The following is a 56,645-nucleotide window of genomic DNA, read 5'->3' as shown; positions in this document are numbered from 1 at the left end:
ACCGCCCGCTCTGCACCACTCAGCCCAGTCTTTTCCTCTCTCACGATAAATTGAGTCTGTCGACAAAATAGGGTATCGCCAAAGCGCTTCTGGAATCGGTTGATCTTGCAACTCTTTCCAAATTTTATGGCTGCAGACCGGATACAGCGTCTCCGCGTATAACTTTACCGACATGTAGTTTCGCTTTGGCTTTTCTACCGTGATAAAACAATCGCCAACGCTGTCTGTCTGTTCAGGATCACCAACGACCATATTGAGTGTCAGATCGATTTCTGGATGTAAGCGCTTAAAATCAGACAAACGAGGAATAAGCCACTTTACGGCAAGCGAGCTATAAATCGCCAACCGTATGCTGCCTTTGTCCCCTTCTCGCACCTTTTGGCTGGCCATCGCAATTGAGCTAATTGCTGGGCTAATATCCTCTAAATAGCGGGTGCCCGTATCGGACAAAGAGAGCTTTCTGCCTTGACGGATAAATAATGATTCACCCAAATAATCTTCTAATAGTCGTATCTGGTGACTAACGGCACTTTGCGTCACATTGAGTTCTTCAGCAGCAAGCGAAAAGCTAGAGTTTCTGGCAACAGATTCAAAACAGTGAACCGCTCTGAGTGGTGGCAATTTCATTATCTAAAAATCTCATACTTAAACTAATAAATATCACTTCACTTCATCCTATGACATCACCTACTCTTTGGCAAAGAAAGAGGAGAGGAAAAAGTGAAAGTTACATCGGTCGGAGCAGCGATGCTGCTATTAATTGTTGGAAATCTCATTGCGGTGCTTTCGGACTCTTTAATTAAAAGTGTCGGAAATGAAGTGCCTATTTTTCAATTTGTCTTTTTCCGACAAATATCAGCGGTGCTTTTCCTGCTGCCAGTCTACCTGCTAACAAAAAATGCGCCTTTTCTTGAAGGGTTTAAGTGGCATGCTGTTCGCGCTCACGTATGGTTACTTGGTGCAATATTCATGGTTTTGGCGATCTCATCTTTACCGCTCGCAACTGCGAATGCGATCTTTTACGCCGCGCCATTGATCATGTTGCCGCTTGCAGCAATCTTTTTTGGAGAACAGTTGTCTAAGCAATCGGTCGCCGCAGCGATAATGGGCTTTGCCGGTGTATTGGTCATCATTCGTCCAGACCAAATCGATTGGGCAGCCATTTCAGCTTTAGTTGTTGCAATTACTTTAGCAATCAATAACTTGCTCATTCGAAAACTGCCAAAAAATCAGTCTGTGATGCAAACGTTATTGATGACAAACTTGGCAGGTATTCCAGTAGCCTTCTTGCTTGTTCTGATCGAAGCAGAACCTTGGGACTGGAGTGCTTTCCCTGTTGCTGCTGGCTCAAGTTTGTTCATCATGATTTATGCAGCAACATGTGTCATCGCTTACCGCTCGATCGATAGCAACAAAATTGCTAGCGCTGAATACAGTGGCTTAATTGGTGCCGTGTTTGTGGGATTGATTTGGTTTGGAGAAGTGCCAGATATATTTATGGCAATAGGAACCATTATGATTGTTGTGCCTCTGGTTTGGCTTTCTAAACGAGAGCGTCGCAAGAAAAAGTTGCAAGAGCAACAAGAAGCGCACGTTACTTAAAGTTGTGCTCTAACCCAAAGACTAAAAAACCGAGCCGTAAGTGCTCGGTTTTTTTATGTGGCTCTAATCGGTTTTTACGTAAGCGACTACGTGAGATAAAAACTGCCTTGCAAAGCGATCATTAAACCGGATGCGATATTCATGCTCGGCTTCCGACACTAGACGCCAGCCTTCAGCAAAGTATTCTTTGATATCATCAACCGCCTCTTCTTTATTTTTGATGTGTTTCACGTTCCACTGATAAGTGCAAGAGACAACGATCAGCCCCCCCACCTTGGTGGTTTTTTTTAGAGCATTGATCACGCTAAGTGGCGACTCACATTGATCAATCACATTTAAACATACGACTAAATCAAAGCGAGATTGGAGAGTATCGAGCTCAAAAGGCTGGTTAATTAGCGTCAAATCAACATGAGCACATTTCTGTACGATATCTCTATTCTCTACCTCTAAAGTCTTTAAGGTGTTCACATCGTGAAGGTAAGTAAGCTCGACGCGTTGTTCTTCTATTAATAGTTGCTTCAAGCCATCCATTAACCTATTTGAAGGCTCCACAAGCGTCGCTTCTTTAAGGTTAGGTAAGCGTTGCACTAACTCATAATAATTTCTTCCCAGCGCCGCCCCAACCTCAAGTAGGGAACACGGCTGAACGCTGATTTCGATTACCGCCTGCGCAATAAAATCAGCAACTTGGGAGCAGTGAGGTGATGACAAAAAAGAAAGTGGGACTTGTTTTGAGCGACTGGTTATCATCTCAATCTGTTGATCCTCAATGAACTTGTCGAACCATTGAGCTTCGAAATAACCAGCCAGACCGTGCTCGGTCAGGTAAAAATCTTCCATGTTTTTTCCGTTCGTACTTTTAGAAAAGTGATTGTATCGAACGCGGAAATTAACGGGTATTTCTGGCCGCACATTCCAATGGGAAAACAGATGAAAACGCCGCTTATGTGAAAAAGCCCTTTCATCTCAAAGATAAAAGGGCTTGTTAATCGCTTCGGTTAAGTCGCTAACTATTGTGGTAGAACAACGTTACCATCTTGAATTGGGAACGTTTTTGTCGCTGGTTTGCTCGCCAAACGAACCGTCGTTGGTGCACCTGAAACTTCGTAAGTGACGTCGTAACCCACTACTTTATCAGATGTCGTATATTCTGTATGACACTGTTTTTTCGTCGTTGTTACTACATCACCTTTTTGCACATTCTCCTGGATCTTACGACCTGTCAGTGCACCAGCAATCGTACCAGCTGCAGTTGCAATCACTTTACCTGAGCCACCACCGATTTGGTTGCCCAGCGCTGCTCCAGCTGCTGCGCCACCAACCGTACCAATAATTTTATTGTCATCCGCAGGGGCAACTTGCTCGGTTACTACCACGTCTTTACATACTTGGTGCGGCTTTTTCACCGTTTCAGTCACTGCTTCAACCAAAGTAATGTTTGCTTGAGTTGGAGCTGGTGGCGTTTTGTCTTTACAGCCTGCTAGTACAGCAACAACTGCCGTTGCAATTGCGATAGATTTCATATTCATGATTTACATCCCAGTATGGTTTGCTTTGATGAGCGTTATGGTAAATCGCAAAAGGGAAATCACATCAGACGAAAACAAACCCTCTGTCATTAACAAGTAAAGAAACACTGTTTTATAAAAGATACGTCAAGAAACACTCAGCAGCGTGTCAACAGAGCTAAAACTGTATCACTACTGATTATGATTGGGCTGGACTAGTCTATGAGATTTATTTTTAAGCCAAGCTCAAAAATAGTTCGTCATCCGTTAAATACTTATGACGGTGGCTTAGATTACGCACGTGCATAAACATAAAATCAGGGAAACCAGGCGCTATAATGTTATTTGGTTCCCAGCATACACCGCCAACAAACACATATCGCCCCTGCTTGTCATCTTCGTGAAGGGGGTTATTAAGAGGAGAAGAAAACTCTGCTCGGCAACCTTCAACCACACAAACAATTTGTCCTTTAAAAAGGCCAATCACGCGCTTTACAAGATTTGCCTTGATACCACACTTCCATGCTTGGCGAGTGGCCATCTCATAGCCATATTTTCGGATCGCTTTCTTTTGCAAATGTACTACTAGGTTCATTTTGACTCCTGATTCAAGCAACTACGTGAAGCCCAAAGTCATAAAAGCAGATAGACGTCTATACCCGAGAGAGCTCATGGTACGTGGGAATAAACTACGTGATTAGACTGAGTTTAGTGTCGGATGAGATACACCGTCCACGATGCTGTAACGTATCGATTTACACCTATCAAAGGCAGATAACACATCAACTTTTGAGTGCTTTCCTGCGCTGTATCTGGTTACTTCTGTATATTACTATAACGAAATCACCCTCCACGTTTACCTATATAAATTTGTCGTAACGATAGAGGGTGCTTATCATGGAGAGAAGATAACGCCTACGCGTCGATGAGATAATTTTGACCTTCAGTTTCTAAACGATCAATCATTTTACGACACTCATTTAAATCAAGAGGTTGTTCAAAGCGGCGCTTGAGATTCATCAAAAAGAAGATATCTTCACACATGGCTTTCTCAGGTTCGTCACTGATTTTGGCGACCGGTGAACCATTGCACGTGACCATTTTTATCACGATAGAAAGTGGCTGGTAGGCTTCACCATCTTTATTGACATAATCACCCATATCATTGGCAAGAAAAGTACCGATACCAAAACTCACCTGAATACGTCCTTGGAAATACTCGCAAATATCTAACGCTTGTTCGAAGTTAAGTCCGTCGGTAAACACCAGTGTTTTTGTTAATGGGTCTATATTCAGCGACTGGTAGTGTGCAATGATTTTTTCACCCCAGCTATAAGGGCAACCACTATCGTGACGTACACCGAAGTACGCGTTACTTAGTTCTTCATCAAAGTCTTTAAGGAAAGCATCGATACCAATCGTATCGGTTAACGCAATACCTAGTGCACCATCAAACATTTTTTGCCAACGTTGCAACGCCACTTTTTGCGAATCTCGCACATTCACCAGAGCTTGGTGTCCCATAAACCATTCATGAGCAACGGTGCCGATAGGCGTCAAATTCAGCTCTTTTGCTAAGTGATAGTTGCTTGTTCCTGTCAAACATTCCGGCACTTCCTGGCACAAATATTCCAGCATAGTGCGCTGAGCTTGAAAGGAAAAACGTCGACGCGTCGACATGTCAGAAAATTTAAAGTTAGTAATGTTACGACGTTTTAGTTCCGACTTTAGGTGTCGAACTTTCTCTTCTAAAACAGTGGTAAATTGCGCAACAGGGATATCTGACCAACGCTGACGGCTACGAACTTCAGACACGATGCTCATGATGATCGTTTCGTACAAGATGGTGTCTCGCCACAAACCGTTAATGGTAATTCTTAACTGGCTTGAGCCATCAGCCATGGCTTTGTTATGGAAAGAGACATCGCTTTGTGGGTTGAAACGGAAATGGCGCAGTGCATCAACAAAGTCAGGATTCAGGTAAGGCGCGACACGCTTAATATATTCAATTTCTTCTTGCGTAAATTGAATATCTTGCAGTTTAAGGACTTCGGCTTTTACCTCGGGCAAAAGCTCAGAGAGGTCTTCCTCACTGCGCACGATAAACTTATATGACACCATCGCATCAGGGTAAAGCGCTGTTACAGCGCTCATCATATTGACTTTGTAGACATCGAAATCCAAAGCACTTTGAATGATGCGGGAAGAAAATAGTTTGGTGGTCATTAGGTGCCCTTCTACATGCCCTTCCTGGGTATATAACTTTTTGTTACTAACTAATTTGCGTAAACAATAAACACCCATCTATAGTTTGTCAACTTTTGTTACTAACCACTCATTTTTATAAGGTTTTTTTGTCTAGAATTCGAGCAAGCATTGTGAATAAGTCAGAGTCATCCGTAAATTTATGCTCAAACCGTATTACGAACACTACCAAAAACGTTTCTAACAACTCGTTACTTACCCATTGATTGACCACTTGTTATGCGCTAGATTACTTACAAATCAATATTAGGACCCAACCATGATCGTATCTGTCGACATTATTCCATTCAGGCTATCTGGCTGTGCCGATAAGGGATTGGAAGTGTTGTTGATTAAACGTTCAAATCCAAATCGGCCATACCATGGAGTCTGGGCACTACCGGGCGGATTTGTCTTTGATAAAGACTTAACCAGTGAAGGCGGACGCCCGGCCGATGAAAACTTTGAAGCGGCGCGTCGCCGAATTTGCCGTGAGAAAATCCATACCTACCCTCGCCATTTTAGCGAAGCATTTATCGACGGTGATCCAAAGCGCGATCCAGAAGACTGGAGCTTAAACATTACGCACTACGCCTTAGTTGATCGTAACAATGTAGAGCAAATAAATAATGCAGGTGTACCGGAATGCCAACTTAAATGGTTTTCGCTACAGGCTATTCTCAATGGAGAAGAAACCCTCGCATTTGATCATCAAAAAACCATTGAAAAAGCGTGGCAAAAGCTTCGTGCATCCATTGAATACACATCGGTTCTTTTGTTTGCATTAGACAAAGAGTTTTTGGTTGCGGACATCATTTCTGCTTATCAAGAGTTTGGTATTGATATCAGCCGAATGACGATTAAGCGCCGCTTGATAGATTCAGGCGTACTAAAACCCACTAATAAAGTCGCTTCAACCAACAAAGGCAAAGGTGGAAAACCCGCAATGGTATATACGCTGACTAGCGACGAAGTAACCTTTTTTCAAAACTGTTTGCGTGGATAAACGCAGACAATCAGACAGACAAGGAGTCTGCCATGACTGTTCGAGTAAACTATCAAACTACAGCAGTGATCGACGTTGATCCAGAGAAAGGCTTTAGTGAGTTATGTCCAGATGAACTGCCCGTTGCAGGTGCGTTGGAAATCGTACCGGAGCTTTTGAACAATCATGCCAAAGGCCGATTAAAACTGGTCAGTCGTGACTTGCACCCACCGAAAGCAAAATGGGATGCAGAATCGCCAGCCAATATGCTTGAGCCCGTTGGTTTACCGAATGTGGATATAAAGTGGAACCGTCACTGTGTGCTTGGCACAACAGGTTCTGAGCTGCTAGATGGCTTACCACCCGTGTTGGACTATGATTTTCAAGTTAATAAAGGTATGGATCCTGACGCGCACCCTTACGGTATTTTTTTCCATGATATTGCCGACACCAAAACGACAGGCGCGCATGAATTTCTAAAGTTCAACGGGATTGATACCTTAGTTATCGGTGGCCTTGCCTTAGACTTTTGTGTGAAAAAATCCGTCATGCAAGCGCTGGAACTTGGCTACAATGTGGTAGTTAATCTTGCTTCAACTCGTGCGGTGCTGCCTGATAATGTAGAGAATGTGCTGACAGAACTCAGAGATAATGGCGCATTATTTGTCGAAAAAGCGGACGACATCATCGTAGAAAAGTTCGCCTAGAAACGATAGTAACCGAGAAGGATTTCACCATGCATCAACATGAAAAATTGAATTACGTTGAATTTGGTTCCACTAATGTCAGTGCGACCAAACAATTTTTTGAGCGTGCTTTTGACTGGAGCTTTACCGATTATGGTCCAGAATATTCTGCATTTTCAGGACAAGGATTGGATGGCGGATTCTTCAAATCTGAGTTTATAAACCAAACCGCAAATGGTGGCGCACTTTTAGTATTTTATAGCTCAGACATTCAGGCCACTCAGACAAAAGTAGAGCAGCATGGTGGAAAAATTATCCGCCCTATTTTCGAATTCCCCGGCGGCTGTCGATTCCACTTCACTGAACCGAGTGGAAATGAATTCGCAGTATGGTCAGAGAGCCATTAAGTCATCACAAATCAACAACACACTATCAACGTGATCCCAAGCTAGCCAGATCCGGAACTGGCATTACATTTCTGGTTGACCTCATCCTTGGTTTAATTCACTGTTAGCGCAACAATTAATCGATGAGGCGCTAGACCTCGACCAAGGATGTCAAATGACTGCCGTCAGTTTTTTTCGCTTACTCTGCCTCGCTGCTATTTGGGGTGGCTCGTTTCTGTTTATGCGAGTCGCCGCCAACACATTCGGGCCGGCTTACTTAATCGAATTTCGAGTTACATTTGCCGCCGTCGCTTTGTTATTGATCGCCGTATATTTGAAGAAGAAACTCACGTTAACTGCGCATACTAAACACTTCTTTATTATTGGCTTATTCAATAGCGCAGTTCCATTTTTACTCTTTGCGTACGCAGCCCAGACACTGAATGCATCAACTTTAGCAATATTGAACTCAACCGCCCCAATATGGGGAGCACTAGTTGGCTTTGTTTGGTACCACAGCCCACTCACAGCGAAATCTGTTCTCGGTATGCTAATAGGCATTGGAGGCGTTGCAGTCTTGGTCGGCTTAGATACTTCAACCATAGGTGAAGAAGCCATGCTCCCTATTGCCGCCAGTTTGATGGCTTCTTTCAGCTATGGCATTGCTACCAACTACACTAAAAATGCGCCACAAGTACCAGCTTTTGACAATGCTCACGGCAGCATGTGGGCGGCGGTTATTTGGGTACTGCCGCTGCTACCATTCTTACCAATGCGTGCAGAACCAAGTCATTTCGAATGGAGCTCTGTTGTCACGCTCGGCGTTGTATGCACAGGGTTCGCTTATTTGCTCTATTTCCGCTTAGTTTCTGATATCGGCCCAGCGTCAGCACTGACTGTCACTTTTCTTGTTCCTGTTTTTGGTATCTTATGGGGCTACTTGGTGCTAGATGAGCCCGTCGGCTCTAACACCATCATAGGAACAATTCTAGTGCTTAGCGGCACTATGCTAGTCACCGGTTTCTCCCCAACAGCAATGCTCGCGAAGCGAAAACAAAGCGTTGCTTAATCAGCCTAATATAACTTCCACACCTCGCTTTTTGATTTGTTCAAGGTCGCTTTTCGGAGCGGCTTTGTCAGTCAGCAGCACTGATATTTCGTCAGTCTTACCAATTGATGAGGGATAAATTTGCCCAAATTTACTAGAATCCGTTAGAACAATATTGCGCCTTTTTTTCGCAATGATGGTTTCTGCGATCTCAGCACGCATCATGTCGCGGCTAGTAAAGCCAGTGTCTTGATGGAAGCCGTCAATACCCAAGAAGGCTGTGCTGAAATGAATGTTCTCAATACACAACTTAGTCAGCGGTCCGACCAAACTCTCGCCTTGGTGCTGATATACGCCACCAAGCAAGATAATGTTGGCAGAAGTGTTACGGATGAGATGGGCGATATACGCCGATGGCGTAATGATGGTCACATCGCCGCGCTCAGCCAAAGTCCGAGCCAACAACGCATTGGCACTGCCCCCTTCAATCAGCACTGTCTCATTCGGTGCGACCAAATCCGCAGCTTGGTTTGCGAGCGATTGTTTAATATCGAAACGCACTTCTAGGCGGGCATCAATGTCATCACTTTGCAACGCGGTAGCTGCGCCGTGAACGCGCTTTAGGTAGCCCTGTTGCTCCAGAAAGTTCAAATCCTGTCTGATGGTCACACCCGACACGCCAATGATGTCAGAAAGCTCCGTGACTTGAACGCGTTTACGGTCGTTCACTAATTGCAGGATTTCATTTTGTCTTGGGTTCACAGATTCGCTCCTTATTGATGAGCTTACAGTATACTCACCTGATGTTTCATATGAAAAGAACTTGAAAGTAAAAAGGAAAAAACGCGTGGTCTGATTAGCCAAGCTGCACCTTGCGAATATCGCTCCCATCAACAGATAATAGGGCAACGAAAATGGGATGGAAGAAGAGGGTTTAGATCCCTACATACCAACAAAGGTAAAGACTAGGATAAAAGTAATGGAAGAAATTTACTTCGCAGGCGGTTGCCTTTGGGGCGTGCAAGAATTTATGCGCCACCTTCCGGGCGTAATCAACACAGAAGCCGGGCGAGCAAATGGCACAACGGATAACACTCAATCCGAATACGATGGCTACGCAGAGTGCGTGAAAACCCAGTTCGACCCTGAGCAAGTTTCGGTTGAAACTTTAATGGGGTATTTGTTTGAGATAATCGACCCTTACAGCGTTAACAAGCAAGGTGAAGACGTAGGTGAGAAGTACCGTACTGGTGTTTATAGCCAAAACGAACAGCATCTCACCATCGCGAAAGCGTTTATCGCAGCACGACCGGACGCCGACAAGATCGCCGTAGAAGTACTGCCACTCACGAATTATGTACCAAGTGATGATGAGCACCAAGACAGACTCACAAACTTTCCGAATGATTACTGCCACATCCCATTAGATTTACTACATAAATACAGGGATAACTCGTAACCGTTCAGTCGGCATCGCTTTAAAAGGTAAGACGCACATCAGTTTAAATCGATGCCTTCCACTAATGACAATGTCATTTCTGCCGCCGATATTTCCTTACAACCCGACGAGTTTTGTCCGCACCACAACGGTGTGAATTCATCTCGGTTTTGCTTTTCCATAAGCGCTCTTAGTTGAGCCATTTCAATGGAGGCGTATGGGAATTTCGGCGCAAACTCACTGATGTAGCCTAGCTCCGACATCGCGCGATTCACAATGCCTCTCGCTGGTCGGCCCGAGAAAACATTGGTCACAGCGGTATGTTGCGCGCGTTCACTGGCAATGGCATATCGATGTAAAGACGATGTTTTCGCCTCATCACACAACAAATAGGCGCTGCCAACCTGCACGGCACTTGCTCCTAACTTTAGCGCGGCTTGTACACCGTTTCTATCGGCAATTCCTCCTGCTGCAATAACAGGCAAATTCACCCGTTTGGCGATTTGTGGTAATAACGCCATCAGACTTAATTGAGTAGTTAAATCATCCGATAAAAACATGCCTCGGTGTCCACCAGCCTCCAAGCCTTGAGCAATAATGCCGTCAACGCCTTTTGCTTCTAGCCAAAGTGCTTCGTCCACCGTAGTCGCTGACGAAAGGATCTTCCCTCCCCACCCTCTAATTCGAGCTAACAGATCATCGTCTGGCAAACCAAAGTGGAAACTGATCACTGGCGGTGCAAATGGTTCAATCGCGTCAGCAATATCATGATTGAAAGGCATCCTTGTCGGAGCGTTTGGCTGAGCCTGAACGGTTGTATCAACCTCGGAAAAATACGGTTGCAGCGTTTTTTGCCACTTTTCGTGCTTGTTGGCGTCATACTCCGGCATTTCATGGCAAAAGAAATTGAGGTTAAACGGTCGGTTAGTTGCCTGCTTGATAAGTTGAAGTTCTTTTACGATGGCGCCTTTGTTCAGCATTCCACAAGGTAACGAGCCAAGCCCGCCAACATTACTGACGGCTATGGTCATTTGGCTGTCTTGCACACCGGCCATTGGCGCTTGAATAATCGGTAACTCTGTTCCCAAAAGTGTATTAAATACCTTGTTTATCATGCTCTTTCCTTGAAAACTTAACCTTTACCTGTGATGGATCTGCGCCATCGTTATCCAGACTAGACTTTCACATGATTAACCGCTTATAAAGTTAAAGTGATGCATTTGTGCGCTATGCACTTTTGATAGAAATGACAAAGGGAGCCTATGGCTCCCTTAATATGCTGAATAACAAGAATCAAAGTGACTATCGTACGACATCTGATTCAAGCTCTAGCTCTGCTACAGACAGCATGGCAAACTCTTCCTCGGCGGTTGCTGCCACCAGTTTGTTGCGGCTGTATAACCCATAATAAACACCACCGATAAGAAACAATCCCATTGTCATGAAAAAGGCTGAGGGATCAAAAGCATAAACACCTGTCATTGCGATCAAAGAAAGCACCAGAGAAATACTCGACGTAATTATCCCACCAGGCGTTTTATATGGACGAGTTAATTCCGGCTGTTTAATTCGCAATAAAATATGGCTCAAGGACATTAATGCGTACGATACAGTCGCACCGACAACAGCCATCGCCAAGATTAAGTCCCCCTCACCCGTAAGTGAAACCAAGAACCCAAAAACGCCCGGAACCAAAAGCGCACGAGAAGGCACTTTTTTGTCACTGGTTAATGACAAAGTCTGCGGTAAATAACCCGCGCGGGAAAGCGCAAACACCAAGCGACTGTAACCATAAATGATTGAAAAGAAAGAAGCGATAAGGCCAGCCAATCCAAGTAAGTTCACGGCCATTGCTACCGTTGAATTGCCCGTAAGCTTTAGGGCGTCAACTAATGGCACCGCGCTATCGCCTATGACCTTTGAGCCAACCGCACCAGCCAAAAGGACGACTACGAGAGTTGCGGTTAGCAATAAAAACAGCATCGCACCAATGATGCCTTTGGGAACATCTTTTGCCGGATTTTTTGCCTCCTCTGCCGCTAAAGGCACACCTTCAACCGCAAGAAACAACCACATTGCAAATGGCAACGCAGCCCATACGCCATACCACCCAAACGGCAAGATTTCTGTTGCCTGAGCCGTCGCCGGAGCAATATCGAATAAGTTATTAACGTCAAAGTGACCAATAAGCACAGCAGCAGTAATGAGAATAGCTAGCACAGCCAAACCACTGATGACCATCATTACTTTGAGAGCTTCGCCAACCCCTGCCATATGAATAGCGATAAAGACGGCGTAGAAAAGTGCGTAAACAACAGGGCCATCGATACCAACCAATTCATTCACTGCTGAGCCAATAAAAATCACTATCGCAGCAGGCGCGAGCGCATATTCAATCAAAACTGATAAGCCAGTGAAAAAGCCACCTGTCGGCCCCATCGCCTGTCTTGCGAAGCTGTAACCACCACCCGCAGCAGGAATAGCCGCAGACATTTCAGCTAAAGACAATACTAGCGTGAAATACATTACTGCCATCGCGATAGCAGCAATAAGAAAGCCTCCCCATCCTGCTTGAGCGATGCCAAAGTTCCAACCGGCAAAGTCACCAGATATAACATACGAGACACCTAAGCCAGCAAGTAAAATCCAACCTGCGGTGCCTCTTTTTAGCTGCCTTTTGGCCAAGTACTCCTGATGTTTAGACATAGTAAATCCTTCTACTTTGATGAAATTAAAAAGTTGTCGCTGTGTTTATCTTCAACGCTTGCGCCACTTGGCTCATTGATATCTGAGCGATCTTTCAGATTCACTCCTGACAGTTGTAATTTTCGAGCTTCCTTGAGCAAGTAAAATGCGCGTTCACAGGCATCGTCATAGTTGAGCCCCTGAGGGCGCACATTGGAAATGCAGTTTCTTTGGGAATCTTTAGAGCCTCGTTTAGCCCCCCAAGTGAGATACATACCCATGCTATCCGGAGAAGTTAGGCCGGGCCTCTCTCCAATTAAAACCAGCACGGCCTTGGCGTTAAAACATTCACCAACATCATCCCCTACCGCTACTCTTCCTTGCTTTACGATTGTGATAGGTGCGAATTTCCATTGATGTTCATCATCAGCGCTTAAAAGAGAAATCAATCGAGTAACAACAGGCACGGCATGGTTTTGAATTGCGACGGAAGAAAGTCCATCAGCAATAACAATCGCAAGATCAATGTCAGTGTTATGCTCATTTGCTATCGAGTTGAGCGTTTGCCAAGAAGATTCATCGAGTTGCCTTCCTAAATCGGGCCTTTGCAGGTACATAAGCCGATCACTCACTTGGCTGCTCACTACCACTGGAGGCTCTAAGGTATTTTCAAGAATCGAGTAAGAGTCCGACAAACCAGCAACGAGAGACTCAATATTCAAACTGCAATGCACTGCATCCATAGCTTGGGCGTGATCCAGCTGAAATGAGAGTAACTCGTTGGTTGGTACACTGTTCCCGCTACGACCCAGAGCGATCCGAGCAGAGGTGAAGTCGCGTAACTTGCCCCACGGGTTGTGTGTGACAACTTCAGACTCATCTTGTGGGGACTGAGCAATGGTGATTACTTTACCCATGAGAATACCCCTTATTCAGTTGGTTAATTGCTCCCGAAAACGAGCGAGAGATTTGCTCACTTAACCGAACGTCTTGCACGCTCTCGAAAATCTGCATCTCCATTAACCATTGTTCAAACTCTGGTGCTGGCTTCAAACCGAGTACTTTTCTTGCGTAAAGGGCATCGTGAAATGAGGTAGTTTGATAGTTGAGCATGATGTCATCAGACCCTGGAATACCCATGATGAAAGAGCACTCGGCCACACCTAATAGTGTCAGCAAGTTATCCATGTCATTCTGATCGGCATAGGCATGATTGGTGTAACAGATATCGCAACCCATAGGTAAACCAAGCAACTTCCCACAGAAATGATCTTCAAGCCCAGCACGAATGATCTGTTTGCCATCAAACAGATACTCAGGGCCAATAAACCCAACGACAGTATTAACCAACAAAGGATCGAACTGTTTCGCGACAGCATAAGCGCGGGCTTCACAAGTCTGTTGATCGACCCCATGAAATGCATTCGCAGACAGCGCTGTACCTTGTCCGGTTTCAAAATACATCACATTGTTTCCTACACTACCTCGATTCAAAGACAACGCGGCTTCATGGGCCTCTTTCAAAATCGACAAGTCGATTCCGAAGGTATCATTCGTCCCTTGCGTGCCGCCTATCGACTGAAAAACGAGATCGACTGGTGCACCCATTTCAATGGCTTCGATCGTGTTCGTGACATGAGTTAACACACAAGACTGAGTCGGTATTTGATAGTGTTGAATCACCTCATCCATTAAGTTCATTAACTTAATAGCTTGAGGTACATTATCTGTTGCCGGATTGATACCGATAACCGCATCGCCATTTCCGTACATCAGACCATCAAAAATGGTCGCTGCGATACCGTTGAGAGAATCAGTGGGATGATTCGGCTGTAAGCGAGTAGACAGGCGACTCGGCAAACCAATCGTATTCCGAAAAGCCGTGACAACTTGGCATTTTTTAGCAACGAGAATCAAATCCTGGTTGCGCATAATCTTACTGACTGCGGCCACCATTTCTGGTGTTAAACCTTGACGAATTTTAGCCAACGTTTCACCATCGGCTTCTTCACTCAGCAGCCAATTTCGAAAATCTCCGACCGTCAAGTGCTCAATCGGCTTAAAGGCTTCAAGGTCATGCGTATCGATAATTAGGCGAGTGATATCGTCGCTTTCGTATGGAATAACCGCCTCGTTAAGAAACGTTTTAAGTGGTAACTCAGACAGCGCCATTTGTGCGACTACACGTTCTGCCGCTGACTGAGCACAAACCCCGGCTAACGCATCGCCTGAGCGCTCCGGTGTCGCTTTCGCCATCAAGTCAGCTAATGACTTAAAGGTATAGACTTTACTTCCTTGTTGCCGACGATAAGTTGTCGTCATTGCTCTTCCTCTTCACTATTCGGTTCGCTTTTTGCTGAACTATCAATAAGCTTTAAGAAAGTATTGCCAAATGTGTTCCGTAGCGTTATCAAAAACTGGCAACATTTATAAACCAATAATAAACAATGAGTTATATAAATACTGCTCCAACATGACTCACAAAAAAGGAATGAGCATCACAAGGATGAGTAACCAAATGCCCCAAACTGCACCAATGCTGTGCATCCATCACACTAAGGATGCAAACCAACAAGCTGCGAGTCTGATAAACTGGCAACAGGAATATGACCAACTCAGCGATGGTCGATTTTTAGGTCAAATTCGAGAACGACGATTTCCCAATTTCCATGTATTTCGTGAAGACAGTAACCGCTCGCTAAGACAGCAATGCAGGGTTGAAGAGGGAGGTATTTGGTTGGGTTTGAGTGCGGAAAATAAGCCGCTACACCTAAATCACAGTCAGTTTAATTCAAGCCAACTTTTGCTTAGGCAAGGTGGCGCTGATTTTGAGTTAATGACACCGGAGCAGTTTTCTATCTATGGAATAGTGCTCGACAAAAACTTCGTTCACATCATAGAAAATCAACTTGAGCTTGGGAGTATCCAAAACAACACATTACACTTAACGGGTTTGACGGAAAAACACATTCAACAACTTAAATACTACTTAGGCACGTTACTTGGTTCCGCCGAGCCAAGATGGTCTGAAACCACACATCAAGCAATCTTAAAAGATATTGTGCTGGAGTTGTTCTCACTCAGTTCACTGCACACGAGCCATCCGATATCAATCTCTCATCGTCAACACGTGATGCACCGTATAAAACAACAGCTACAGGATCTAGACTACCGTACACCGATAACCGTCAGTGAACTGTGTGACGCAGTACACGTCAGTCGTCGCACACTACAGTACACCTTTGAACATTGCTGTAATACTTCCCCAAAGCAGTTCATACATCGAATGCGCCTGAATCAAGTACGTAGAGTGCTACAAAGCCCTGAAGATAATCGAACAATTGCAGAAATCGCTTTTGACTTTGGTTTTTTCCATCTCGGGCAGTTCAGTCAAAGCTACAAGCGGCTATTTGGTGAGACGCCAACTGAAACGAGAAAATGGGAGCCCAGCAAATAAAATGACAGGCAGTATATTCTTTCAGATCCTGCGTTGGGGCCATGTTATGCAGTCGCAATGATTTGCTGAAACTTAGCATGAAGCTCTTCAAGTGCCGCTTCAACATCCGGTTCTGCACGGCTCAAGTGCGAGATTAACGTCATAAAATAGCAGTCAAAAATCAGCGGTATTTTTCCCTCAAGGACGGAGCTTCCGTTTACAGATTGAAACAAAGCTTGGTTAAACGACTGATAATAATCCAAATCCCAAATCACCTCTTTCAACAAAGCTCGGCTCAGCTCAACGTTCGCAAAATAGTAGCGATAGTATTTCTCCGTCAGCGCCAAACCAATGTCGATATCGGTTTTACCTTCCACACTGACTAGCGTTTCTTGGCTGATCTGTTGCAGTTGCGCCAGCATCCCTTCGCGCAAAATCGACAGTTTAGTCGGGAAATGGCTGAACACTGTGCCATCGGCTACTCCTGCTTCTCTCGCTATCTGCCTTGTGGTCGTCATGTCATAGCCATTTTGAGCAAAAGATGCCCATGCGGCTTTTAGAATTTTATCTCTGGTTTGTTGTCGCTTCGTCATTGATGTGTCTGCTTAATGAGCTTGAAAGGATCATACCTTGCGTGGTTGAGATTGACAAATTGAGCGCACTCATTTATAAAAATGAGCATGCTCATTTTATGTAAAAACAAAAGGAATCGCTCATGTACGTATTAAACAAACTAGGCCAAGGATTGATTTTCTTCCCGACCATCTTCTGCTTTTCGTATATTTTAAGACCGATATTAATGGTCATCCTTATTCCAGGAGGACTCGCACTTTTGGCGTTAATCGGTGGCGCAGAAGTCAGAGCAGAACTCAAAGCCATGCTGCTTGAGGAGTTTTTTGGCGTTAGCCCATCGCACACCACCTCGAAAAAGGCGTGAGTGCGCTACAAACGTTGGCAAGGCTAAGTAAAAAAGAAAACGCGCAGATATCGAGATCTCAATGCCTGCGCGTAGATGTGGTGAAAATAAGACTGGCGTTAGTCAGTATTCATGTTCTGACCAATTCGCCATAAAACGCCACTAGGGTCAAACAAACAACATTCGCGCATGCCCCAAGGTTGCTCGACCAGCTCAGTCAAACGCGAACCAAATTCTTCATGACCCACTTTGGATAAGTGCTGATGCCAGCTTTCTGCGTCTTCTACGAGCAAATGCATCATGAGGTTATTGCCGTGTTCTGGCTCATAAAAATTCTGTAAAAGAAACGCGCAGCTACCTTGAGAGAAGTATGCTACATCACCGAAGTCCGATGCCATTTCAAAGCCAATCGCCTCATAAAAGCGTTTTGATAGCGCGTAATCTTTCGCCGGAACAAATGATTTGATTTCAACAATATTGAGGTTTTCCATTTCCAATTTCCTAAGCCTTTTTCCATAAAGCTGACTGACGTAATCTCGCTCTATGCCTTCTATTCGCCTTGCGTAATCTGCTGTGATGACAGTGGCACACACTCTGCCATTTGCGTTTGTAACCACGTGATAAATTTATGTTCGAGTTCTGTACGCTTTTTATCTTGACTCAATAAAACGTAATTGCAACTTGATGGAGAAAACCCAAATGGTGCGACCAAATTACCACGCTTAATATCGTCCATGACAAAAGGATACGATCCCATTGCGACGCCTAAGCCATCCACTGCGGCTTGTATGCAAAAATAAAAATGCGCGAATGATTGCTGAGTGTTGCCGTTGAAAGTTTCACAACGTGTTGATTGCTGCCAATCCGCCCAAGCATTCGGTCTGGTTTGGCTATTCAACAATCGAGCTGCTTTCAAATTGTCTTTAATGGATTGCCAATACTCAGGAGAAAATACCGGCCCCACCCACTCTTCCACAAGAATGGTTTTGTCGTAATCGTGATGCTGCGCAAAATCGTCTCGACGAATCGCCATCGAAAGCCCTGTCGATCCTAATGTTACCGGGCCACCAGCCGTCGACAAACGAACATCAGCACGGTGTTCATCATTAAACGCGGCCAACCTTGGCATCAACCAGCGCATGGTTAATGTCGGTTCACAAGACACTTCAAGATGCTGATGCTTCTCTTGAATAAGCGTATTCACGCCTGTTTCTAGCGTTTGGAATGCCGTTTCTGTGTATGTCTTGAGTAATTCGCCTTCTGCCGTCAACACGACTTTCCTGCCCTCTTTGAAGAACAAAGGTTGAGACAGATATTGCTCAAGTTGCTTGATCTGCTTACTCACGGCTCCGTGGGTAATGTTCAGTTTGTCAGCCGCTTCAGTGTAGCTTGAAGAACTCGCCGCAACGTGGAAGACATAAAAAGATTTCAGGTGACGCATCTGTGAGTTTTTCTCACCAATATGGGAATGTTTTTCGATTATAGTCAGTAATAAAGACGCCTACAATTTCGCTACATCCCAGACTTCATCATTCAAACAGGAAATCGATATGGAATTTGTAACTCTTGCGTTATTAGGTGTGCTTATTGTCATTAGCCCTGGCGCAGACTTTGTTTTGGTATTAAGAAATAGCTTAAATCAAGGACGAAAAGCAGGCGTATACAGTGCGATTGGTATCAGCATGGCGATCAGCATCCACATCGCTTACTCCATGCTGGGGATCAGTTACTTAATTTCACAAAATGAATGGTTGTTTAATCTCGTGCGCTATCTTGGGGCCGCTTATCTTGTCTACCTTGGGATTAAAGGAATATTCTCCTCGCAGCCTGCGTCAAACTCAGAAACCATTCAACAGAGCGAGTATTCAATGTGGCGATTTTTCATGCAGGGATTTCTGTGTAATTTACTCAATCCCAAGACGATGCTGTTTTTTCTGAGTATTTTTAGCCAAGTGATTTCTCCCGACTCTAATCAGCAACACATCGCCTTTTTTTACGGGATTTATATGATTGCGCTGCATGGTATTTGGTTTTCTATCGTTGCTGTTTTATTCACGTCATCCCAGCTACAAGCTTTCTTGTTGAAGATTAAGCATCGACTCAATCAAGTATGTGGGGCGGGATTGATCATTTTCGGCGCAATGCTGGGCTTAAAGGTGTAGTGCGCTTGCGGTCCGATTACCCCAGTTCAAATTGATCATTGAACAAGTGGCAGTAATCAATTAAAAATCTACATTATCAATACTTTAAATTAGAAAAAAACAGCCAACGTGCGCTGGCTGTTTCGATACAGTTAATGGATGACCCGAGCGTCCCCTTTAAATAACTGAGACAGATCGATAGTGAATATCGTCACTGTCGGACGTTTAGGCAGAGCATTTTCGATCGAAAACTCTGGCCCAGCTGGAACGAGGGGGAAGTGAATAGCAGTCGGCCACGTTGACGAAGCTTCATTACCGCCCGGCTCAGATATTGAGAAAGAAAACGCAGGTAAACGGGTCATAACACTTACCTCAAATGACTGATTAGCGGGCTCAAGCGAGCCCGCTTAGGTTTTGCAATGTTATTGTTATTTTAACGCTTACTTAATCACTAACGATTGATGACGTTAGATATCAAGTTCTTTGTCTTCAACGTGGTTGGTGATCATCGCTTCAGTGGTGATCATCAAGCCAGCAACAGACGCTGCGAATTGAAGCGCTGAACGTGTTACTTTCGCAGGGTCCAAGATGCCCATTTCGATCATGTTGCCGTATTCACCTGTTGCAGCGTTGTAACCGTAATCGGCATCACCCGCTTTGACAGCGTTCGCCACAACAGAAGCTTCGTCACCTGCGTTAGTTGCGATTTGACGAAGAGGCTCTTCCATTGCACGTAGCGCAACTCGGATACCCACGTTTTGGTCATCATTGTCGCCTTTTAGATCCGCCAATTCTTTCGCGATCTTAGTTAGGGCAACACCACCACCAGCAACAATACCTTCTTCAACCGCTGCGCGGGTAGCGTGTAGCGCATCGTCCACGCGGTCTTTCTTCTCTTTCATCTCAACTTCGGTTGCAGCGCCGATCTTGATCACCGCTACGCCGCCAGAAAGCTTCGCAACACGTTGTTGAAGCTTGTCTTTATCGTATTGAGAGGTGGTTGTTTCGATTTGTTTTTCAATCGAAGCCACACGATCAGCAATCGCACTTGCTTCTGCTGCACCACCCACAATGGTTGTTGTGTCTTTGGTGATGGTCACTTTCTTCGCACTACCTAGTTGCTCTAACGTTGCTTTTTCGAGCTCTAGGCCGATTTCTTCAGAGATGACCGTACCAGCAGTTAGTACCGCAATGTCTTCCATCATCGCTTTACGGTTGTCACCAAAGCCAGGCGCTTTCACCGCGGTCGCACGCACGATGCCGCGCATGTTGTTCACAACCAATGTCGCTAGCGCTTCACCTTCGATGTCTTCAGCAATGATCAATAGCGAGCGAGAAGATTTCGCCACTTCTTCTAGTACAGGCAATATCTCGCGGATGCTGCTGACTTTTTTGTCCACCAATAGGATGTAAGGGTTGTCTAGCTCTACGCTGCCATTTTCTTGGTTAGTGATGAAGTATGGCGACAAATAACCGCGGTCGAATTGCATACCTTCAACCACAGACAATTCGTTGTTTAGACCTTGGCCTTCTTCAACCGTAATCACGCCATTGCGACCCACTTTTTCCATCGCTTCTGCAATGATTTCACCGATCGCGCGATCGCTGTTTGCAGAAATGCTACCCACTTGGGTAATGGATTCTTTGTCGCTGCATGGCTTAGACATTTCACGTAGTTTCTCAACCGCCGCTTCAGTGGCTTTGTCGATACCACGTTTTAGGTCCATTGGGTTCATGCCAGAGGCTACCGCTTTAAGACCTTCATTGATGAAAGATTGCGCCAGTACGGTAGCCGTCGTTGTACCGTCCCCCGCTTCATCATTCGCTTTGGACGCCACTTGTTTCACCATTTGTGCGCCCATGTTTTCGAACTTATCTTTCAGTTCGATTTCTTTCGCTACAGACACGCCATCTTTGGTGATGGTTGGCGCGCCGTAAGATTTATCAAGCACAACGTTGCGGCCTTTCGGACCTAGTGTCACTTTTACTGCGTCCGCCAGTAAGTTCACACCTTTCAGCATTTTTTGACGTGCGTCATTAGCAAATAATACGTCTTTTGCAGCCATGGTTATCTCCTCAAAAAACTACTACAAAAATAATTACTCAACGATTGCTAACACATCAGATTCGGACAGAATTAAGTATTCTGCGCCGTCAATTTTCTCGGTTTTCACGCCGTAACCGTCATTGAAAATGATTTGGTCGCCCACTTTGACTTCCATCGCAGCGCGTTCGCCATTTTCAAGACGTTTACCTAAACCAACAGCAATGACTTTCCCGCGGTTTGATTTTTTCACCGACTGAGAAGTTAAAACGATTCCCCCTTCAGATTTATTTTCCACCTCTTGTCTTTCAACAATTAGCTTGTCATTTAAAGGACGAATTTTCATTTTTAAGTGCCTCCTACTTGGAACCAAAAATAAAAGACAAAATAAACATCAAGATGGATTTGCGAGTCGACAGCTCGCTTTCGATGAAAATAATAAGGTCGAAAAATGAGAGTTCAAGAGGTGAATTTGATAAAAATTTTTTATTAAATTAAATAAAATTTTCTATCGAATTATCGCATTCACAACTACTTAGCATCTCTTTATGATGGAAAATATGCTCAATCAAATCTAGAGTGGTTACGTACTCTTAAAAAGGATAATCAAACAATGAAAAAGGCCGTATCTCTATTTCTTGCAACGTTGTGCGTTGGCTTCCTCTCCCCCAACGTGTCGGCTTCTGAACGCGCTGAACAAGGGTGGCAATTGATTGACAAGGGCGCGATGATTGTCGATGTGCGTACGCCGCAAGAGTTTTCTGAAGGGCATTTGGATAATGCCGTCAACTTCCCTTTATCTGAACTTGATAAACATTTTCAAGACGTCGATAAAGATCAAGCTATCGTGTTGTACTGTCGCAGTGGTAACCGCTCTGGCAAAGCGTATCAATACTTACAATCGCAAGGCTTTATGAATCTGCACAATGCAGGTGGCTTAGAAGAACTACAAGACGCCAAATAGTCGTCTCCGTTCTAATATACAAAGTAAAAGCACAGAGCGTGTCGCAAGCGTATTGTAACGCGCTCTGTTTCTAAATACTTATCTACAACAATTCTATTTTGGCCCAGCATCAAATTGAGTCAGGTTATCCGATATCTCGAGCCACGGCGCTTTAGACGCGACAAAAATATGGAAATCAGGCTTGTGAGAAGGTGTGTCATCCAAGATACCAAGGCGAATATTGACGATCCCATTGTTCTTTTTCGAATACAGACTTGATCCGCAGTGGCGACAAAAGCATAGCATGGTATTTTCGCTTTTCTGATAATTTTGAATATCTTCTTTCCCTTGGATAATAAGTAGTTTATCCAACGCAATACCACCGGCAGATGAATAGTCAGAACCTGTGAACTTGCGGCATTCAGAGCAATGGCAATTTCCCATGTACTTGAATTCATCTGCCACTTCCAACTTTACCTTGCCGCACAGACATGAGCCTTTTAGTACTTCCATTTGAATTCCTTTTTGTTATGAATCTAATTGAACTAGATGGCTATCTCGACACCATGCCACTGCAATACGAAAAATTAAAGACAGGCAATACAGGTTTTCAAAAATGAAACGAAAATGTAAAACATTCCATTCAGAGGGAGGTGCGCTGACACGTGAAAAATCGAGCTATTTTAGATACAAAAACACCAAGCAATAACGCTTGGTGTTTACCTCACAGAATGTCGCCTCAGAAAAGGCGCTTTCCGCTGTGCTTAAAAAATGCAGTGTTTAGTAAAGCTGGTCGCTTCGTTTGCAGTCCAGTCACCTTTCGGCTTATCTTTCAGGTTTTCACACCATTGCTCGCTGCCGACACCATCTTGCAGAACACAATGCTTTGCAAAGTCTACCGCGTTGTCTGCTGTCCATTCTGTTTTTGGCTTATCGCGCATGTCGTTACACCAGCCTTCAGTGCCCACTTCATCACTACAAGCGGTCAAAGCAGAAGCCGCCAACATCAGCATGACTAGTTTTTTCATAAATTTAAGGTTCCAGTTGCAAACAATAGTAAAATTAAACTCAATCTCTTCAACACGTGCCCATTCAAGTGTCTGAATAAAGGCGTCACTAGCTGAAGTGACTTTTGTATCAACTATAACGAAATTATCAGTCTACGTGTTAAGACACCGAAAAATTATTGAGCGACTCTGTGTAAAGCGCGCCATTCTAAAAGCTATAGGCAGCGCGCTTTCGTTAGCTCACCAACCTTAGAAGAGCCAGTACCAAAGCACGCTAAACGCAGCTCTAATGCCATTTGTTCAAAGTGATCGACGACAGACTGCGTGCTGATCGTCGCAGCTTTTAATACCGCACCGGCTTGCCCAATGAGATTAGCACCCAGATGAATGGCTTTCGCCGCTTCAAGCCCATTACGAACACCTCCCGAGGCGATCAAGGGTAATGTAGGATGCAGTGCGCGGATTTGAGCCAAACATGTTGCTGTAGGGACACCCCAATCGCGGAAAAGCTCGGCTGCACGCTGCATTTTCGGATTATCTTGGCAATACCCTTCAACCGCACTCCAGCTTGTGCCACCCGCGCCCGCAACGTCAATTGCATCCACACCAGCATCAATTAATCGCTGCGCAACGTGTCCGCTAATACCAAAACCGACTTCTTTGATAATGATAGGAACCTTCACGCGAGATTTAAGCATCTCAATTGCCTGGAAAACACCAACCCAATTGTGGTCGCCATTTTTCTGAAACGCTTCCTGCATTGGATTAACGTGCACAAACAAGGCATCTGCTTGAATCGCCTCAACCGCACGTTGCGCATTATCGAGTTTACCTTTATCGAGCAATTGAGCGGCTCCAAGATTGGAATACAACGGTACTTCTTTCGCCAACTCACGAATGGTTTTACCCAAGCCCGAATGCTGACTTTCTTCTAAGCTAATCCGTTGCGAGCCCACACCCATGGCAATACCTAATTCACTTGCGGCTTCAGCTAAACGACAATTGATCGTTTCTGCGTCTTTTGCTCCGCCAGTCATCGAGCTAATCAAAAACGGTAGCGCTAATTGATGACCAAGAAACTCTGTCGATAAATCGATCGCGTGAAAGTCACATTCTGGCAGCGCACAGTGTTCAAACTCGACAGACTCAAAACCCGCCGTTTTATGCTTCATGCTCATATCATGATGTAAAACAGCATCTAGGTGTAAATCTTTTCGGTTAGTTTGCGGAGCCATAATGTCACCCTAAAGTAAAACAGTCGCGCAGTATTGCGATCCTTATCAGTAACGTCAATGCGAATTTTGTGAATTTGCCGGATTACTTTTCCGAAACGAGTAATGAATCTCGACTGCCCCTGACATTATAAGAAAAGAAACTCGCTTTCCGTTTTAAACAAGCCGGCAAGTTTCTCTTCAAATTGAGATAATCAGCGTACGATACCCATGATGAAAATGGATCACATTGCTCTGTAGTTTACTTTACGCTGTCCGACAGAATTAGCGACACAACAGTGCTTGTCGTCGTTGGTTCAAACTGTTCGGGATCATCACAGAATTGAATTTTTCCTTTTTCTTCTACATGGAACAGCGGTACAACTGAACTACCTTTGTGATGCGCTAAATAATCTTGATACGTGAAGTTATCGCTCAATTTCGTGTGTTTAACCTCTGCACCACGACTTAACATACTGGCTAGCTGGGTATAGCTTACATTGCCGCCCATCAGCAATTTACCATGGTACTCCTGAGCCACGGAGTGCTTCTCGCTGCCATTGCCGTTGGTTTTCACTTTTTGTAAGCAGTGAACTTTATCTTCCCCAAACTCGTCGACGAATTGCATGCAAGCCATAATGTTGAAATGCTGATCGGGCGTTAATGCAACCACTTGTCCAACTCCTATCAAGTTCAAGTTGTCGTCCGCGTGACTAGAAATAGGGTTGCCGTAATAGTAATCCAACCCCAACATACGAACCTGACTGATGTACTCCCAGTTTGAGTCAGTCATTAATACGCGGCGGTCATAACGCGCCAGCGCCTGCCCTATTTCTCTTGCTACTCGGTTAGCACCAATCAACAAGAAGCCGCGTGGTGCTGGCTCTGCAACGCCCAACGTCAGCGCTACAGGACGTGCCGTCGCACTTTGTAACACGACCGTTCCTATAATCACCATGAAGGTCATAGGGACCAGTAAAATCGCTTCATCAATGCCGTATTCGGTCAATTTGATCGCGAAAAGAGACGAAATCGAAGCAGCAACAATACCGCGCGGTGCAACCCAAGACAAAAACAGCTTATCTTTAAGACGCAAGTTGCTGCGGAAGGTTGAAAGAAAAATCGATAACGGACGCGACACTAACTGCATAAATACAAACAACAATAACGCACCGCTACCTAGCGCAGCAAAATCATCCAGACTGATTCGAGCCGCAAGGAAGATGAACAATCCGGTGATCAGTAAAATGGTTAAATGCTCTTTAAAGTGCAGAATTTGCTGAATATTGATGTCTTTAGCGTTTGCGAGCCACATACCCATTACGGTGACGGTTAGTAACCCAGCTTCAGACTCAATGTGGTTAGAGACCGAAAATACACCTAGAACCACCATCAAAACCGCAAATGGCTGCAAATATTCCGGTAGCCAAGAGCGACGCATGATCGTCGCAACTGCATAGCCTGAGGCCGCACCTAGCATGACACCGACAGCAATGATCGTCCCAAACACTTCGACGCTATTTATCGCGCTGTGAGATACGATAAACTCGTAAACCATCACAACAAAAAGCGCACCGAGCGGGTCAATCAAAATCCCTTCCCATCGCAAAATGTTAGCAAGCGTACTGTTAGGTCTTACGGTTCGTAGAAGTGGCACGATGACCGTCGGCCCTGTTACTACGGTTAAGCTGCCGAACAACATGGCAAGCTCCCAAGTAAAGCCGAGGAAATAGTGTGTTGCGATACTGGTCGCCGCCCACGAAATGATCGCCCCGATGGAAACAATGCTCCATACCGAACCACTCACGCCACGAATTTCTTTAAAATTTAAGGTCAAACTGCCTTCAAATAAAATCACTGCCACCGCCAAAGAGACCAACGGAAAGAGCAAATTACCTAATATCTCATCAGGATTTAACCACTGCATAAATGGCCCGACGATCAGCCCTGCCAACAACAAAAATAAAATCGCTGGCAAACGCAATCGCCAAGCTAACCATTGGCAACCTAAACCAATAACCCCAACCGCTGACAGCACCAGCGCTTCATTACCCACTTGCATCAATAATTACCTGTTTTTGTCTTTTTTCGCGTGAATGCGCTATACCCGAATACATTCAGCCTTACGGTCAAATAGAAACAACCGAACGTGCAAATCAAACGACTGACCTTCGATGACATCGCTACGAAACGCACATGTTTGAAGTCCTTTGGCGATCGCATCAGAACTATGAATATAGTTGACCCCCAATGACTTAACGACTCATTTTTGTTCATCAGGTCTTAAAGTGGCACACAAGTGTGCGACTTTGTCGAATTCATCATTACGCATTGAGTTTCATTATGTAGAATGATTTCTGAAGAAAGCGCGGAACCTAGCACTATATGAGGCTAAGGCATAGAGCATGAACTAAGCTTTAGCGTAAGTGCTCAAAGTTAAGAATCGTGGGTCACGCGACGTACGCAAGGAGAAATGGATTGTACGTAATACTAGCACTGTTCATGGCGTGTCTCGCCATCCTCATCGGAGTGAAAGCCGCCAACCGAGCTGCACTTTTAGAAAAAGAACTAACCAAACTTCGTGAGGAAGTCACATCACTACGAGCCAGTGTCCATGGGGGCTCAAACCCACAAGCGCACCAACAATCCAGCATCGAAAAAGACACACCATCTGTAGCGACGTCACCTCACATAGAATCACCACAGAAAAATGTCTCATCCTCTGGGGAACATGATCCAGCTGCCAACCTAGACTTGGACCAGAGCGCTGCGAATCAAGGGTACGCCCAGACAAGAGAAGTGCAACTGGATGTTTTTAGTCAAGAAAATGAGTCATTCCTTCAGAGTAAAGTTCAGAGCCTGCTTAGCAACATTCAAGAAAATTGGTTGGTTTGGGTAGGCGCATTGGCCATGCTGATCGGTGGAGGTTATCTCGTACAGGTGATTGGTAGTCACATCCAGTTTTCGCCATTTATGCGAGTGTCCTTTGCCTTTGTGATCTCATTACTTATGGTGCTTGTTGGCGAGTGGTTTCACCGTAAAGAACAACAGAATCCGCAACGGGCAGCACGAGCCCAAGGCTTTACGTATGTTCCTGCTGCTGTTACCGGTACGGGATTAACGGGCATTTACTGCACCGTCATTTTTGCCTTTGTGGTTTATCAAATGCTAACGCCGAGTATCTCGTTGATCATCTTGGCTTCAGCGGCATTTTTCAGTTTAGCATTATCATTGCGACAAGGGCCGTTAATGGCCGTGCTTGGCTTAATTGGTGGCTACACAGCACCACTGTGGATTGGGGGTAATGAACCCAACTACTTTTTGTTAGCCGGATACATCTGCGCAATTTCGTTCGCGGCGACCTTATTGATGCAAAAAGTGCGTAGGTCATGGATTACGCCAAGTATCGCGATTCCACATGTCATTTGGATGTTGCTGTTAATTGAGAGTACACCAACAGAACTGTTGTTCTCGTGGCTCGCGATTTATCTCTCCATCACTTTGTATCTCATTTTCGCGGTTCCGAGAATGGGTTGGATGCTCAATCCTCGCTTTCGTCACTATCAAAGCAAGTGGACAAACTCGCCGACCGCTACCGCTCTCGCAACTGCTTTATTGACCTTTTCTGCCGTCACCAGAATGCCGGAGCTGAACACTCTACAAATGGCGTACTGTTATACGCTGCTTGTTGCGAGCATCTGGCTACCAGCACTTCGTACAGGCTGGTCATTACGTGTATTTTTGCCATCCATACTCGTCTCAGCAACCGCGCTGATAGTTCTTACCATCGCTTTTGATGCGCTGTATATGGTAGAGCGAGAAGCTAGCATCCTATTCGCATTGGCGGTGAGTATTGCGCTGATCTGCTATCGAACATATTGCCAATCACTTAGTGACCGTTCGCAACTCAGTGGGCTGCTTCTGCTGGTACTGGCTCCCGCGATGAGCTTAATTACGTTGTTTTATATTGACGAATTTATGCAGGGCTACCTGTGGTATTGGACTGCATTCTGCGCATTGATGGCCACTTACTACGTTGTGCTTGGTCAGCGTGCACGTTCGTTGGCATTAGAATGCTCTGCCGTTATGCATGCTTTAATCATAGGTATTGCTTTTGTTTGGTTGAGCGATACTTGGTTAACAACAGCAATCTCAATACAAGTTGCGATAATGGCCTTACAGGCTCAAGTCGGGTTATTTCGACCTGCGAGTTGGGCGATTAAAGTGACAATGGGAATACTGGTTATCCGACTCACGCTGCTACCTTTCATCCCCGAATGGCAACCGGTAGAAGCTGGGCATTGGGCTTGGGTTCTGGTGAGTTATATGCCTTCTCTCTTCATCTTGTCTTATGCTCGTTCAACACTAAAACAAGTGGACCGAGAACTGACCAACTGGTTTGAAGGGGCGTTTTTACATGTATTCTTAATGGCATTGTTCACCCAAACTAACTACTGGTTAACGGGGCAATATGGTTACTTGGGGCACATCGACTTCACAAGTGCGGCAGTCTTTGCCAATCAAGCATTAGTTATGGGTTTGGTATACAGCTACCGCAGCCAATTTGCTCAACGCTTAAGCCGTATCTACGAAATCTATAGTTACTTGCTTTGGTGCGCGTTCGCTATATTGATTATTTTGCTTAATACGGCAGAATCGCCGTTGGTGACTGATAACGTCTCGGCACAAGCACTTCCCATCTTTAACATGCTGAGTATCGGCTGGCTGTTACCAGCTTGCATCCTGCTTATCGCAACGTTTAAGCGCTGGAATACGTTGCAAGTTCATCGATTTGCGATTGCTAGTCTAGGCTTTTTACTTGCAGCCATTTGGTTGGGGATGTCTATCCGTCAATTCTGGCAAACCACATCGATGATGCTGTATCAGCCAACCAGCATGGCAGAGTTGTTCAGTTATTCAGTGGCTGGCTTGCTCGTAGGTGGATTGCTTACTTGGCGCGGCGTGACCCAACAGGGGCTGATGATGCAGCGTGTCGGTCTAGTGGTCCTTGCCTGTGTCGCACTGAAAGTATTCTTATGGGATGTGAGCTCTCTCGATGGGTTCTGGCGAGCAATAAGCTTCTTAGGCTTAGGTGCGTCTTTGATAGCACTTGGATGGCTATTCCAGAAATTGAATCGTTCGGTGGCAAAAGCACTCGAGCCCTAGACGAGCCAAAGAGAGATTCCCGACAGTGCGCTGTTTTCGTTATTGGGGGACGATAACAGTGTAAAGCCGGGAATCATTGGAGTGTTCGTTACTTCAGTAAAGCGACCACGGTATGACGACGCACGTTTGCTTGCGCATTCAATGCCTGAAAAGTTGAAGTAAACTCGCCAGACTTTTGCATGAATCCATCCAGTTTTGCATTCACTTCATTGACTGAAAGCTGTGCGGTTTTGGTTTGGATAGAACGCATTTGAGTATTCAGTTCACCATGAAAAGCTTTCGCTTCCTGCAAGCTCGTTTGAACTTGTTTCAGATGCTGATTTACTTTGGCAATCGTCTGCTTGATGCCGTCGCGTGAGCCTAGATCAAACCCGAGCTCCGCAATACCATCTGGCTCAGACTTTAAGTTCAAAACGTTAGGCTGTCCCGCAGGGAAGCGGTGCCCTTCCCCCGTTACCATCACCTTTTGTTGCATTTGTTGATAAGCGTTGTCTCTGGCTTCAAATAAAATGCTGCCATCATCGGCTAATGAGGCTCGCATTCCTAACGCAATCAAGCTGCGATCCAGCATTTTGACCGTTCGCTCACCGTCTGATTGTCCATCAAACTGAATCATCACCGCTTGACCTTGAGGAAAATCCAAACGGATTTGCTCGGCCTTGTCGCTTAAGCGATGAACATTCAAACCTGGAATAGAAAAGCGACGAATGTCCGCTTTATCCAGTTTTAAGTGCAGTTCGTTATTTAGGACTTTCTGGCCATCGAAACGTGCTTGCTCAACGACTTTTTGGATGGTGGCTTTAGATCGAACCAATGTATCCTGCAAACCAGGAACATTTTGTACGCCTTGATTAATAGCTTGCGTCAAACCACGTTTAATTTGCGTGAGCTCTTTGCCAATCACCTGCAGCGATTTGGACGCGATCTGAACCGCCGTGGCTTGCTGCTGACCCTGCGTAAGCTGAATACCAGATACAGAGTAGGCTGACGCAGTGTCAGCCTGAATTTGCGCCGGGCGCGGTTTAATTGCCGTACTTGAGTCTGCAGAACGGGTCGGCATGATAGAGGCTTGTTCTTGTCCACCTAAGCGTATGCTATGGGGTCTAACCTCTACTGTACTCATTACCATAAAAAGAACTTCCTAACCTTATAAACGGTCAAACAGCGACAAACCATCGATCTTCACATAGCTTGCTTGCGTTGCTTGCAAAGCGGCCATGTAATTACTCAATCGTACCGACGCTTCACCATAGTCCAGAGCAGAGAGGTCTCCAGATACTTTGTCAACGAACAGCTTGTTTTCACTGTGCGCGCCACCAACAAGATCTAAGTTGTTGTGTCGACCACCAATCTCAGTCATGGTCCCTAGTACGTTTGAAAAAGTATCGTCGATAGCGCTGATACTCGCCTCAACTTCAGCTCTGAAGTTGGCGGTAGGGCTCTCAAACTCTTTGATCAGCGCATCAATTTGGTTAAGCACGTTATGGCCTCCCCCAAGGTCCAATATTTCTTTTGCAGTCATATTGGAATCCATCGTGACACCTTTAGCAATTGTTACTACGCGCTTGTCACTATTACCTTCAATTACGTAGCTGCCGCTCGCTTTACTTACAGCCGCAGTATCCGTTTTAGTACCAGAGAAAAGGTAGTGCCCTTCTTCATCCTGCGCGTTAAAAGACGACTCAATAGAGTCACGGTAACTCTTAAGCTCTGTAATCATACCGCCACGACTTTCGTCAGTAAGAGAGCCGTTCGCACCCCAAAGCGCGATGTCTCGCATGCTTTTTAAGCTTTCTTTGATCGAATCTAAATGGGTTTCTTGACTCGATAGCGTCGTTTTTACGTTTTCAATGTTGTTTTTGTACTGAGCAATCGCACTGGTTTCTCGGTCTAAGTTAAGCAACTTGATCGAAGCCATTGGATCGTCAGACAGCTTGGTCAAGCGCTTGCCAGTAGACATCTGTTGCAGAGCTTCGCCTAATCCCGCGCTATTGCTCTGCAAGCTGTGCAACATCATTTGACTAAATTGATTGTCACTAATTCGCATCTAAACTTTCCTCTTAGAATAACTGCAGAATAGAATCGAGCAGTTGATTTGCTGTGCTGATCACTTTCATGTTGGCATTGTGCGCATTAGCAAACATCATTAGGTTAGCCGCTTCTTCATCGCTGTTTACGGAACTAACATTATCGCGAGCTGCGTGCGCTTGCTTGTTCATGGCTAACTTCGCTTGATAATCAGCATTAGCTTGGCGTGCTTTAATTGCGGTTTGACCCACCATTGAACTAAAGGCATCGTTCAAGCTTACTGAGCCGTAACCTGATACCGCCACTGGCTTGTTGCTTAACTCGATCAATGATTGCAACGCATCTGCGTTACCAGGTGTTCCATCACTTGAGAACGCAAGCTCATCTGGAGTTAGCTTGGTAATATCCAAACTGGCTGCAGGGTTTGCTGGGTCATAGCTGAACAAAGGTTTACCTGGGTTGCCATTTAAGTCTTTGCCAGTCGCAAGCACGGCGTTGTATTCATCCGCGAGAGCTTTCGCCATGTCATTCAGAGCCAATTGGTTTGGTTTCAACACTTCGGTTTGATAGTCATTAATCGCACCTAATTTGCCACCAAGCGAGTCACCAATCGCAAAACTTTGATTCGAGAACGTGACGTGTAAGTCCGCCAAGTAAGGATCACTCGGGTCAGGAATGGCTTCCAGTTTGCCATGGTCCGTACCCATCACAAGCGGTTGACCAGAGGTTAGTGTGACCTGAACACTGCCGTCATGCTGCTGTGTTGTTTTGATTTCAATGGTTTGAGATAACTCACCGATTAACCTATCTCGTTCATCCATTAACTGTGATGGGTTACCACCTGTACCTTGCATCTCTACCAGTTGCTTGTTCACCTTCGCGATATTGTCCATAAGGCTATTCGCGTGGTTAAGCGCTGCATTACGTTGATCGCTCATGTCTTTATGTTGATTGTATAAAGATTCGGTAAGCGTATTAAAACGGCGGGCCAAAGCTTCAGATTCGTTAATGATCTGCTGGCGGTAAGGTATGGATTCCGGCTTAACGGTCGCATCGTTAAGCGCAGCGTTTAGCGAGTCCAAGCCAGCCGATATACTGAAACCATCGGCACCAAGCGTATTCTCCAGCTGACTCATGTTACTGGTGTATCCAGATGCGTATGCCGCCATACTGTTAGTCGACCACGTTTGCTTAATCAGAAATTGATCAGTAACGCGGCGAATGCTAGTGACTTCTACCCCTAAACCTGGACTTAAGCGATTGGCTTTACCATCATCGACAGACGCCATCAACGCTTGTTGACGACTGTAACCCACGGTATTCACGTTTGCCACGTTTTGCGCGGTTACGTCTAGGGCCACACGGTTCGCGCCTAAACCTGAAAGGGCAATATTAACTAGGTTCATTTACAGCTCCATTTTTCTGATCAACGGCTGAGAAAACGCGGTAGTCATACCGGCCTCACCGAATACCTGTTTAACAGAGGCGACGGCTTGAGAAGCGGTATTAAATAGGCTTGAATTCTTCTCCACCTCTTTAGAATCTACTTGTGAGATAGATTCAGAATTCGAACCTTTACCATCGTTAGCGGATGAGATGTTGCGCGCAGCATCGAAAGCAACCTCACGCATAGACGGGCTCAGCTGCTGGATGAGCATATTGGCAATGCCTGAGCTCTGTTTCTTTGCTAGTTCCATCGCCAGCTGACCGTCATACATATCACGGAATACCCCTTGTTGCTGACTGGCAAACGGGCTGTCTTTATCAGCAAGAGCGTCACTACTGCTACGCATTTGGCGTAACACCATTTGTAGGAACATTGCCTCAAATTGACCTGCGACGACTTCAAGTGCGCCTTCTTGATCACGACTATGCTTGATGTTAGCCAATGCACTGTTGTCGTGATAAAGCATCGAATTTAACTGAGTTTGTTCATTGGTACTGTCTAGCTTCATCCTTAACTCCTTATATCACGACCAATTCAGCGTTCAATGCACCCGCTTCACTCAAAGCTTGCAGGATAGACATCAAGTCTGTAGGCGTGGCACCTAAACTATTTACCGCATTAACTATGGTGTTAAGTTCCGTGCCTGGAGGCCAAATCACCATCTGAGCGAGATCTTCATTCACATCAAGGTCCGTTTGGTTAACGACTTTCGTATCGCCATTTGCAAACGCATTAGGCTGACTAACTTGTTGTGATTCAGAAATTCGCACGGTCAAGTTACCGTGACTTACTGCTGCTTCACTCACTTTGACACTCTTACCGATCACTACGGTGCCAGTGCGAGAGTTAAAGACAATACGAGCAGGTTTACGGCCTTCAACGACGCTCATTTCTTCAAGCATCGACATCATGACGACACGCTGCTGTGTATCTTTTGGTGCACGCATATCAATGCGCGCTTTATTGATCGCAACTGCAACGTTAGGCCCAAAAGTGTTGTTAATTTCACGCGCAATATTTTTTGCTGTAGTGAAGCTAGGCTTGCGCAGGTTTAGGGTGATTTCATCACGTTGGTTGAAATCAGTTTTGATTTCTCTCTCTAAAGTCGCACCATTCGGAACGCGACCCGCCGTTGGTGTGTTTACTTCTACTTTGGAGCCACTTCGCCCCTCTGCAGATAAGCCGCCCACAACCACGTTACCTTGCGCAATCGCGTACACTTCGCCATCAATACCACGTAAAGGCGTTAGCAATAACGTACCACCGCGAAGGCTCTTTGCATCACCGATTGAAGACACAACCACATCCAACGTTTGTCCTGGGCCTGCCATTGGGTCAACGGACGCTGTCACACTCACAGAAGCCACATTTCGTAGCTTAGGGTTCATACTGTCATCAATTTGAACCCCAAACTGACGTAGCATGTTGGTAATAGATTGAGAGGTAAATTTCACTTGGTTTCGGTCACCTTGGCCGGCTAAGCCAACTACCAAACCATAACCAACCAGTTGGTTTTCTCGAATGCCGCGAACATCGACCAAGTCCATGATCGGAATTTCCGCTTCAGCACGTGAAGTGCCTGGTAGTCCCAAGGTCAACACCAATAGGAGAGACATAAAGAAAGATTGCATTGTCTTCATTAGAAAGGTACCCATGGGCTGTTGAAGAACTGAGTTAGCCACCCGGCTGCGTTGCTGTCAGCTAGCGCTCCGCGACCTGCGTAGGTAATTCTTGCATCAGCAATTCGTTGAGAAGAAACTTGGTTACTGCGGTTAATATCATCCACACGGACGATACCGGTTAGACGAATAAACTCGTCGCCTTGATTCAGACGAAGCCATTTTTCACCGCTGATACGCAATACGCCATTAGGTAATACTTCGTGTACCGTTACCGTAATGGCACCTTGAAGCTTGTTGCCTTGTGAACTTGATGCACTGCCATCGAAGTTACGTTTGCCATCCACGCTAACCCCTAACTCATCGATAGTTTTCGTGCCTATGGTCGGCGCCACAAAGTTAATTGCTGAACTTTTACCGAACTTAGTACCCGCATTTTTACTCGATGAGGTTTCTTCTGATAATTGAACCGTTAATACATCGCCAACTCGGTAAGCACGACGATCCTGGAACAGAGTCATCGTGTATTGGTGACGATAAAGGCTACCAGATTGGGTTTCCGGCAGCGTGTAATCGAGCGTTGGTGGTGCATATTCCTCAGCATTCGGCTCAGGCGGAATAAATTCCTGACGGCCAGCACATCCCACCAGCAACACGGCGGCTACTGCCCAACTCTTAGAAAGCCATTTCATTGCTTTTTCCTTCATCATCACCAATTTCATACTTACATTGATTGCGAAACAAACTTCAGCATGTCATCTGCAGCAGAGACCACTTTCGCATTCATCTCATACGCACGTTGAGTGGTGATCATGTCGACCATCTCTTCTACTACTTGTACGTTTGACCCTTCCAGTGCACCTTGCTTGATAATGCCGGCACCATCAGCTCCTGCAATCAGCTCATCAGCTGGACCGCTAGCTTCCGTTTCACGGAATAAGTTGCCACCCATGGCCTCTAAGCCTGCTGGATTGATGAATTTTGCAAGTGTAATTTGACCAAGCTGCTGAGGTGTTGGATCGTCTGCTGTTGTTGTAGTCACGGTGCCATCAACACCCACAGAGAAAGAGACCGCATTGTCAGGGATCTGGATTTGAGGCTCTAAAGGCAGGCCCTGACTGTTCACCATTAAGCCTTCTGAGTTTCGATGGAACTGACCATTACGTGTATACATGATCTGTCCGTCCGAGTTTTCTATTTGGAAGAAACCCTGACCCATTACAGCAAGATCCAACTCTTGCGTTGTGTTTTGGGTATTACCTTGCGTGAACACTTTTTGTGTGCCAACAACGCGAACACCGCTACCTAGCTGAATACCACTTGGTAGTTCGTTAACTTGGTCTACTTGAGCGCCTGGTTGACGCTGAATGCTGTAGAAAAGGTCTTCAAATACGACTCGGTCACGCTTAAAGCCAACCGTGTTTACGTTTGCTAGGTTGTTAGAAATGGCAGTCATCTTCGTGTCTTGCGCTGCCATGCCTGTTTTACTTACCCATAATGCTGAATGCATTTTTTACTCCTTGCGGGGCGAGACTTAGCTCGCCGCCATTAATTTGTTACCAGCTTTTGCTAGAGTTTCCGCCGTTTTCATCATGCGAACTTGCATTTCAAAGTTGCGCGTCAGCGACATCACACTAACCAATTCATCAATAGCAGATACGTTACTGCCCTCAATGTGCTCAGGAGAGAGTTGCACGGTTTCATCTGCCGCGAATGGCACGCCATCTACGCTGTGCAGCAAGCTATCGCTCTCTTTTTGCAGTTGATTAATTTCCGGTTTAACCAACTTCAAAGTGCCTGCCACAATTTCTGCACCGCCACCTGGTGGGATCACTGAGACTTGACCACGCTCGCTGATTTCAATCTTTTGATAATCCGGCACAACCAAAGGACCATTGTCACCGAGGACAGGGAACCCATTGATTGTTAGAGCGCCAAAAGTATCGACCTGAATATTGCCTGCACGGGTGTAAGCTTCGTTACCCGCTGGGGTTTCTACAGAGAGATACCCCTCACCCATAACCGCAACGTCCAACGGACGTCCTGTTTTCACAATATCGCCAGCGTCGAAACGTGTTGAGGCAGAGTTGGTCACAACCATAGTGCGACCATCAAAACCTGGGCCTTGCATCTCTACACTACGCACACGCTCCATATCCGCTCGAAAACCCGCAGTATCAGCATTTGATAAGTTGTTTGAACGAACGTGCTGCGCTTTAAGAACTCGGCTGGCACCCGACGTTGCCGTAAATAACAAACTATCCATGCAAAACTCCCATTACACCGCGTTAAACAAAGCTTGAGTAAGCTTGTCGCTGGTAGAAATTGTCTTTGCGTTTGCTTGGTAGTTGCGTTGTGCAGTCATTAGAGCAACAAGCTCGCTGGTTAAGTCAACGTTAGAACCTTCTAATGCACCCGGAGTTAGGTCACCCATCGTACCTGACCCCGGAACACCCATAATTGGAGCACCTGAGCTAAAGCTTTGAGTCCATGATGTTCCACTCACTTTCGCTAAGCCTTGTGTGTTTGCAAAATCAGCAAGAACAACCTGACCTTGTAGCTGTGATTGGCCGTTAGTGTAAGTCGCGTAAACCATGCCGTTACCTTCAACGCGTACACCTGCAAGTTCACCTGACGTGTAACCGTTAGGGCTATTAGTACTTACGCCAAAAGCTGCACCAAATTGTGTGCTGCCTTTCAGGTTAATATCTACACTCATCGCGTTCGCGCCTGCTGCAGGGAATGAAACATTAAACGGCGCAGTCGGTGTTGAAAGCGAGCCATCTTTACCAAACGTTACAGGCACAGTTGCTACTGGCGTTGTACCGCCATCTACTTGAACGTTCACTTCCCACGAGTTAGAAGCAGTCTTAGTAAAGTACTGAGTTACCGTGTGCGAGTTACCCAATGAGTCGTAAACTTTTGTTGTGTAAGACGAGTTAAATGAGCTTGGATCTTTTGGATTGAATGGCGTTACGGCTTTATCAATAACAGACGCGCTTGCGTCGAAGTTCGCAACAAAATCTAAGCTATCTGTTGCTTTAGCATTCAGTGAGGAAGTCGATACCTGAATATTACCCACAGAACCTGTCATTAGGTTGTTGTTGCTATCGACACTGTAACCTTGAAGCTTTGCACCGCTGTTAGCCGTAACAAAGTTGTTCTTATCCGTTGAGAACACACCTGAACGTGTGTACAACATTTGGCCCATATTATCTTTAGTAACAAAAAAGCCACCGCCATTAATAGCTAGGTCCATCGCACGGCCAGTTCCTGTGATACTGCCGTCTTTGTCGAAGTTCTGTGAAATTGACGCGACTTCCACACCACCAGGTTGCATGCCGTTATATACAGCGGAGAATTCTGTGCGGCCACCTTTAAAACCATACGTTGATGCGTTGGCAATGTTGTGGCTGATTGTGTTTAGCTCTGTGTTGGTCGCGTCCAGACCACTTAGTGCGATGTTAAAACTCATAAATAGACCTCTGATTTCCGTATTTGGTTAAGCACCAAACTGAGTGATTTGATAGAAAGGAACGTTGCCAACGCCATGGACATTGACTAATGCTGCGCCACCGGTATTAGGAATGCGCACTTGCTCAACAGTGCCTGCCATCAGCACATTTGGACTTGCTTGCCCTTCTTGCACTTCTACGGCCACTGAGTATTTGCCTGGTTTAAGACCAAGTTCTTCAGGATTAATTGAAAAGTCGACGTCACCTTTGCCGTGAGCACCTAGTGGCACTTTAGTTGATTGACCAAATTCATCTTTAACAACTAACGTGACTTGGTTTGAGCTATGAGCGAGTTCGATTTTTCCGTTTTGTACGTCTTCACCAAGCTGAAATTCATCCGCATTGACGTAAACCGTTTGCCCAACAAGGCCCGCTGTTGACAGCACTTGCATGTTGTCCAGTAACACCATGCTCTGTTGCATTGTCTTAGACATATTCTCGGTACTTTGTACCTGCGAGAACTGAGCCAATTGACCAACGTATTCCGTACCATCAAGGGGATTAAGTGGGTCTTGGTTTTGAATTTGAGCCACCATCAAAGAAATAAACTCATTCTCCAATGAAGAAGCGCTGTTCATGTCTTTAGGGTTTGGTGAGATACCGTTGCTGTCTTTTGCTTTTGTATTTACTGGAGCGTCAGACGATAAAGGGGTGTATTGTGCAATACTCATTAGCTGCCCTGCCCTAATCTAAGCAGACCTTGCTGCATACTTTTTACATTGGCTAATACTTCAACATTCGTTTCGAAGCTGCGTGTTGCGGACATCATGTCTGCCATTTCAGCAACTACATCAATATCTGGGTAAAACACATAGCCTTCATCATTAGCCAGTGGGTTGTTCGGCTCAAAACGCTTCTCTGCATCTCCAGCATTTTTAACAACGTCAACAATGCGAACTTCTGCATTGGGATAAGCTCCATTTTCTGTTGTCATTTGCGTTTTTTGGTACACAGTCGCAAATACTGGCTTAAGCGCTTTATAAGCATCTTCTGGATTTGCAGATACTGCATCTGCGTTTGCTAAGTTACTGGCTACCGTATTCAGACGCACAGTTTGTGCTGTCATCGCGGAACCAGTGATCGAGTAAATATCAGTGAATGACATAATTAACGTCCCTCAATCGCTTTCGCTAAGCCATTAAATTTCATGTTGAGAAACGTCAGGCTAGTTTGAAAGTCCATGTTGTTTTGCGTGAATTTTGCTTGTTCAACACCAAGCTCTACGGTGTTGCCATTTTTGCTATTCTGGTAAGGCACCGAGTATTGGGCCTGAACCTGGAACTTTGGCACCGGTTTGTTCACACCACCTGCCGTTACTTGGTTCATTACGGTGGTGAAACTTAGGTCTTTCGCCAAATACCCAGGGGTGTCAACATTTGCTAGGTTACTGGCGAGGACTTTGGTACGCTGAACGCGAAAATTAAGTGCCTCTGGATGTACTCCTAAAGCATTTTCAAATGTGATCGCCATGCATCTTCCTTACAGTTGGCTCGAATACGCCAACATACAAACAAGATACGTGCCATAAAAAATATCTATATATATCAATGACTTATAAACAAGGATGGAAGCCAAACTTCCGGTTCTCGGAAAGCATTAAAAACAAGAGGAAAGTGTCCACTTCCTCAACAATAATGCTGACGTTACTCGCTTTGACATCAGAACAAGCATTCGCCAACACCAATGACAAAACCCTCAGCGTTGAAGAGATAAAATCCGTTGTAGCAACGGATTTCGAACAAGAGGTGGATCGCGTAGCGCTCTCCAATCAGTGGGGGGAGTACAAACTGGACTTCGACATGTGGGTGCCCGGTTCTGCCAATCACTTGCCAGAATGTCAATCGCCTTTAGTTATCACAGGTCGTGACAACAACACGTTGCCAGTCGGTAACCTCAAGCGCTCAGTCAGCTGCGACAATATCGCATCACCATGGCGAATTAACGTTACGATAAAGTCTTCGCTGACTCTGCCTGTTTTAGTCGCGACAACCACGGTTGGCCGAAATGAAGTCGTAACGGCTAAACACATAAAGCTTGAAACCCGAACCATCTCTCGCCAAGACGATTTTTATACTCGCCCCGAGCAAGCAGTAGGCTTAGAAACCTCTCGTCGTTTGCGGGCTGGACAAGTGGTTAATCCATCCAATTTGTCGGCCCCACCTCTAATCGAGAAAGGCAATGAAGTCATAGTCATTGCGAGCAAGAATGGATTTAGTGCCAGCACAAAAGGAGTCGCCTTAGAAGATGGAGCGAAAGGGCAACAAATTGACGTGGAAAACCCAAGTTCGGGCAAGGTCATAAGAGCAGTCGTAACTGGATTAAACCAGGTTCATACTCAATTTTGATTTTTTGACTCGGGGTAACATTTTTTAATTTTGGCTCTCGTCAGTAACACTGAACTTCGAGTACAAAAAAATATTTAATGTTTATCACATTCTAACCGCCTACTTAATTTAGAACATGATGATGAGGACCACAGCATGAAAATCGACAAAGTCGCGGGCGGTCATGTCCCACAAACAAAATTACAGCAAGCAAGCAAACAGCCTGTCGACGTCGTCGAACAGAGCAAAGTACACGAGCCTGCATTTCAAGCGAATACCGTAGCGATAGATCGCGCTCAAGCTGAAATGGCATCACTACCTGATGTTGATATGGAAAAAGTAGAACAAGTACGCAACGCATTAGCGCGTGGTGAACTTAGCCTAGATACAAAAGTGCTATCCAAGGCAATCATGCAGTTCCATACAGGTCACGAGTAATAAAACGCTAGGAAGACATCATGGCAAGCGCAGTATCGCAGCGAATTCAACAATTTGTTCGCTCTATATCTGAGGATATTAAGCTTTATCAACAACTGCTTCCTTTGCTTCAGCAGCAAAAGGTATTGTACTTAAAGTTTGATGGAGAGGCACTGAACGACAATGTTCAGAAACAAATGCCGATACTCAATAAACTCAGCCGCTCCGCCAATGACAGAAGCCAGTGTATGCGAGCGCTGGGGTTAGCGTGTAATGACGCCAGCGTAAAACGAATTTTCAACGCTTTGCCTGCCCAAATAGGTATGCAAGCTAGAAAACAATGGGCGCTATTGGAAACGTTGGTAAGTCAGTGCCAACAATACAATCAGAGCAATGGCCACAGCTCTGCGGCGTTCCATGAGTTGGTCAGTCAACTCAAACAACCTGTGCAACACACTTATGAAGATAAATCGTTCTAAACGATGTTCGTCTTGCCTACAGATTCAGTCGCCATCTCGGCTGAGTACTGTAGGCCTTTTTATTTTTATTGCCTTTCTGTCCTACCTTCCATTCACATGCCAGGCAAAACCAAATGCTGTCGATATTCAAACGCAGTATCAAGTATTAGCCCCATACAAGCCACAAATTGCCAAGCGTCTCGATTCATCCAAACCGGTAATTAACCACATTTTCAAACAGCTTCAAAACCACTCATTACCAAATAGCCTAGCCTTAGTGCCAATGTTAGAATCTTCTTACAACCCCAAAGCCGTTTCTCACGCTAACGCCGCCGGACTTTGGCAACTGATACCAGCCACAGCGAAACGTTTCGGATTAACGATAAATACAAAACAAGACGATCGCTTTGACACAGAAGCTAGCACAACGGCCGCGCTCAAGTACCTGGCGTTTTTATACAACAAATTCGATCAAAATATGGCTCTCACTTTAGCTGCATACAATGCCGGAGAAGGACGTGTTGCACGTGCTATTCAGCGAGCAGGAAGTCGAGATTTCCAACAACTCACGCTGCCTAACGAGACTCGCCAATATGTCAGCCGCTTCTATGCATTGGAAAAGTTGATAGATATCGGTCAGTTACAATCCTCATCATTTCAACCTTTACTCTTATTTGCTCCAGACGCTCCTATGATTTCACAACCGCTGGTCGACTTTAGCCGACTGCCTCCGCTAGTTAATTTGTGATAAAAGCTACGACAGAGCTCAATGTCAGAGAAACGTAAAATCACAAGATCCTGTTCGGCGAATTTGAAAACTCGTGATCTCTATGCAAACGTGTGCAAAAAAGTTGAGGTAAGGTATCTCAAAGATAAGAAAGAGTAGTGGTTTACTAAAAAGCACCCCAATTGCGCTTGGCAATTGGGTAGATATGCGTCACATTGCGTTTGCAAAAAAACATGAAAACCAATGGTCAGACCTAATAATTATTTACACACTAAATGTAAAACAGCTATTGTTTTCATAGTTCGAAACAAATCTAACATATCAAGATGACGCTTCGCTTGCGCGTCTGGAATAAGTCCGGGTTCCGGGGGGGAGTCCGGACTTTTTTATTGCTCTAAAATCTTTGCCCACAATAGCGCCAACAGAAGCTAAGTCGTAATGATGCAAACTAGCTGTTTATAGTAATTCTTTAGAAATCAACTGAAGTAAAAACGTTTCGCGCTCAATGCTCATGCCTTTTTTCGGGCTTTCTGCCATCGTTTTTTCATTGTGTGCAATTGCTTCGTGTATGTTCATCCATACCGGGCGCATTCCATTTTTAACTTCGTAATCTTCATACGCCGTTTCGCCTAGCTCACGTTCGATTTTACATGTATAACAATACGACACCATGTGCATCACGTCAGCGTCATCCTTGTACCACGGACGAAACTCCTCAAAGATTCCGAAAGGCTTAATACCATGTATATTTTGGGCGCCCGTTTCTTCCTCTAATTCACGGACTAATCCAGCAATGACATCTTCACCATCATCAATACCACCGCCTGGTAGCGTGTAGTCATGGTAACGTTCTGTATAGAGCAACAGCACATCTTCACCATCAAGTACAATGGCTCGCGCTGCATTGCGCTGAAAAACAATTTTGTCATCCAAATGCTCTATGTCTGGATGAACGGTCGATTTTAAATGTCTCATCGAAAATACCACGGTCAATGTTTTGTGCGCATATTACCGAATTTCACACTTTAAATCATTGTTGTAGGCCAGGTACGTTCGAGCGCTTGTCAGGAAGTGATTGATATGACCGTCACAACAATACGCCAAGAACAGAAGTGTGACGTGCTAATCAGCAATAAATGAGAATATCTAAATTCTTATACGTCCCTCTTACTTTTAACATCGATAAGACAATAATCTCTTAAAGTTGCCTATAATCAATACAATACTCGCCCACCCCATGCGGAGATAAAGAATGAAAAAGACAAATTTAATGATGGCTATGGCTGCAACATTGGTACTGGCTGGTTGTTCAACTTACGAGGGAGCGACCCGATCAACTGAGTATACCTCCGTTGCAAATCCCGCAGCCGTATACTGTGTTCAGCAAGGTGGTGAGCTGGATACCGTGTCGGAAAACGGCGAACGTGTCACTTACTGTATGCTGTCGGACAATGAACGCGTTGAGCAATGGGAATACTATCGCGAGAATCACAAAGAAAATGAGGGTGACAACTACTAATTATTTTTATCGATACGTCACCTTCCCTCTATCACTTAGGAGCTTTTGGGCTCCTTTTTTATTTGATTTATCAAAGTGTTCTTACGTTGTTTTTACATATCTCTGACTTTACCGCACATCGACCCTATATCGAACAGCGTTCTATTCTTGACATTCCCCTGACATAACTTTCCACTTGGACAATAAAATTCCAAACACAGATCACACTAATTCACATTTCTTCCACATTTTCTGGGACAGGTGAGCAAGATGAAAACACAAATAGTAAAAGAAGCCGAGTCAGCCCCAAGCAACGTTGTTACTGAAAAATCAAAGCGCATTATTTATAAATCGAGTTTAAACGCCTTGATGATTGTCGCTATAAGTATTCTCGTTAACCTTAGTCTTCGTCTTGATTATGTCGTGTTGGGATCAAGCCTTGGCGAGCTTTCCGTTACAGAAACGCTCCAGCTTGTGATGCTTGCTATTGCATCATGGTCGTTTTTCAGCTTATCGAAACAACAGCCTCAGCTAAAGCATGCGGCTATTTTGATTGCAGGATTTTTTGCAGTACTGATTATTCGCGAAACGGACTATTGGACAGACATGATTCATCATGGCTCTTGGGTTTTCCCAGCACTTGCTGTCACCGCACTGGCTTGCGCCAAAGCTTACCAAGGTGGTAAAGGTACCATGAACGAAATGGCGACCATTTTAACGGTGCCACATATGAAGCTATTAGTTGGTGCTGTAATGCTATTATTAGTCTTCTCTCGTTTGTATGGTATGGGTAGTTTTTGGCAACAAGTGATGGACGAAAATTACATCCGTGATGTTAAAAATATCTCAGAAGAAGGTATAGAACTGCTTTGCTACTGTTTGATAGCATTAAGCGCCGTCCGCACAAAACGCGAGCTTAATGAATAGACTCTGGGTCAAAGCGACGGTTCAATGCAGTCAGTATCGGATGGAAGATACTTAATGCCTTTTCCGCAGCACCTACAGATTCATCCAAGGCCGTCATTTCGACGGCCTTTTTCATTTCTTCAATATGTTGCAAAGCCTCTTTATCGAGCGGTAAAGAGAGCAATTTGTGAATAGCATCTCTTGCGATCAAAAGTGGCTTTTTTCGGACAATTGATAAATCTCGGAAAAATGCGCCATGCTTGACCCCTTCTAAATAAACTCGGTAGGTTGTGAGTTCATCGAGTAGCAAGAATGTCTCCGCCATAAGCCCTTTATGTGGGTATGGCACGCTAATATGTTTGCTGATATCCAGTGGAATATTGAGAGTCACCCCCATGGATTCGCAATCGGATTTAAGTACTCGTAATAAGCCTTGCTCATCCATCAAATTCTGGATATCAATGATTCGTTCGAGGTGGTAGTCATTAGATAGCAAGATAACCTCAACCAGATGCCCCGACCATAACTCGAACAACCCACTTTTGCACAAAACTTGGGAAACATAACGCATGTTTTGAAACGTGTTCAACGACTCCGTTTCTAAGAGTATATGACGTTCAGGGAACGGATTCACAGAGTCTGCGTTTAGGGTTCTAAAATACGCGTACATCGCCTCTGCTTCAGAAACACTTTGTCCTTGCGTTACTCCGCCACAAAAAATAATCGCCGTTCGCTCTGTCGGTAGTGATACAGTCCTACAAGACAAAGCTTCGACTCTGGTTATGCCCTCAGAGGTCAACCTGTTATTGACGAGGCGTTTACCTAAAACGATGACGATGTTGTCTAACTTCATTTTAAAATCTCGCGCTTAGTTGGCAGTGTTACAAAAATCTTCTTTCACTCCCGACCCACAAGCTTTAACATCTAGTTAACAACACTGTTCTAGAGACCTTTATAAAGGTTCACTGCTAAAGGAAGTCAATTATGCTGTCGATTTTCGATATATTTAAAATTGGTGTCGGGCCATCCAGCTCCCACACTAATGGTCCTATGCTTGCCGGATTCCATTTCACTCAGCTAGTTAGCGACTCTATGGCGAAAGTGCATCGGGTGCAAGTGGACCTTTATGGCTCATTGTCACTGACAGGTCGAGGGCACCATACAGACCGAGCCACGGTCCTTGGTTTGATGGGAAATAAACCTGATACCATCAAAATGAGCAGTGCCAAAAGTGCGCTACAAAATACCATAGACAATAATACGCTCATGCTCGCCGGTACACACCAGATTGAGTTTAGCTACGACCATGACATCGTCTTTCATAGCGACAACCTTCCCCTGCATGAAAATGGTATGACGATTACGGCATTAGACGCAGCTGGAGATCAAGTAGCGTTTGAAATTTATTACTCCATTGGGGGCGGATTCATCGCCACCGCCGACGAACTAGAGAACGGCACGCAACAAAATGAGGTCGCAGTACCATTTCCGTTTACATCCGCAGATGAGATGCTGGAAAAAGCCGAGACGAACGGTTTCAGCTTGGGAGGCATGATCCTCCAAAACGAACTCGCATTTCGCTCAGACGAAGAAATTAACCAAAGAGCAGAGCAAATTTGGAAAGTGATGTCGCTCTGCATGCAACGTGGCTTCGATACGGAAGGGATTTTGGAAGGTGGTCTAAATGTCACTCGTCGAGCACCAAACCTTTTGAAAAAGCTCGAAGCCAACGCTGCAGTTGAAAACGATCCGATGGAGATCATGGATTGGATCAATCTCTTCGCCTTTGCGGTTAGTGAAGAAAATGCAGCAGGAGGGCAAGTCGTTACTTCTCCAACGAATGGTGCAGCAGGGGTGATTCCGGCGGTATTGATGTATTACCATCGCTTCATCAAAGAGCTCGATGTTAAACAGCTAAAAGACTTTCTCGCAGTCGCCGGCGCTATCGGCATCTTATATAAAACTAACGCGTCAATTTCTGGTGCAGAAGTGGGGTGTCAGGGAGAAGTTGGGGTTTCTTCATCCATGGCTGCCGCTGGCTTAACAGCGCTAAGAGGGGGCAGTAACGAGCAGATTTGTATTGCTGCGGAAATTGCGATGGAGCATTCATTGGGTATGACTTGTGACCCGATTGGCGGCTTGGTTCAAGTACCTTGTATTGAAAGAAATGCCATGGGAGCAATGAAAGCGATTAATGCATCGCGTATGGCATTAAAGCGCACAAGTAAATGTTTAATTTCGTTAGATAAAGTTATCGAAACCATGTATCAGACTGGTAAAGATATGAATAAAAAATACCGTGAAACCTCTTTGGGGGGCTTAGCTGTCATTCATATGGCACCGCCATGCGAATAATGGCAGGTGGTCATTGCGCTTAGCTTCTCACCATACGCTTATCTGGTAATTATGATCTGATGATATTACATATAGAAATGCCGCGTTCTTCGCGGCATTTTCTTAACAAGAAACTATTCAATTAATCACGTCGACCACGAAGTTCAATTTTTTGAGTTGCAGCATCCGAATGGATTGTTACACCGCCATAGGCCATTTCATTGCGACCCTTCAGCGTCAATTGAGAATCTGCACGCTCTACGTCAACCTGATTTTTCGTTGCCATCGTCATATCAATCGTGCCCGTGTATGACCCATCGCCAGCAAATGCTACGTTTGTTGAGCAAACCATCAAAACAAGTGCGATTAGTTTTTTCATACATCACCTCTATTATCGTTCTTACTTTCTTTCGGTGGAAAAACTGTAACAACAGAAACGCGCTCATACGAGGAAAGCCATTATTTACCAAATGGAAATCCATGCTAATAAACTGATGTAACCAAGAATAACTTATCGTTACCTTCAATAAATCAGGGATAAGGCAGCGACTTAAATTGACCGAGCGTTGTCTTTTCTTAAGAAATTCAGCGATATGATTTGTCGACAAAAGCCAAGCGAGAGAATGTATGAGCGTTAATCTGGATATTCAAAATATTTTGGTATTAAAACGGATGTATGAGCTACGTAACGTCCGGTTAGTCGCAGAATCACTCGGTAAAACGTCAGGAGCAATCAGCAAAAATCTGACTAAGATGAAAACTCAGCTCAATGATCCGCTATTCGTTCAGACTAAAAATGGCTTTGAACCAACAGCTTTTGTGGAAGCGAACATTACGCATTTTGAGCAAATACTCAACAGCATTGATTCCATCAAACCACAGCATTTTTCACCAGCTCATTTTGACGGCTCAATCACTATTTATGCCAACACATTGTTTTGGGAGTACTTCGGTGACAAGTTTTACTTGGAGTTACTAAAGCACGCCCCAAACGCAAAATTCTCATGTTTGCGCTGGGGTAGAGAAGCAAAAAAACGATTAATTAACGGTGAAAACGCCATTGCGATTCATTACTTTGATGAAGATCTGCCACAGTCAATTGTTCAGACCGAACTAGGGCGAGGAAAAGCGGTATTTTTTGTTCGAGAAGATCATCCCGCTCAAAACTCCCAAGAACTAGAAGAATACCCTTTTATACTTTTTAAAACGCCGGGATGGAACGACTACCGATACCCTGTGTTGGAAAGGCTCAAACATATGGGTTTTAGAACCACACCTAAAGTGGAAATTGAGCATCCAGCGATGATTCAAAAAGTGCTTCTGCAAACGAATCATTTTGGCATAACGATGAGTGGACATGTTCCTAAGGGTTGCCGAAGTATCGCGCTTCCTGCTGGGCTAGAGCTTGATGTTCGCTACGTGATGAGCTGCCGTCGCTCTCAACAGCAAGCTCCGGTAAATCAGTGGTTATTAGATGTCATTAAGCATGTCGCTCAGTCCTAGACTGATGACTTGCCATTGCTAATAAGAGCCAAACCACACATGCGCTCTACTCACTCGCTGAACGAACATTAAAGACTCTGTATTAACCATTGAGCAAAGGTGTTTACGTGTGATTTTTCGGATGCTCGAACCATCATATAATGTGCACCAGAACTTGGCATATGCCAATTTCCAACCTGGACTAATACGCCCTGTTGCAGCTCATCCTCAACAAGAAAGTCTCTTACCAGCAACACGCCAAGTTGATTAATCGCAGCATGAATAGCAAGCAATGAATGCTCAAACTCGGCGACGACTTTGCTCACCTTCCCTTGATAACCTTGGTGCGCAAGCCAGTCTTGCCAAGATTCATGATAACCGCTAGTACAGATTTTAGGCACTTTAGCTAACTGCAAGAGGTCATTTATCGGGTTTAAATGCATAAAGCCCGGGCTTGCGACAACTATCCAGTTTTCTTGGGTTAATCGTATGGCTTCTTGCTCTTGCCAATCTCCATCTCCGTTAATAATTTCGATATCCGCAATCGCACTGGCGTTTGGAACTGTATTAGCAGTTGTCGAGACTTTAAAGGAAATGTCTGGGAATTGTCGCTGAAAATCAGCCAATCTTGGCATTAACCACTGAGAGCAAAAGCTGTGAGCGACATGTAAGTTAACTTGCGTATTCTTGGGACGAGTAAATAAATGCTGCGTCGTGGTCGATAATGTTTGAAGCACATGATTAACCACAGGCCAGTATTCTTGTGCGGAGCAGGTCAGCGTAAGGTAAGTGCCCTTACGCTCGAATAACGTCGCATCGAGCTGTGACTCTAGCGATTTCACCTGTTGGCTGACGGCCGCACGAGTCACATTTAGCTCCTCTGCGGCTTTTGTAAAACTCTGTAGTCGCGCCGTGGCTTCAAAAGCTCGGAGCAAATTGAGCGGCGGTAAACTTTGCATATCATTCTCCCAAACACTTGGCTGTCATGCTATGAACTGGTGATGACAAATAGATGAAGGTGCTGAGTTTACGTATGTTGAGCACATGTCAAAGCGTCCCGATATAACTATGTTTCTACACAACTACTTAGTTAGTTAAGCGGGATCAAAAAAGCCAGCGTGATACACGCTGGCTTTTGGAACTTTATCTTAAGCAGGAATTATTCTGCTTTTTCAGTTGTTTGGTATTCAAACGTAGGAACAACCACTTCAACACGACGGTTCATTTGACGACCTTGACGTGTCTCGTTGCTTGCCACTGGGTTAGCTTCACCCATGCCTTTCACTGTCATACGCTCAGCCGCAATACCTTTTGCTTGGAACTCGTCAGCAACGGCTTTCGCACGTTTTTCTGTGAGTTGCTTGTTGTAAGCAGCAGAACCTGTCGTATCGCTGTAACCCGTGATCTCAACTTGAGCTTGTGGGTAAGTATTCATCAAATCAACGGTACCAGAAAGGTTCGACGCGTCTTTCACTTCTGCACTTTCTAAGTCGAATTGTACTGTCGCTGTTGTTTGAGCAGGGTAAACGTGATCTACAATGCGTGTTGCAGGACGTGCTTCTACCACCTCTTCAACGGCTTTTTCTTGAACGACAGGCTCAGAGCCAAACTTGTAGTTGAAACCGATACCGAAGAAATCTGAATCCATGTCTTCAATTACATCATCAGACATATCTTGGTAGCGTTGGTATTCAGCACGTAGGCTCCAGTTGTAGTTGATTTGGTATTCAGCACCCAGAGAGCCAGTTGGTACGAAATCTTTCTCGTCACCAGCCATCATGTATGCAGCACCAACTTTCGCGAATAGATTCCAAGAATCCGTTAGCGGTAGGTTAAATTTAGGAGCAAGCGTCAACGCCCAAAGATCACCATCAACGGTGTTTAGGCCAGGCTTTTTGAAGTTTGCAGTGAAGTCACCAAGGTAATCAACACCATACTCTGCTGCAACGTACTTGTTGAAGCTGTAGCCTAAGTGCATAGATGCTGCAAAACTGTCGTCGTCACAAGGTTCGTTTAGGTAACACGCATCGTTTAGAGAGTTGTAACCTACTTTACCGCCCATGTAAGTGTCAGCAAGTGCAACGTTTGAGATCACACCACCAGCAAGTACAGTAGCCACTGCTATAGCGATTTTTTTCATTATTCTTTTCCTTTTTCTTGTACACAAAGCAACACACCGCGGCAGCATACTGCCGTAAAATATGAAGCCGTAACTTTCTCTTTTCTTCGAATAGAAATAGCTAAATAGCGTAGGAAAGAATCAAAAATGATATTCAAACGCCAATGACGTAAAACGGAAAAAGGTAACCTCAAGACCATCTATTCATGAGCTTCATCCGCATACCCAACCGAAAAATAAAGTTCGTTGCGTTGGTTTAGCCATAGTCAATTCGTTGCGGAGAATATCACAAAGAAGCCAACTTTCTGTGACGCAAATCACCATAAAAAGCCACTTTCTCAAATTTAAGAATCATCATTTAAGCTTGTGAATGGCAACAAATTTTTACAGGGGAGCGTGGATATGGAGAGCGCAAAAAAACAGCTCATTTAAAATGAGCTGTTTTCGAAATAATGAAAAAGCGTTAACTCGCCGCGCTAAATTTTATCCGCTACGGTTAACGTTGCAGCTAATACATCTTGTCCAAACAAGACACTACGCTCAGGAGACCAACCGTAAAGTGGATCTGGGTGATTGTTGTTATCTTTAAATGGCATTTCGATTGTGTAAGACAAGCATTTGAACTGCTCTGCAACCCAATTTGAACCGACCGTCAAATTCGCTTTACCAGGCTCATCTTTATCGTAACCAATCTCATCTTGGAACTCTGGCGTAATAGTCAGTAACGCTTGCTTAAATGATGTCTCTAAAGCGGCAAGATTTTCATCGTAAGAAGGAATACCTTCTGAGCCAGCGACGAAGTTATACGGAATCGCTTCATCGCCATGAATATCTAAAAACATGTCAACACCCGTTTCCAGCATGCGCTGACGCACAAGGTAGACTTCTGGGCTCTTTTCCATTGATGGCGTTTGCCATTCACGATTTAGGTTTACGCCTACTGCGTTGGTACGCAAGTGACCGCGAATACCACCGTCTGGGTTCATGTTTGGTACGACGTAAAGCACCGCTTTTTCAAGCAATGCACGCGCAACCGTGTCGTTTTCATCTAACAGACGTTGGATCATACCTTCCATGAACCATTCCGCCATGGTCTCACCTGGGTGCTGACGTGCAATCATCCAGATTTTCTTTTTGCCTTCTTCTGGCTCACCGAAAGTAAGCAAGCTCATGTCGTTGCCGTCTAATGTGTGGCCTAGTGTTTCAAGTTGGCAGTGGTGCGCGCTTTGTGCCATGTGTAACAAGTCTAAATGACGATCGTACGTGTATGGCGCAAAGTACGCGAAGTAAATTGAGCTGCGCTCAGGGATTACAGTGAAAGTCAGCGTGTCGCCATCGAACTCTGCCGGTACTCGGAACCATTCTTCACGATCGTAAGACGCAACCACATCGTAACCTTGCCATCCTTCTGGATAAGCCGATTTAGCCAAATCAAGCAATTTGATGGTGTGCGATTGCTCAGCTTCTGTCTCAAGACGGAAGTGGAACCACTGGTAGAATTCCGACATATTGTCGTTAGGAATTTTGAGTTGGATGTCGTTTTTGTCGTCCGCTTTCACTACGTGAATGCTGCCGCTATCGAAGTTGCTGAATACTTTCATTTTATGACTCACCTTTTAAATCTGAGCTTGAAAGACAGAGGCTAACACAAGGCTTCATCGCGCCCCAATGACTTTCACTGCAAACTGTCTCGTTTGTGGCTAAAGTCTTCAGTTTAGTCAAGCTTATCCGCTTTGCCTGCTGGTCCTGCAAGTTTTGCTAGCCACTTATCCCAGATAAACGGCGTTTTCTCGTTATCTTCTGCTTCCTCTTTTCGACGTACCGCGTTGCGCACTATCATAGCCCCGGTCCAGCGAAGCGGTTCTGGTGGGAAATGCCCCAACGGCCCTTTGGCTAAACCGCTTTTCGTCCATTCATTATCGATTCCCAATGCCAACGAAGATAAGATTTTTCCGCCCATTCGAGTCTGCGCTACACCATTGCCTGAATAACCAAATCCGTAAAAGATATTGCTCTGTTTATCTAGCTCGCCGAAAAAAGGGAAACCAGTAGCAGAACGATCAGAGCCCCCCGTCCATGAATAAGCAAACTCCTCTCCTCTCAAATGAGGAAACAACTTATCGAACGACTTGCGCAGTAGACCTTGGTAGCGTGTTGGCTTGTTAAACATTGCGTCAACTTGGTTATTGAAAGAAAACTGATTGCCGCCTTTCCCCAACATCAAACGGCCATCTGGCGTATCTCGGTAATAGTGGACGAAGATACGTGAATCCAACACGCTAAAACCTGCCTGCCAACCAGATAGAGGTAGTGAATCACCAAGCGGCTTGGTGATCACCATGTCGGAAGAAACCACCACGATACTGTTTTTGAACTGTTTAAACTGCTCCACCATCCATGCATTTAATGCCAATACCACCTGCTGCGCTTGAATGTTTCCTTTAGGTGTACAGACAATGGCAGGTTTTCCATAATCTAGACGCGTCATCGGCGTATTCTCATAGATTTCAACACCCAACTCCATTGCGACGCGTCTTAATCCTCTCGCCAATAAAGCAGGTTGAACGCTGGCTGCATCTGGAGAGTGAAAGCCTTCTATATTGCGCGGCGATCCCGCATTGGCACGCAGTTCCTCCACCGAGCAACGACGCCAACTGTTCACTTCTAATCGCTTTAACTCGTCCACAACTGGCTGCATTCCCCCAGTTTGAGCCTGATTGGTTGCAGTGTAATAAACCCCTTTCAACGATAATTGCGCATCGATGTTGTGCTACTGACAAAAGTCGTCAATCTCTAGCACTGCTTGTTCCGACTCTTTTACCAACCAAGCAGCATGTTCTTCACCGAATAACCGTTTCAATGTCGGAAACTTTGTCGACCAAGTCAGCATACAACCGCCGTTTGCGCCCGATGCACCACTGCCACAAAGGCCTTTTTCAATCACGACTACCTTTTTTTCCGGAGATTGCTGCTTAATCATAATCGCGGTCCAAAGTCCGGTGTATCCGCCACCAACAATCGCAACGTCAGTATTAATGTTCTGCTGTAACGGTTGTGGCGTTTCTGGTTGCTCAGCTTCAATTGCCTGCTTGAACCAATATGAATGATGTGTCATCGGGTATCCTTTGTAGAAGTGACGCACACAACCGTGCTTTGTCACCACTTTACAAACCTACCGAATATTCAACGAGCTAGAAAAACTTACGCTGAGCATTAGAAAATATTTAGATCCTATCCCAAAAGGGGTTTATTCCAAACAATGAGGCCACAAGCAAAATGCGACATGGCCTCGTAGTTTTCTATTTCTTATCCCAACGAACAAGCAATCTACGATAATGGTTTAACCAGCTATGGGTTCGCTCCACTACCCAACTATGAGCCTTAAAATCATCCGATTGTTTTAAGCTAGCTGCCTCTTCTTCTCGTGATTGAACATGAGGGATGTAGTTCAAAGTAACCAGTTCATCATGTAACCTCTGTCGAGATACAGTGGCGCTTGTAAAGGTGGTCGATAGCTTTCTAATGCATCTAAAGTTTGAAGTACCCATTTGATATCGTGAACGTTGGCACCACGCTGACTACAGCAAGTGGCAATCCATTCGCATCCGTCAACAAACTGCGTTTTATGCCTTGTTTTTGGGTTCTTTGCTGTTTTTTTGAGCCAGATAAAGGCACTTTAGTTTGGCAGCCATCCATTGATATAGAGCGCCAATCAACACCAACGTAAATCATGCCATTTTGCCAAAATCGCTCAAAAACGCCTGCATCTCGCCACTCTTGAAAGCGACGATGTGCGAAGCTAGAGGTACAAATGCCCGTTGCGTTAAGCGCATTCCACTGACAACCAGTTCTAAAGACAAAAAGAATGCCGTTCATCGCATCACTATTATCGACTCGTTTTCGATGCGTACCGAAGGATGGTTAGTCTTATGAACGGGCAACAATGGCTCAATTTTTCCCAGAGCACATTAAAGATCAGGTATTATGTTGAACTCATTTACAGTATTTTCAATAGGTGTTGATTTAGCTCAGGCAACACCTATTGAGATAGGTTCTTAGCTCGAGGGCTGCGATATCACTTGGGAAGTCGACGATTGATTATTACATGGGGGTCGCTAAATAGAGTTTGTCTTTGTCTCGATCGACATACACCACATAAGGGACATTGCCAACACGAAATCCATAGGGCTCAACGGCAGCTTCTATCGGAATAACTCGTTCGATTTTACGGTTGAGTAAATCAACTCGCCAGATGCAGGCATAGGCTGATGAGTTATCAAAATAGATTTCATAACTATCGCCCCCCCAAGAAAGGTTATTGATCACCCAGTTTTCGTAGTGATCATTAATCAGAATGCTTTTATGGTAGGGGCTTTCAACGAGTAATTGGCCGTCATCGCTGCTTATTTGACTTTGTTGGTCGGCTGATACTAGCGGTACGGACGAATAGCGTCCTTTGTGCGGAGGTGGCACATAGGGAACCTGTACCAGAGAGGGGGATGCTGCAGTGAGATCTAGCTCAAAATAATCATCCTGTTTGTTTTTTATATACAGCAGTGATTCTTCGATACTATGGACATAGACCTGTTCAGGTGCTGTGAATACGGTCTTTTTGTTACCCGTTAGCAAATCAAGCGTCTTTATATCATTGCCAAGATTATAAATTAGCTCAATACGGTCCTTATATTGAGCGACAAGGAAGTTTTCCTCACTAGCCATTTCATTGATGTCGATGAGCGCTTTATGTCCCCACCAGTTGTATGGGTCGACGGTAAAATCTGTCGTTATTGTTTTTTCTAGCTCAGTAAGGTGTTCCGGTGAGTAATCATTGTCGCTTTTGCTCTGTACCATACCGGTATTGAGCTGTGCGACTTGCTGTTGCGTTGTTTCGTTGGTTTGATAAGCGCGTAATGAATAGTATTCGGTACGTTTGTTAACGGATTGGGGTTGCAGGGGGCCTTCTGTGTTAAAGACATAGGCAACCATCATAGAGCGTTCGTCGCCAAGGAAGAGAAGACGGGTCTTGCCATCGTTGGGTATAACACCGTCGAAGGGAATGCGAATTGCTTTATTTTCGGTGTCCGCCTTTAGTAAGGTTAGTGATGTCCCTTGTGTTAATGTTTTGGGGCCAATACATTCTATCGAGTCATGATTTGCGACTTTGCCTTGCCAAGATGCCGGCACGGAAAGGAAGTTTTTGTCAAAAGCACAACTTGAGCGAGTAAGCCGTGTATCAATCCGTGATTCGGTTTGCTTAAGTGAACATAGGCCAAGGTTGGTTTGTATTGCTTGGGCGATACGGGAATGTTTCTGTAACGTATCGGCCTTAACAAGGGAGGCTATGTCGTCACATGCTTTTTGATTATCGCTCCGTGATGCCGCGAGAGAATAGTCGCTAAGCAGCCATAGTGTTTCTACTGACGGTGAATGCGCCGAAAACAAAGCTGGGCAACTATCAGCATAAAGATAAGCTGCGTAGTAGGCTGCTGTGTAATCTTTTTTCTGATAATGCTTTAAAAATAGTGCTCGCGTTTTAGCAGTGGTTGTATCGTTGCATGCATTGTTTTCCGTATTGGCTTTAAGCGCAGTGGGAAGTGCAAAAAATCCAACCATGACAAGCGGTAAGATAATTTTTCTCATTAACTGGTGTAATTGTTGTTTATGGTATCAGCACTATAACAGAAAATAGTGGCAAGGCGGTGATGTTAAATCAGCGAAACAGAGCCAGCGAAAGAGTTGAGCAGTTTCATTCTGGTTTGTGGTCGGTATGAACAGTGCTAAGAATCAAAAGGATTGTCGCTCATAGCCAGCAAAAGGTGCTTTAGTTTGGCAGCCATTGATCTAGAACGCCAATCAACACCCTCGTAAATCAGACCATTTTGCCAAAATAGCTCAAAAACGCCTGCATCTCACCACTATTGAAAGCTACGATGCGCAGAGCTAGAGGTACAAATACCCGTTGTGTTAAGCGCATTCCATTGACAACTAGTTCTGAGAACAAAAAGAATGCCATTCATCGCATCACGATTATCGACTCGTTTTCAATGCGTACCGAGAGGATGGTTAGTCTTGTGAGCGGGCAACAATGGCTCTATTTTTTCCCAGAGCGCATCGAAGATTAGGTATTGTGTTGAACTCATTTACAGTGTTTTCAATAGGTGTTGATTTAACTCAGGCAACACCTATTGAGATAGGTTCTTACGAGATATTACATTTAAGACACACATTCATCAGGAATATATATTTAATAGTAAATTACCACCTTCTAAAGAAGGTGGCTTTGTGTGAGCCCCCTAAAAGGGGGCCTTTGTTTAGTCCAGCG

The 56,645-nt window shown here is 45.0% G+C and carries 58 protein-coding genes and 3 pseudogenes (1 of these 61 running past the window's edge); 19 read left to right on the top strand and 42 right to left on the bottom strand.

Features of this window, described 5'->3' with window-relative positions; translation table 11 throughout:
* Positions 1–627, bottom strand: partial view of a LysR family transcriptional regulator gene (locus R7R78_RS14435; RefSeq protein WP_005387224.1) — the 5' portion only. The gene continues 258 nt to the left of window position 1, outside the view; only the first 627 of its 885 coding nucleotides appear in the window; its start codon is at positions 625–627; its stop codon lies off the left edge, out of view.
* A gap of 93 nt (positions 628–720) precedes the next feature.
* Here R7R78_RS14435 and R7R78_RS14430 point away from each other — a divergent pair, with 93 nt between their 5' ends.
* Positions 721–1,602, top strand: a complete 882-nt coding sequence (locus R7R78_RS14430; protein ID WP_005373940.1) for a DMT family transporter — start codon at positions 721–723, stop codon at positions 1,600–1,602.
* A 63-nt stretch (positions 1,603–1,665) separates the two neighbouring features.
* Here R7R78_RS14430 and R7R78_RS14425 read toward each other — a convergent pair whose 3' ends face one another.
* The 4 genes from R7R78_RS14425 to pncB form a co-directional block, all read right to left on the bottom strand.
* Positions 1,666–2,445, bottom strand: a complete 780-nt coding sequence (locus R7R78_RS14425) for a class I SAM-dependent methyltransferase (protein ID WP_225473839.1) — start codon at positions 2,443–2,445, stop codon at positions 1,666–1,668.
* 170 nt (positions 2,446–2,615) lie between these two features.
* On the bottom strand, positions 2,616–3,134 hold the full coding sequence (locus tag R7R78_RS14420; protein WP_005373945.1) for a glycine zipper 2TM domain-containing protein: 519 nt from the start codon (positions 3,132–3,134) through the stop codon (positions 2,616–2,618).
* A gap of 214 nt (positions 3,135–3,348) precedes the next feature.
* Entirely contained in the window at positions 3,349–3,708 is a 360-nt protein-coding gene (locus tag R7R78_RS14415) for a hypothetical protein (protein WP_005373947.1), read from the bottom strand.
* Positions 3,709–4,028: 320 nt separating this feature from the next.
* Positions 4,029–5,339, bottom strand: coding sequence for a nicotinate phosphoribosyltransferase (gene pncB / locus R7R78_RS14410; RefSeq protein WP_132936988.1), 1,311 nt, complete (start codon positions 5,337–5,339; stop codon positions 4,029–4,031).
* A 298-nt stretch (positions 5,340–5,637) separates the two neighbouring features.
* On the opposite strand from pncB, the gene R7R78_RS14405 reads away from it, so the two are divergent.
* The 4 genes from R7R78_RS14405 to R7R78_RS14390 all read left to right on the top strand — a co-directional run bounded on the left by R7R78_RS14405 (position 5,638) and on the right by R7R78_RS14390 (position 8,483).
* A complete protein-coding gene (locus R7R78_RS14405; protein ID WP_005373953.1) occupies positions 5,638–6,363 on the top strand; it encodes an NUDIX domain-containing protein in 726 nt (241 codons plus the stop codon).
* A gap of 32 nt (positions 6,364–6,395) precedes the next feature.
* Positions 6,396–7,049 carry an isochorismatase family protein gene (locus R7R78_RS14400; RefSeq protein ID WP_005389657.1) on the top strand — a complete coding sequence of 218 codons (654 nt, stop codon included), beginning with the start codon at positions 6,396–6,398 and terminating at the stop codon, positions 7,047–7,049.
* A 29-nt stretch (positions 7,050–7,078) separates the two neighbouring features.
* The gene (locus R7R78_RS14395) at positions 7,079–7,435 is read left to right on the top strand and encodes a VOC family protein (protein ID WP_042523322.1); all 357 of its coding nucleotides are present in this window, start codon (positions 7,079–7,081) and stop codon (positions 7,433–7,435) included.
* A gap of 154 nt (positions 7,436–7,589) precedes the next feature.
* Positions 7,590–8,483 carry a DMT family transporter gene (locus R7R78_RS14390; protein WP_225473837.1) on the top strand — a complete coding sequence of 298 codons (894 nt, stop codon included), beginning with the start codon at positions 7,590–7,592 and terminating at the stop codon, positions 8,481–8,483.
* Here the strand turns inward: R7R78_RS14390 and R7R78_RS14385 are convergent, their stop codons facing one another.
* Entirely contained in the window at positions 8,484–9,224 is a 741-nt protein-coding gene (locus R7R78_RS14385; RefSeq protein WP_017635127.1) for a DNA-binding transcriptional regulator YciT, read from the bottom strand.
* 217 nt (positions 9,225–9,441) lie between these two features.
* On the opposite strand from R7R78_RS14385, the gene R7R78_RS14380 reads away from it, so the two are divergent.
* Positions 9,442–9,921, top strand: a complete 480-nt coding sequence (locus tag R7R78_RS14380; protein ID WP_054701515.1) for a peptide-methionine (S)-S-oxide reductase — start codon at positions 9,442–9,444, stop codon at positions 9,919–9,921.
* A gap of 38 nt (positions 9,922–9,959) precedes the next feature.
* Here the strand turns inward: R7R78_RS14380 and R7R78_RS14375 are convergent, their stop codons facing one another.
* The 4 genes from R7R78_RS14375 to R7R78_RS14360 form a co-directional block, all read right to left on the bottom strand.
* Entirely contained in the window at positions 9,960–11,015 is a 1,056-nt protein-coding gene (locus R7R78_RS14375; protein ID WP_225473836.1) for an NAD(P)H-dependent flavin oxidoreductase, read from the bottom strand.
* A gap of 187 nt (positions 11,016–11,202) precedes the next feature.
* Positions 11,203–12,606, bottom strand: coding sequence for an ethanolamine permease (gene eat, locus R7R78_RS14370; RefSeq protein ID WP_005373969.1), 1,404 nt, complete (start codon positions 12,604–12,606; stop codon positions 11,203–11,205).
* Between the two features lie 11 nt (positions 12,607–12,617).
* Positions 12,618–13,502 (bottom strand): ethanolamine ammonia-lyase subunit EutC, encoded by an 885-nt coding sequence (gene eutC, locus R7R78_RS14365; protein ID WP_213895808.1) that lies wholly within the window; start codon positions 13,500–13,502, stop codon positions 12,618–12,620.
* A complete protein-coding gene (locus R7R78_RS14360) occupies positions 13,495–14,907 on the bottom strand; it encodes an ethanolamine ammonia-lyase subunit EutB (RefSeq protein ID WP_213866880.1) in 1,413 nt (470 codons plus the stop codon). The genes eutC and R7R78_RS14360 overlap by 8 nt, the downstream gene beginning before the upstream one ends.
* A gap of 184 nt (positions 14,908–15,091) precedes the next feature.
* Here R7R78_RS14360 and R7R78_RS14355 point away from each other — a divergent pair, with 184 nt between their 5' ends.
* Complete coding sequence (locus R7R78_RS14355; RefSeq protein WP_005373973.1) at positions 15,092–16,042, top strand: helix-turn-helix domain-containing protein; 951 nt, start codon at positions 15,092–15,094, stop codon at positions 16,040–16,042.
* A gap of 44 nt (positions 16,043–16,086) precedes the next feature.
* On the opposite strand, the gene R7R78_RS14350 is transcribed toward R7R78_RS14355, so the two are convergent.
* Positions 16,087–16,614 carry a TetR/AcrR family transcriptional regulator gene (locus tag R7R78_RS14350; protein ID WP_005373975.1) on the bottom strand — a complete coding sequence of 176 codons (528 nt, stop codon included), beginning with the start codon at positions 16,612–16,614 and terminating at the stop codon, positions 16,087–16,089.
* 122 nt (positions 16,615–16,736) lie between these two features.
* Here R7R78_RS14350 and R7R78_RS14345 point away from each other — a divergent pair, with 122 nt between their 5' ends.
* Entirely contained in the window at positions 16,737–16,958 is a 222-nt protein-coding gene (locus R7R78_RS14345; protein ID WP_017635120.1) for a hypothetical protein, read from the top strand.
* A gap of 98 nt (positions 16,959–17,056) precedes the next feature.
* On the opposite strand, the gene R7R78_RS14340 is transcribed toward R7R78_RS14345, so the two are convergent.
* Entirely contained in the window at positions 17,057–17,428 is a 372-nt protein-coding gene (locus R7R78_RS14340; RefSeq protein WP_225473834.1) for a VOC family protein, read from the bottom strand.
* 59 nt (positions 17,429–17,487) lie between these two features.
* On the bottom strand, positions 17,488–18,378 hold the full coding sequence (locus R7R78_RS14335; protein WP_005388706.1) for a LysR family transcriptional regulator: 891 nt from the start codon (positions 18,376–18,378) through the stop codon (positions 17,488–17,490).
* A gap of 109 nt (positions 18,379–18,487) precedes the next feature.
* Between R7R78_RS14335 and R7R78_RS14330 the strand changes: the two genes are divergently transcribed.
* Positions 18,488–19,099 carry a LysE family translocator gene (locus tag R7R78_RS14330; RefSeq protein ID WP_225473832.1) on the top strand — a complete coding sequence of 204 codons (612 nt, stop codon included), beginning with the start codon at positions 18,488–18,490 and terminating at the stop codon, positions 19,097–19,099.
* A gap of 131 nt (positions 19,100–19,230) precedes the next feature.
* Here the strand turns inward: R7R78_RS14330 and R7R78_RS14325 are convergent, their stop codons facing one another.
* The 3 genes from R7R78_RS14325 to R7R78_RS14315 all read right to left on the bottom strand — a co-directional run bounded on the left by R7R78_RS14325 (position 19,231) and on the right by R7R78_RS14315 (position 21,468).
* Positions 19,231–19,440: a hypothetical protein gene (locus R7R78_RS14325; RefSeq protein WP_005373984.1), complete on the bottom strand. Its 210-nt coding sequence runs from the start codon at positions 19,438–19,440 to the stop codon at positions 19,231–19,233.
* A 105-nt stretch (positions 19,441–19,545) separates the two neighbouring features.
* Positions 19,546–21,144, bottom strand: a complete 1,599-nt coding sequence (groL, locus tag R7R78_RS14320) for a chaperonin GroEL (RefSeq protein ID WP_213893573.1) — start codon at positions 21,142–21,144, stop codon at positions 19,546–19,548.
* Positions 21,145–21,177: 33 nt separating this feature from the next.
* A complete protein-coding gene (locus R7R78_RS14315) occupies positions 21,178–21,468 on the bottom strand; it encodes a co-chaperone GroES (protein ID WP_005373989.1) in 291 nt (96 codons plus the stop codon).
* Between the two features lie 267 nt (positions 21,469–21,735).
* Here R7R78_RS14315 and R7R78_RS14310 point away from each other — a divergent pair, with 267 nt between their 5' ends.
* Positions 21,736–22,086 carry a rhodanese-like domain-containing protein gene (locus R7R78_RS14310; protein ID WP_225473830.1) on the top strand — a complete coding sequence of 117 codons (351 nt, stop codon included), beginning with the start codon at positions 21,736–21,738 and terminating at the stop codon, positions 22,084–22,086.
* A 93-nt stretch (positions 22,087–22,179) separates the two neighbouring features.
* On the opposite strand, the gene R7R78_RS14305 is transcribed toward R7R78_RS14310, so the two are convergent.
* From R7R78_RS14305 to R7R78_RS14290, 4 genes are all read right to left on the bottom strand, one after another.
* Entirely contained in the window at positions 22,180–22,578 is a 399-nt protein-coding gene (locus R7R78_RS14305; RefSeq protein WP_225473828.1) for a GFA family protein, read from the bottom strand.
* 251 nt (positions 22,579–22,829) lie between these two features.
* Positions 22,830–23,093: a DUF3012 domain-containing protein gene (locus tag R7R78_RS14300; RefSeq protein ID WP_005373992.1), complete on the bottom strand. Its 264-nt coding sequence runs from the start codon at positions 23,091–23,093 to the stop codon at positions 22,830–22,832.
* Positions 23,094–23,287: 194 nt separating this feature from the next.
* Positions 23,288–24,307 carry a type 2 isopentenyl-diphosphate Delta-isomerase gene (gene fni, locus R7R78_RS14295; protein ID WP_205391257.1) on the bottom strand — a complete coding sequence of 340 codons (1,020 nt, stop codon included), beginning with the start codon at positions 24,305–24,307 and terminating at the stop codon, positions 23,288–23,290.
* Between the two features lie 238 nt (positions 24,308–24,545).
* Entirely contained in the window at positions 24,546–26,345 is a 1,800-nt protein-coding gene (locus R7R78_RS14290; RefSeq protein ID WP_005373994.1) for a cation:proton antiporter, read from the bottom strand.
* A 440-nt stretch (positions 26,346–26,785) separates the two neighbouring features.
* Here R7R78_RS14290 and R7R78_RS14285 point away from each other — a divergent pair, with 440 nt between their 5' ends.
* On the top strand, positions 26,786–29,449 hold the full coding sequence (locus R7R78_RS14285; RefSeq protein WP_406707379.1) for a DUF2339 domain-containing protein: 2,664 nt from the start codon (positions 26,786–26,788) through the stop codon (positions 29,447–29,449).
* An 88-nt stretch (positions 29,450–29,537) separates the two neighbouring features.
* Here the strand turns inward: R7R78_RS14285 and R7R78_RS14280 are convergent, their stop codons facing one another.
* From R7R78_RS14280 to flgB, 12 genes are read right to left on the bottom strand one after another with little or no spacing between them, the layout of a single operon-like run.
* On the bottom strand, positions 29,538–30,578 hold the full coding sequence (locus R7R78_RS14280) for a flagellin (RefSeq protein ID WP_005373996.1): 1,041 nt from the start codon (positions 30,576–30,578) through the stop codon (positions 29,538–29,540).
* An 18-nt stretch (positions 30,579–30,596) separates the two neighbouring features.
* The gene (flgL, locus tag R7R78_RS14275) at positions 30,597–31,496 is read right to left on the bottom strand and encodes a flagellar hook-associated protein FlgL (RefSeq protein ID WP_005373998.1); all 900 of its coding nucleotides are present in this window, start codon (positions 31,494–31,496) and stop codon (positions 30,597–30,599) included.
* Positions 31,497–31,509: 13 nt separating this feature from the next.
* Entirely contained in the window at positions 31,510–32,883 is a 1,374-nt protein-coding gene (flgK, locus tag R7R78_RS14270; RefSeq protein WP_225473822.1) for a flagellar hook-associated protein FlgK, read from the bottom strand.
* On the bottom strand, positions 32,884–33,432 hold the full coding sequence (locus tag R7R78_RS14265; protein ID WP_005384422.1) for a rod-binding protein: 549 nt from the start codon (positions 33,430–33,432) through the stop codon (positions 32,884–32,886).
* A 10-nt stretch (positions 33,433–33,442) separates the two neighbouring features.
* The gene (locus tag R7R78_RS14260) at positions 33,443–34,579 is read right to left on the bottom strand and encodes a flagellar basal body P-ring protein FlgI (protein ID WP_086026720.1); all 1,137 of its coding nucleotides are present in this window, start codon (positions 34,577–34,579) and stop codon (positions 33,443–33,445) included.
* Entirely contained in the window at positions 34,564–35,235 is a 672-nt protein-coding gene (gene flgH / locus R7R78_RS14255; RefSeq protein ID WP_017635111.1) for a flagellar basal body L-ring protein FlgH, read from the bottom strand. The genes R7R78_RS14260 and flgH overlap by 16 nt, the downstream gene beginning before the upstream one ends.
* Positions 35,236–35,267: 32 nt before the next feature.
* Positions 35,268–36,053 carry a flagellar basal-body rod protein FlgG gene (gene flgG / locus R7R78_RS14250; protein ID WP_005374008.1) on the bottom strand — a complete coding sequence of 262 codons (786 nt, stop codon included), beginning with the start codon at positions 36,051–36,053 and terminating at the stop codon, positions 35,268–35,270.
* A gap of 24 nt (positions 36,054–36,077) precedes the next feature.
* Entirely contained in the window at positions 36,078–36,809 is a 732-nt protein-coding gene (flgF, locus tag R7R78_RS14245) for a flagellar basal-body rod protein FlgF (RefSeq protein WP_005374009.1), read from the bottom strand.
* A 12-nt stretch (positions 36,810–36,821) separates the two neighbouring features.
* The gene (gene flgE, locus R7R78_RS14240; protein ID WP_017635110.1) at positions 36,822–38,018 is read right to left on the bottom strand and encodes a flagellar hook protein FlgE; all 1,197 of its coding nucleotides are present in this window, start codon (positions 38,016–38,018) and stop codon (positions 36,822–36,824) included.
* A gap of 27 nt (positions 38,019–38,045) precedes the next feature.
* Positions 38,046–38,729 carry a flagellar hook assembly protein FlgD gene (gene flgD, locus R7R78_RS14235; RefSeq protein ID WP_005384410.1) on the bottom strand — a complete coding sequence of 228 codons (684 nt, stop codon included), beginning with the start codon at positions 38,727–38,729 and terminating at the stop codon, positions 38,046–38,048.
* Positions 38,729–39,163 carry a flagellar basal body rod protein FlgC gene (gene flgC / locus R7R78_RS14230; RefSeq protein WP_005374012.1) on the bottom strand — a complete coding sequence of 145 codons (435 nt, stop codon included), beginning with the start codon at positions 39,161–39,163 and terminating at the stop codon, positions 38,729–38,731. Before flgC ends, flgD begins: the two co-directional genes overlap by 1 nt.
* A 2-nt stretch (positions 39,164–39,165) precedes the next feature.
* Positions 39,166–39,528: a flagellar basal body rod protein FlgB gene (gene flgB, locus R7R78_RS14225; protein ID WP_005374013.1), complete on the bottom strand. Its 363-nt coding sequence runs from the start codon at positions 39,526–39,528 to the stop codon at positions 39,166–39,168.
* A gap of 77 nt (positions 39,529–39,605) precedes the next feature.
* Between flgB and flgA the strand changes: the two genes are divergently transcribed.
* From flgA to R7R78_RS14205, 4 genes are all read left to right on the top strand, one after another.
* Positions 39,606–40,403, top strand: a complete 798-nt coding sequence (gene flgA, locus R7R78_RS14220; protein ID WP_031777223.1) for a flagellar basal body P-ring formation chaperone FlgA — start codon at positions 39,606–39,608, stop codon at positions 40,401–40,403.
* A gap of 135 nt (positions 40,404–40,538) precedes the next feature.
* Positions 40,539–40,820, top strand: coding sequence for a flagellar biosynthesis anti-sigma factor FlgM (gene flgM / locus R7R78_RS14215; protein ID WP_005374016.1), 282 nt, complete (start codon positions 40,539–40,541; stop codon positions 40,818–40,820).
* Positions 40,821–40,840: 20 nt separating this feature from the next.
* Entirely contained in the window at positions 40,841–41,278 is a 438-nt protein-coding gene (flgN, locus tag R7R78_RS14210) for a flagellar export chaperone FlgN (protein ID WP_005374018.1), read from the top strand.
* Complete coding sequence (locus tag R7R78_RS14205; RefSeq protein WP_042523341.1) at positions 41,259–42,005, top strand: lytic transglycosylase domain-containing protein; 747 nt, start codon at positions 41,259–41,261, stop codon at positions 42,003–42,005. Before flgN ends, R7R78_RS14205 begins: the two co-directional genes overlap by 20 nt.
* A 435-nt stretch (positions 42,006–42,440) precedes the next feature.
* Here R7R78_RS14205 and R7R78_RS14200 read toward each other — a convergent pair whose 3' ends face one another.
* Positions 42,441–42,959, bottom strand: a complete 519-nt coding sequence (locus R7R78_RS14200; protein WP_005374021.1) for an NUDIX hydrolase — start codon at positions 42,957–42,959, stop codon at positions 42,441–42,443.
* A gap of 277 nt (positions 42,960–43,236) precedes the next feature.
* Between R7R78_RS14200 and R7R78_RS14195 the strand changes: the two genes are divergently transcribed.
* Both R7R78_RS14195 and R7R78_RS14190 read left to right on the top strand, forming a co-directional pair.
* Positions 43,237–43,503 (top strand): DUF333 domain-containing protein, encoded by a 267-nt coding sequence (locus tag R7R78_RS14195; RefSeq protein WP_225473820.1) that lies wholly within the window; start codon positions 43,237–43,239, stop codon positions 43,501–43,503.
* A gap of 249 nt (positions 43,504–43,752) precedes the next feature.
* Positions 43,753–44,409, top strand: coding sequence for a hypothetical protein (locus R7R78_RS14190; protein ID WP_005374025.1), 657 nt, complete (start codon positions 43,753–43,755; stop codon positions 44,407–44,409).
* Here the strand turns inward: R7R78_RS14190 and R7R78_RS14185 are convergent.
* The gene (locus R7R78_RS14185; protein WP_171345919.1) at positions 44,399–45,241 is read right to left on the bottom strand and encodes a YdcF family protein; all 843 of its coding nucleotides are present in this window, start codon (positions 45,239–45,241) and stop codon (positions 44,399–44,401) included. The genes R7R78_RS14190 and R7R78_RS14185 overlap by 11 nt on opposite strands.
* Positions 45,242–45,372: 131 nt before the next feature.
* Here R7R78_RS14185 and R7R78_RS14180 point away from each other — a divergent pair, with 131 nt between their 5' ends.
* Positions 45,373–46,743 (top strand): L-serine ammonia-lyase, encoded by a 1,371-nt coding sequence (locus R7R78_RS14180; protein WP_005374028.1) that lies wholly within the window; start codon positions 45,373–45,375, stop codon positions 46,741–46,743.
* Between the two features lie 121 nt (positions 46,744–46,864).
* On the opposite strand, the gene R7R78_RS14175 is transcribed toward R7R78_RS14180, so the two are convergent.
* Positions 46,865–47,101, bottom strand: coding sequence for a hypothetical protein (locus tag R7R78_RS14175; protein ID WP_005374030.1), 237 nt, complete (start codon positions 47,099–47,101; stop codon positions 46,865–46,867).
* Between the two features lie 248 nt (positions 47,102–47,349).
* On the opposite strand from R7R78_RS14175, the gene R7R78_RS14170 reads away from it, so the two are divergent.
* A complete protein-coding gene (locus tag R7R78_RS14170) occupies positions 47,350–48,225 on the top strand; it encodes a LysR family transcriptional regulator (RefSeq protein WP_225473818.1) in 876 nt (291 codons plus the stop codon).
* A 68-nt stretch (positions 48,226–48,293) separates the two neighbouring features.
* On the opposite strand, the gene R7R78_RS14165 is transcribed toward R7R78_RS14170, so the two are convergent.
* From R7R78_RS14165 to R7R78_RS14135, 7 genes and pseudogenes are all read right to left on the bottom strand, one after another.
* On the bottom strand, positions 48,294–49,163 hold the full coding sequence (locus R7R78_RS14165; RefSeq protein WP_213867548.1) for a LysR substrate-binding domain-containing protein: 870 nt from the start codon (positions 49,161–49,163) through the stop codon (positions 48,294–48,296).
* 200 nt (positions 49,164–49,363) lie between these two features.
* Positions 49,364–50,344, bottom strand: a complete 981-nt coding sequence (locus tag R7R78_RS14160; protein ID WP_171342660.1) for an OmpA family protein — start codon at positions 50,342–50,344, stop codon at positions 49,364–49,366.
* 455 nt (positions 50,345–50,799) lie between these two features.
* Positions 50,800–51,924, bottom strand: a complete 1,125-nt coding sequence (locus R7R78_RS14155; protein ID WP_017819760.1) for a M14-type cytosolic carboxypeptidase — start codon at positions 51,922–51,924, stop codon at positions 50,800–50,802.
* A gap of 113 nt (positions 51,925–52,037) precedes the next feature.
* Positions 52,038–53,438, bottom strand: a pseudogene (locus R7R78_RS14150) (FAD-dependent oxidoreductase).
* Between the two features lie 116 nt (positions 53,439–53,554).
* Positions 53,555–54,302 (bottom strand): annotated as a pseudogene (locus R7R78_RS14145) (IS5 family transposase).
* A gap of 122 nt (positions 54,303–54,424) precedes the next feature.
* Positions 54,425–55,963 carry a hypothetical protein gene (locus tag R7R78_RS14140; RefSeq protein ID WP_155489403.1) on the bottom strand — a complete coding sequence of 513 codons (1,539 nt, stop codon included), beginning with the start codon at positions 55,961–55,963 and terminating at the stop codon, positions 54,425–54,427.
* A 165-nt stretch (positions 55,964–56,128) separates the two neighbouring features.
* Positions 56,129–56,463: pseudogene (locus tag R7R78_RS14135) on the bottom strand (transposase); the annotation flags it as partial.
* Positions 56,464–56,645: the final 182 nt, after the last annotated feature.

It is taken from the genome of Vibrio sp. 2134-1 (assembly GCF_033339495.1).
The sequence above is the reverse complement of the archived record's forward strand: the minus strand, read 5'-3'. Positions and strand labels throughout refer to the sequence as shown.

Excerpts from the sequence above, each read along its gene's own strand:
- R7R78_RS14425 (WP_225473839.1), bottom strand. The coding sequence starts at position 2,445 with ATGGAAGATTTTTACCTGACCGAGCACGGTCTGGCTGGTTATTTCGAA.
- R7R78_RS14420 (WP_005373945.1), bottom strand. The coding sequence starts at position 3,134 with ATGAATATGAAATCTATCGCAATTGCAACGGCAGTTGTTGCTGTACTA.
- R7R78_RS14415 (WP_005373947.1), bottom strand. The coding sequence starts at position 3,708 with ATGAACCTAGTAGTACATTTGCAAAAGAAAGCGATCCGAAAATATGGC.
- pncB (WP_132936988.1), bottom strand. The coding sequence starts at position 5,339 with ATGACCACCAAACTATTTTCTTCCCGCATCATTCAAAGTGCTTTGGAT.
- R7R78_RS14405 (WP_005373953.1), top strand. The coding sequence starts at position 5,638 with ATGATCGTATCTGTCGACATTATTCCATTCAGGCTATCTGGCTGTGCC.
- R7R78_RS14400 (WP_005389657.1), top strand. The coding sequence starts at position 6,396 with ATGACTGTTCGAGTAAACTATCAAACTACAGCAGTGATCGACGTTGAT.
- R7R78_RS14395 (WP_042523322.1), top strand. The coding sequence starts at position 7,079 with ATGCATCAACATGAAAAATTGAATTACGTTGAATTTGGTTCCACTAAT.
- R7R78_RS14390 (WP_225473837.1), top strand. The coding sequence starts at position 7,590 with ATGACTGCCGTCAGTTTTTTTCGCTTACTCTGCCTCGCTGCTATTTGG.
- R7R78_RS14380 (WP_054701515.1), top strand. The coding sequence starts at position 9,442 with ATGGAAGAAATTTACTTCGCAGGCGGTTGCCTTTGGGGCGTGCAAGAA.
- R7R78_RS14375 (WP_225473836.1), bottom strand. The coding sequence starts at position 11,015 with ATGATAAACAAGGTATTTAATACACTTTTGGGAACAGAGTTACCGATT.
- eat (WP_005373969.1), bottom strand. The coding sequence starts at position 12,606 with ATGTCTAAACATCAGGAGTACTTGGCCAAAAGGCAGCTAAAAAGAGGC.
- eutC (WP_213895808.1), bottom strand. The coding sequence starts at position 13,502 with ATGGGTAAAGTAATCACCATTGCTCAGTCCCCACAAGATGAGTCTGAA.
- R7R78_RS14360 (WP_213866880.1), bottom strand. The coding sequence starts at position 14,907 with ATGACGACAACTTATCGTCGGCAACAAGGAAGTAAAGTCTATACCTTT.
- R7R78_RS14355 (WP_005373973.1), top strand. The coding sequence starts at position 15,092 with ATGAGTAACCAAATGCCCCAAACTGCACCAATGCTGTGCATCCATCAC.
- R7R78_RS14350 (WP_005373975.1), bottom strand. The coding sequence starts at position 16,614 with ATGACGAAGCGACAACAAACCAGAGATAAAATTCTAAAAGCCGCATGG.
- R7R78_RS14345 (WP_017635120.1), top strand. The coding sequence starts at position 16,737 with ATGTACGTATTAAACAAACTAGGCCAAGGATTGATTTTCTTCCCGACC.
- R7R78_RS14340 (WP_225473834.1), bottom strand. The coding sequence starts at position 17,428 with ATGGAAAACCTCAATATTGTTGAAATCAAATCATTTGTTCCGGCGAAA.
- R7R78_RS14335 (WP_005388706.1), bottom strand. The coding sequence starts at position 18,378 with ATGCGTCACCTGAAATCTTTTTATGTCTTCCACGTTGCGGCGAGTTCT.
- R7R78_RS14330 (WP_225473832.1), top strand. The coding sequence starts at position 18,488 with ATGGAATTTGTAACTCTTGCGTTATTAGGTGTGCTTATTGTCATTAGC.
- R7R78_RS14325 (WP_005373984.1), bottom strand. The coding sequence starts at position 19,440 with ATGACCCGTTTACCTGCGTTTTCTTTCTCAATATCTGAGCCGGGCGGT.
- groL (WP_213893573.1), bottom strand. The coding sequence starts at position 21,144 with ATGGCTGCAAAAGACGTATTATTTGCTAATGACGCACGTCAAAAAATG.
- R7R78_RS14315 (WP_005373989.1), bottom strand. The coding sequence starts at position 21,468 with ATGAAAATTCGTCCTTTAAATGACAAGCTAATTGTTGAAAGACAAGAG.
- R7R78_RS14310 (WP_225473830.1), top strand. The coding sequence starts at position 21,736 with ATGAAAAAGGCCGTATCTCTATTTCTTGCAACGTTGTGCGTTGGCTTC.
- R7R78_RS14305 (WP_225473828.1), bottom strand. The coding sequence starts at position 22,578 with ATGGAAGTACTAAAAGGCTCATGTCTGTGCGGCAAGGTAAAGTTGGAA.
- R7R78_RS14300 (WP_005373992.1), bottom strand. The coding sequence starts at position 23,093 with ATGAAAAAACTAGTCATGCTGATGTTGGCGGCTTCTGCTTTGACCGCT.
- fni (WP_205391257.1), bottom strand. The coding sequence starts at position 24,307 with ATGGCTCCGCAAACTAACCGAAAAGATTTACACCTAGATGCTGTTTTA.
- R7R78_RS14290 (WP_005373994.1), bottom strand. The coding sequence starts at position 26,345 with ATGCAAGTGGGTAATGAAGCGCTGGTGCTGTCAGCGGTTGGGGTTATT.
- R7R78_RS14285 (WP_406707379.1), top strand. The coding sequence starts at position 26,786 with ATGGCGTGTCTCGCCATCCTCATCGGAGTGAAAGCCGCCAACCGAGCT.
- R7R78_RS14280 (WP_005373996.1), bottom strand. The coding sequence starts at position 30,578 with ATGGTAATGAGTACAGTAGAGGTTAGACCCCATAGCATACGCTTAGGT.
- flgL (WP_005373998.1), bottom strand. The coding sequence starts at position 31,496 with ATGCGAATTAGTGACAATCAATTTAGTCAAATGATGTTGCACAGCTTG.
- flgK (WP_225473822.1), bottom strand. The coding sequence starts at position 32,883 with ATGAACCTAGTTAATATTGCCCTTTCAGGTTTAGGCGCGAACCGTGTG.
- R7R78_RS14265 (WP_005384422.1), bottom strand. The coding sequence starts at position 33,432 with ATGAAGCTAGACAGTACCAATGAACAAACTCAGTTAAATTCGATGCTT.
- R7R78_RS14260 (WP_086026720.1), bottom strand. The coding sequence starts at position 34,579 with ATGGGTACCTTTCTAATGAAGACAATGCAATCTTTCTTTATGTCTCTC.
- flgH (WP_017635111.1), bottom strand. The coding sequence starts at position 35,235 with ATGAAATGGCTTTCTAAGAGTTGGGCAGTAGCCGCCGTGTTGCTGGTG.
- flgG (WP_005374008.1), bottom strand. The coding sequence starts at position 36,053 with ATGCATTCAGCATTATGGGTAAGTAAAACAGGCATGGCAGCGCAAGAC.
- flgF (WP_005374009.1), bottom strand. The coding sequence starts at position 36,809 with ATGGATAGTTTGTTATTTACGGCAACGTCGGGTGCCAGCCGAGTTCTT.
- flgE (WP_017635110.1), bottom strand. The coding sequence starts at position 38,018 with ATGAGTTTTAACATCGCACTAAGTGGTCTGGACGCGACCAACACAGAG.
- flgD (WP_005384410.1), bottom strand. The coding sequence starts at position 38,729 with ATGAGTATTGCACAATACACCCCTTTATCGTCTGACGCTCCAGTAAAT.
- flgC (WP_005374012.1), bottom strand. The coding sequence starts at position 39,163 with ATGTCATTCACTGATATTTACTCGATCACTGGTTCCGCGATGACAGCA.
- flgB (WP_005374013.1), bottom strand. The coding sequence starts at position 39,528 with ATGGCGATCACATTTGAAAATGCTTTAGGAGTACATCCAGAGGCACTT.
- flgA (WP_031777223.1), top strand. The coding sequence starts at position 39,606 with ATGACTTATAAACAAGGATGGAAGCCAAACTTCCGGTTCTCGGAAAGC.
- flgM (WP_005374016.1), top strand. The coding sequence starts at position 40,539 with ATGAAAATCGACAAAGTCGCGGGCGGTCATGTCCCACAAACAAAATTA.
- flgN (WP_005374018.1), top strand. The coding sequence starts at position 40,841 with ATGGCAAGCGCAGTATCGCAGCGAATTCAACAATTTGTTCGCTCTATA.
- R7R78_RS14205 (WP_042523341.1), top strand. The coding sequence starts at position 41,259 with ATGAAGATAAATCGTTCTAAACGATGTTCGTCTTGCCTACAGATTCAG.
- R7R78_RS14200 (WP_005374021.1), bottom strand. The coding sequence starts at position 42,959 with ATGAGACATTTAAAATCGACCGTTCATCCAGACATAGAGCATTTGGAT.
- R7R78_RS14195 (WP_225473820.1), top strand. The coding sequence starts at position 43,237 with ATGAAAAAGACAAATTTAATGATGGCTATGGCTGCAACATTGGTACTG.
- R7R78_RS14190 (WP_005374025.1), top strand. The coding sequence starts at position 43,753 with ATGAAAACACAAATAGTAAAAGAAGCCGAGTCAGCCCCAAGCAACGTT.
- R7R78_RS14185 (WP_171345919.1), bottom strand. The coding sequence starts at position 45,241 with ATGAAGTTAGACAACATCGTCATCGTTTTAGGTAAACGCCTCGTCAAT.
- R7R78_RS14180 (WP_005374028.1), top strand. The coding sequence starts at position 45,373 with ATGCTGTCGATTTTCGATATATTTAAAATTGGTGTCGGGCCATCCAGC.
- R7R78_RS14175 (WP_005374030.1), bottom strand. The coding sequence starts at position 47,101 with ATGAAAAAACTAATCGCACTTGTTTTGATGGTTTGCTCAACAAACGTA.
- R7R78_RS14170 (WP_225473818.1), top strand. The coding sequence starts at position 47,350 with ATGAGCGTTAATCTGGATATTCAAAATATTTTGGTATTAAAACGGATG.
- R7R78_RS14165 (WP_213867548.1), bottom strand. The coding sequence starts at position 49,163 with ATGCAAAGTTTACCGCCGCTCAATTTGCTCCGAGCTTTTGAAGCCACG.
- R7R78_RS14160 (WP_171342660.1), bottom strand. The coding sequence starts at position 50,344 with ATGAAAAAAATCGCTATAGCAGTGGCTACTGTACTTGCTGGTGGTGTG.
- R7R78_RS14155 (WP_017819760.1), bottom strand. The coding sequence starts at position 51,924 with ATGAAAGTATTCAGCAACTTCGATAGCGGCAGCATTCACGTAGTGAAA.
- R7R78_RS14140 (WP_155489403.1), bottom strand. The coding sequence starts at position 55,963 with ATGAGAAAAATTATCTTACCGCTTGTCATGGTTGGATTTTTTGCACTT.